The 57,671-nt window shown below is 73.0% G+C and carries 48 protein-coding genes and 2 pseudogenes (1 of these 50 running past the window's edge); 30 read left to right on the plus strand and 20 right to left on the minus strand.

Translation table 11 applies throughout. From position 1 onward, the window contains the following. Both ACFPZN_RS21635 and ACFPZN_RS21640 read left to right on the plus strand, forming a co-directional pair. Window positions 1-294: pseudogene (locus tag ACFPZN_RS21635) on the plus strand (ABC transporter ATP-binding protein); the annotation flags it as partial. A 314-nt stretch (window positions 295-608) separates the two neighbouring features. Then, on the plus strand, window positions 609-1,301 hold the full coding sequence (locus ACFPZN_RS21640) for a haloacid dehalogenase type II (protein ID WP_378283887.1): 693 nt from the start codon (window positions 609-611) through the stop codon (window positions 1,299-1,301). An 80-nt stretch (window positions 1,302-1,381) separates the two neighbouring features. Here the strand turns inward: ACFPZN_RS21640 and ACFPZN_RS21645 are convergent, their stop codons facing one another. From ACFPZN_RS21645 to ACFPZN_RS21660, 4 genes are all read right to left on the minus strand, one after another. Then, window positions 1,382-2,386: a MerR family transcriptional regulator gene (locus tag ACFPZN_RS21645; protein ID WP_378283888.1), complete on the minus strand. Its 1,005-nt coding sequence runs from the start codon at window positions 2,384-2,386 to the stop codon at window positions 1,382-1,384. A 6-nt stretch (window positions 2,387-2,392) separates the two neighbouring features. Further along, a complete protein-coding gene (locus tag ACFPZN_RS21650) occupies window positions 2,393-3,061 on the minus strand; it encodes a HEAT repeat domain-containing protein (RefSeq protein ID WP_378283889.1) in 669 nt (222 codons plus the stop codon). A 355-nt stretch (window positions 3,062-3,416) separates the two neighbouring features. Further along, entirely contained in the window at window positions 3,417-3,788 is a 372-nt protein-coding gene (locus tag ACFPZN_RS21655; protein ID WP_378283890.1) for a group I truncated hemoglobin, read from the minus strand. Between the two features lie 160 nt (window positions 3,789-3,948). Next, window positions 3,949-5,619 carry a phosphatidylglycerol lysyltransferase domain-containing protein gene (locus ACFPZN_RS21660; protein WP_378283891.1) on the minus strand — a complete coding sequence of 557 codons (1,671 nt, stop codon included), beginning with the start codon at window positions 5,617-5,619 and terminating at the stop codon, window positions 3,949-3,951. 365 nt (window positions 5,620-5,984) lie between these two features. Here ACFPZN_RS21660 and ACFPZN_RS21665 point away from each other — a divergent pair, with 365 nt between their 5' ends. The 6 genes from ACFPZN_RS21665 (at window position 5,985) to ACFPZN_RS21690 (ending at window position 13,513) form a co-directional block, all read left to right on the plus strand. Next, on the plus strand, window positions 5,985-6,809 hold the full coding sequence (locus tag ACFPZN_RS21665; RefSeq protein WP_378283892.1) for a universal stress protein: 825 nt from the start codon (window positions 5,985-5,987) through the stop codon (window positions 6,807-6,809). Between the two features lie 124 nt (window positions 6,810-6,933). After that, entirely contained in the window at window positions 6,934-8,925 is a 1,992-nt protein-coding gene (locus tag ACFPZN_RS21670) for an APC family permease (RefSeq protein WP_378283893.1), read from the plus strand. 137 nt (window positions 8,926-9,062) lie between these two features. After that, window positions 9,063-10,298 carry a DUF418 domain-containing protein gene (locus ACFPZN_RS21675; RefSeq protein ID WP_378283894.1) on the plus strand — a complete coding sequence of 412 codons (1,236 nt, stop codon included), beginning with the start codon at window positions 9,063-9,065 and terminating at the stop codon, window positions 10,296-10,298. 378 nt (window positions 10,299-10,676) lie between these two features. Beyond that, window positions 10,677-12,125 carry a rifampin monooxygenase gene (gene rox / locus ACFPZN_RS21680; RefSeq protein WP_378283895.1) on the plus strand — a complete coding sequence of 483 codons (1,449 nt, stop codon included), beginning with the start codon at window positions 10,677-10,679 and terminating at the stop codon, window positions 12,123-12,125. A 40-nt stretch (window positions 12,126-12,165) separates the two neighbouring features. Next, complete coding sequence (locus ACFPZN_RS21685; RefSeq protein WP_378283896.1) at window positions 12,166-13,044, plus strand: TIGR03619 family F420-dependent LLM class oxidoreductase; 879 nt, start codon at window positions 12,166-12,168, stop codon at window positions 13,042-13,044. A 31-nt stretch (window positions 13,045-13,075) separates the two neighbouring features. Then, complete coding sequence (locus ACFPZN_RS21690) at window positions 13,076-13,513, plus strand: nuclear transport factor 2 family protein (protein ID WP_378283898.1); 438 nt, start codon at window positions 13,076-13,078, stop codon at window positions 13,511-13,513. 49 nt (window positions 13,514-13,562) lie between these two features. On the opposite strand, the gene ACFPZN_RS21695 is transcribed toward ACFPZN_RS21690, so the two are convergent. After that, entirely contained in the window at window positions 13,563-16,895 is a 3,333-nt protein-coding gene (locus ACFPZN_RS21695) for a DUF4132 domain-containing protein (RefSeq protein ID WP_378283899.1), read from the minus strand. 180 nt (window positions 16,896-17,075) lie between these two features. On the opposite strand from ACFPZN_RS21695, the gene ACFPZN_RS21700 reads away from it, so the two are divergent. Then, complete coding sequence (locus tag ACFPZN_RS21700; RefSeq protein ID WP_378283900.1) at window positions 17,076-19,424, plus strand: NACHT domain-containing protein; 2,349 nt, start codon at window positions 17,076-17,078, stop codon at window positions 19,422-19,424. Here the strand turns inward: ACFPZN_RS21700 and ACFPZN_RS21705 are convergent. Genes ACFPZN_RS21705 through ACFPZN_RS21715 form a run of 3 tightly spaced genes read right to left on the minus strand, consistent with a single transcriptional unit; the run spans window position 19,405 to window position 22,663 of the window. After that, window positions 19,405-20,439, minus strand: coding sequence for an LLM class F420-dependent oxidoreductase (locus ACFPZN_RS21705; RefSeq protein ID WP_378283902.1), 1,035 nt, complete (start codon window positions 20,437-20,439; stop codon window positions 19,405-19,407). The genes ACFPZN_RS21700 and ACFPZN_RS21705 overlap by 20 nt on opposite strands. Beyond that, complete coding sequence (locus ACFPZN_RS21710) at window positions 20,436-21,560, minus strand: CaiB/BaiF CoA transferase family protein (protein WP_378283903.1); 1,125 nt, start codon at window positions 21,558-21,560, stop codon at window positions 20,436-20,438. Before ACFPZN_RS21710 ends, ACFPZN_RS21705 begins: the two co-directional genes overlap by 4 nt. Beyond that, a complete protein-coding gene (locus ACFPZN_RS21715) occupies window positions 21,557-22,663 on the minus strand; it encodes an ABC transporter substrate-binding protein (RefSeq protein WP_378283904.1) in 1,107 nt (368 codons plus the stop codon). Before ACFPZN_RS21715 ends, ACFPZN_RS21710 begins: the two co-directional genes overlap by 4 nt. A 180-nt stretch (window positions 22,664-22,843) precedes the next feature. Here ACFPZN_RS21715 and ACFPZN_RS21720 point away from each other — a divergent pair, with 180 nt between their 5' ends. Further along, the gene (locus ACFPZN_RS21720; RefSeq protein ID WP_378283905.1) at window positions 22,844-23,728 is read left to right on the plus strand and encodes a LysR family transcriptional regulator; all 885 of its coding nucleotides are present in this window, start codon (window positions 22,844-22,846) and stop codon (window positions 23,726-23,728) included. Here ACFPZN_RS21720 and ACFPZN_RS21725 read toward each other — a convergent pair. Further along, window positions 23,663-24,547, minus strand: coding sequence for a LysR family transcriptional regulator (locus ACFPZN_RS21725; RefSeq protein WP_378283906.1), 885 nt, complete (start codon window positions 24,545-24,547; stop codon window positions 23,663-23,665). The genes ACFPZN_RS21720 and ACFPZN_RS21725 overlap by 66 nt on opposite strands. A 142-nt stretch (window positions 24,548-24,689) precedes the next feature. Between ACFPZN_RS21725 and ACFPZN_RS21730 the strand changes: the two genes are divergently transcribed. From ACFPZN_RS21730 to ACFPZN_RS21750, 5 genes are all read left to right on the plus strand, one after another. After that, window positions 24,690-25,496, plus strand: coding sequence for an enoyl-CoA hydratase/isomerase family protein (locus tag ACFPZN_RS21730; protein WP_378283907.1), 807 nt, complete (start codon window positions 24,690-24,692; stop codon window positions 25,494-25,496). Between the two features lie 8 nt (window positions 25,497-25,504). Next, window positions 25,505-27,457 carry an acetate--CoA ligase family protein gene (locus tag ACFPZN_RS21735; protein WP_378283908.1) on the plus strand — a complete coding sequence of 651 codons (1,953 nt, stop codon included), beginning with the start codon at window positions 25,505-25,507 and terminating at the stop codon, window positions 27,455-27,457. After that, window positions 27,454-28,683, plus strand: coding sequence for an acyl-CoA dehydrogenase family protein (locus ACFPZN_RS21740; protein WP_378283909.1), 1,230 nt, complete (start codon window positions 27,454-27,456; stop codon window positions 28,681-28,683). The genes ACFPZN_RS21735 and ACFPZN_RS21740 overlap by 4 nt, the downstream gene beginning before the upstream one ends. After that, entirely contained in the window at window positions 28,680-29,714 is a 1,035-nt protein-coding gene (locus ACFPZN_RS21745; protein WP_378283910.1) for an acyl-CoA dehydrogenase family protein, read from the plus strand. The genes ACFPZN_RS21740 and ACFPZN_RS21745 overlap by 4 nt, the downstream gene beginning before the upstream one ends. A gap of 77 nt (window positions 29,715-29,791) precedes the next feature. After that, window positions 29,792-30,541 carry an IclR family transcriptional regulator gene (locus ACFPZN_RS21750; protein ID WP_378283911.1) on the plus strand — a complete coding sequence of 250 codons (750 nt, stop codon included), beginning with the start codon at window positions 29,792-29,794 and terminating at the stop codon, window positions 30,539-30,541. A 77-nt stretch (window positions 30,542-30,618) separates the two neighbouring features. On the opposite strand, the gene ACFPZN_RS21755 is transcribed toward ACFPZN_RS21750, so the two are convergent. The 7 genes from ACFPZN_RS21755 to ACFPZN_RS21785 form a co-directional block, all read right to left on the minus strand. Continuing rightward, the gene (locus ACFPZN_RS21755) at window positions 30,619-31,788 is read right to left on the minus strand and encodes an acyl-CoA dehydrogenase family protein (RefSeq protein WP_378283912.1); all 1,170 of its coding nucleotides are present in this window, start codon (window positions 31,786-31,788) and stop codon (window positions 30,619-30,621) included. A 1-nt stretch (window position 31,789) separates the two neighbouring features. Then, on the minus strand, window positions 31,790-33,100 hold the full coding sequence (locus tag ACFPZN_RS21760) for an acyl-CoA dehydrogenase family protein (RefSeq protein WP_378283913.1): 1,311 nt from the start codon (window positions 33,098-33,100) through the stop codon (window positions 31,790-31,792). A 44-nt stretch (window positions 33,101-33,144) separates the two neighbouring features. After that, entirely contained in the window at window positions 33,145-33,924 is a 780-nt protein-coding gene (locus tag ACFPZN_RS21765; RefSeq protein ID WP_378283914.1) for an SDR family NAD(P)-dependent oxidoreductase, read from the minus strand. 36 nt (window positions 33,925-33,960) lie between these two features. Continuing rightward, a complete protein-coding gene (locus ACFPZN_RS21770) occupies window positions 33,961-35,148 on the minus strand; it encodes a thiolase family protein (RefSeq protein WP_378283915.1) in 1,188 nt (395 codons plus the stop codon). Window positions 35,149-35,151: 3 nt separating this feature from the next. Beyond that, window positions 35,152-36,366 carry an acyl-CoA dehydrogenase family protein gene (locus ACFPZN_RS21775; RefSeq protein WP_378283916.1) on the minus strand — a complete coding sequence of 405 codons (1,215 nt, stop codon included), beginning with the start codon at window positions 36,364-36,366 and terminating at the stop codon, window positions 35,152-35,154. Window positions 36,367-36,427: 61 nt separating this feature from the next. Then, complete coding sequence (locus ACFPZN_RS21780) at window positions 36,428-37,300, minus strand: ABC transporter permease (RefSeq protein WP_378283917.1); 873 nt, start codon at window positions 37,298-37,300, stop codon at window positions 36,428-36,430. Then, window positions 37,297-38,130, minus strand: coding sequence for an ABC transporter ATP-binding protein (locus tag ACFPZN_RS21785; RefSeq protein ID WP_378283918.1), 834 nt, complete (start codon window positions 38,128-38,130; stop codon window positions 37,297-37,299). Before ACFPZN_RS21785 ends, ACFPZN_RS21780 begins: the two co-directional genes overlap by 4 nt. Window positions 38,131-38,260: 130 nt before the next feature. Between ACFPZN_RS21785 and ACFPZN_RS21790 the strand changes: the two genes are divergently transcribed. The 4 genes and pseudogenes from ACFPZN_RS21790 to ACFPZN_RS21805 form a co-directional block, all read left to right on the plus strand. Further along, entirely contained in the window at window positions 38,261-39,208 is a 948-nt protein-coding gene (locus tag ACFPZN_RS21790; RefSeq protein WP_378283919.1) for an LLM class flavin-dependent oxidoreductase, read from the plus strand. A gap of 69 nt (window positions 39,209-39,277) precedes the next feature. Next, window positions 39,278-40,072: an enoyl-CoA hydratase/isomerase family protein gene (locus tag ACFPZN_RS21795; RefSeq protein ID WP_378283920.1), complete on the plus strand. Its 795-nt coding sequence runs from the start codon at window positions 39,278-39,280 to the stop codon at window positions 40,070-40,072. Between the two features lie 31 nt (window positions 40,073-40,103). Next, on the plus strand, window positions 40,104-41,249 hold the full coding sequence (locus ACFPZN_RS21800; RefSeq protein ID WP_378283922.1) for an acyl-CoA dehydrogenase family protein: 1,146 nt from the start codon (window positions 40,104-40,106) through the stop codon (window positions 41,247-41,249). A 26-nt stretch (window positions 41,250-41,275) separates the two neighbouring features. After that, window positions 41,276-41,443, plus strand: a pseudogene (locus tag ACFPZN_RS21805) (LysR family transcriptional regulator); the annotation flags it as partial. 646 nt (window positions 41,444-42,089) lie between these two features. Here ACFPZN_RS21805 and ACFPZN_RS21810 read toward each other — a convergent pair. After that, window positions 42,090-43,022: a LysR family transcriptional regulator gene (locus ACFPZN_RS21810; protein ID WP_378283923.1), complete on the minus strand. Its 933-nt coding sequence runs from the start codon at window positions 43,020-43,022 to the stop codon at window positions 42,090-42,092. Between the two features lie 287 nt (window positions 43,023-43,309). Between ACFPZN_RS21810 and ACFPZN_RS21815 the strand changes: the two genes are divergently transcribed. From ACFPZN_RS21815 to ACFPZN_RS21865, 11 genes are all read left to right on the plus strand, one after another. Then, on the plus strand, window positions 43,310-44,212 hold the full coding sequence (locus tag ACFPZN_RS21815; RefSeq protein WP_378283924.1) for an SDR family NAD(P)-dependent oxidoreductase: 903 nt from the start codon (window positions 43,310-43,312) through the stop codon (window positions 44,210-44,212). A 4-nt stretch (window positions 44,213-44,216) separates the two neighbouring features. Further along, window positions 44,217-45,077, plus strand: coding sequence for a MaoC/PaaZ C-terminal domain-containing protein (locus ACFPZN_RS21820; protein WP_378283925.1), 861 nt, complete (start codon window positions 44,217-44,219; stop codon window positions 45,075-45,077). Further along, window positions 45,074-45,493: a Zn-ribbon domain-containing OB-fold protein gene (locus ACFPZN_RS21825; protein WP_378283926.1), complete on the plus strand. Its 420-nt coding sequence runs from the start codon at window positions 45,074-45,076 to the stop codon at window positions 45,491-45,493. Before ACFPZN_RS21820 ends, ACFPZN_RS21825 begins: the two co-directional genes overlap by 4 nt. Beyond that, on the plus strand, window positions 45,493-46,620 hold the full coding sequence (locus ACFPZN_RS21830) for a thiolase C-terminal domain-containing protein (RefSeq protein WP_378283927.1): 1,128 nt from the start codon (window positions 45,493-45,495) through the stop codon (window positions 46,618-46,620). The genes ACFPZN_RS21825 and ACFPZN_RS21830 overlap by 1 nt, the downstream gene beginning before the upstream one ends. A gap of 21 nt (window positions 46,621-46,641) precedes the next feature. Next, window positions 46,642-48,171 carry an AMP-binding protein gene (locus ACFPZN_RS21835; RefSeq protein ID WP_378283928.1) on the plus strand — a complete coding sequence of 510 codons (1,530 nt, stop codon included), beginning with the start codon at window positions 46,642-46,644 and terminating at the stop codon, window positions 48,169-48,171. 57 nt (window positions 48,172-48,228) lie between these two features. Continuing rightward, a complete protein-coding gene (locus ACFPZN_RS21840) occupies window positions 48,229-49,305 on the plus strand; it encodes a zinc-binding dehydrogenase (RefSeq protein WP_378283929.1) in 1,077 nt (358 codons plus the stop codon). Further along, entirely contained in the window at window positions 49,302-50,738 is a 1,437-nt protein-coding gene (locus ACFPZN_RS21845) for an aldehyde dehydrogenase family protein (protein WP_378283930.1), read from the plus strand. The genes ACFPZN_RS21840 and ACFPZN_RS21845 overlap by 4 nt, the downstream gene beginning before the upstream one ends. Window positions 50,739-51,111: 373 nt before the next feature. After that, entirely contained in the window at window positions 51,112-53,577 is a 2,466-nt protein-coding gene (locus tag ACFPZN_RS21850; protein WP_378283931.1) for a heavy metal translocating P-type ATPase, read from the plus strand. 254 nt (window positions 53,578-53,831) lie between these two features. Continuing rightward, complete coding sequence (locus ACFPZN_RS21855; protein WP_378283932.1) at window positions 53,832-54,032, plus strand: hypothetical protein; 201 nt, start codon at window positions 53,832-53,834, stop codon at window positions 54,030-54,032. Window positions 54,033-54,447: 415 nt separating this feature from the next. Further along, window positions 54,448-55,710, plus strand: a complete 1,263-nt coding sequence (locus tag ACFPZN_RS21860; RefSeq protein ID WP_378283933.1) for a site-2 protease family protein — start codon at window positions 54,448-54,450, stop codon at window positions 55,708-55,710. Beyond that, on the plus strand, window positions 55,677-56,045 hold the full coding sequence (locus ACFPZN_RS21865; protein ID WP_378283934.1) for a PHP domain-containing protein: 369 nt from the start codon (window positions 55,677-55,679) through the stop codon (window positions 56,043-56,045). The genes ACFPZN_RS21860 and ACFPZN_RS21865 overlap by 34 nt, the downstream gene beginning before the upstream one ends. Here ACFPZN_RS21865 and ACFPZN_RS21870 read toward each other — a convergent pair. The 3 genes from ACFPZN_RS21870 to ACFPZN_RS21880 form a co-directional block, all read right to left on the minus strand. Then, entirely contained in the window at window positions 56,042-56,464 is a 423-nt protein-coding gene (locus ACFPZN_RS21870) for a CBS domain-containing protein (protein WP_378283935.1), read from the minus strand. The two genes, ACFPZN_RS21865 and ACFPZN_RS21870, sit on opposite strands and share 4 nt — an antisense overlap. A 48-nt stretch (window positions 56,465-56,512) precedes the next feature. Continuing rightward, window positions 56,513-56,716 (minus strand): DUF1918 domain-containing protein, encoded by a 204-nt coding sequence (locus ACFPZN_RS21875; protein WP_378283936.1) that lies wholly within the window; start codon window positions 56,714-56,716, stop codon window positions 56,513-56,515. A gap of 95 nt (window positions 56,717-56,811) precedes the next feature. Further along, window positions 56,812-57,671, minus strand: the 3' portion of a protein-coding gene (locus ACFPZN_RS21880; RefSeq protein WP_378283938.1) for a universal stress protein. It continues 70 nt past the right edge of the window; the window shows 860 of its 930 coding nt (coding positions 71-930); its start codon lies off the right edge, out of view; its stop codon occupies window positions 56,812-56,814.

Genomic DNA, 57,671 nt, shown 5'->3' on the forward strand with positions numbered 1-57,671 from the left:
AACGCCCGCAAGGTCGGCCCGATCGGCATGTCGGAGGAGAAGGACGTCTCCGAGCTGGAGGCCGAGGCCAAGATGGGCCACGACCCGGGCAAGCTGCCGCCGATCCCGCCGCAGCTGATGCCGACCGACGGCCGCGTCAGGCCGACGCAGCACGCGCCCGGCGCCTGGTGCGCGGCGCACGGCGTCGTCCCGCCGCCCGGCTCGTTCATCGACGACCTGGGCCGCAACTGGGTCGAGGAGTGGCCCCGGTACGTCTCCGCGATGCTGTCCGGCTCCGGGCGGCCTCTGGCTTAGCCGGGACGGAACCTCGGGCGTCCGGTAAGACCTGGCGAAACCGGTCGGGCCCGTCACCGAAACGGCGACGGGCCCGCCCCATCCGTGCAGAGACCCCAGGCCATGTTCCACACACGCTCTGCTGATCGTCTCCGGCCATCGTGTGTCAGCGCTTTCGTAGAGGCCTCCCAGGCGTCGTCCCAGAGTCGGCGCGGCAGCGATGAAAGTACGCGCACTATGCTCATCGGCGAGCCCGGTAGATCGCTGAGCTCTCCAACGGCTGGGTCTCCGCAGGTCCCGGGCGGTTCAGACAGAGATGCCCAGGAGCGCTTCTTGTGACTTCACACGCCGACATCGATGTGATCGTCTTCGACATTCTCGGGACCATGGTCGATGAACCCGGCGGGATCGGACGCGGCCTCCGGACACTGCTCCCGGACATCGACGACGCGAGGACGAGCGAGCTCGTCGAGGTGTGGCACGCGCATGTCGCCGAGCAACAGCAAGAGATTCTCGCGGGCCGTCGCCCTTACGCCGCCAGCACGGTGATCGACCTCGAGGCGGCGACACGCGTCGCCGCCGAGGCCGGTATCAACGACGCGGACGCGGTTCGCTCGCTGGCGGCCTCCGGGCAGCGGCTGGAGCCGTGGCCGGACTCGGTCCCGGCGTTGGACCGGCTCGCGGCGCGTTTCCCGGTGGTCGGCTTGTCGAACGCCAGCCAGGCGGCGCTCACCCGCATCAGCGCGCACGCCGGGCTTCGCTGGCACCAGGTTCTCTCGGCCGAGGACGCGCGCGGCTACAAGCCCCATCCCGACGTCTACCGGCTCGCGATCAGGAACGCGGGCTGCTCGCCGGACCGCCTGCTCATGGTCGCCGCCCATGCCTGGGACCTTCGAGGTGCGCAGGCTGTCGGGATGAGGACCGCCTATGTCGAACGTCCCGTCGGGGACCCTCCCAGTGCGACGGACTCCTTCGACCTGGAGGCGAAGAGCCTCGATGACCTGGCCACGAGTCTCAACGCGGCCTGACGCCCCGGCTTCCCGACCTGGAGCCGCAGCTGGGTCCGGCCACGCCGTCCACGACCGAGCACCTGTTCAAGCCCGCGGCGTTAGCGGGCGTTGCGCAGCTTGAGAATGTAGGTCGCAGTGAGCGCAACGGCACGGTCTTCGTCATGTGACAGATCTTCGAGGGCGCGTGACGCTGTGATTCCCGGGATATCGGCGAGCGCCTGTGTCAGCCGTCGACGTGCGGACGATTCATGCGTGCCGTGGGCGAGGCAGTCGACCAGCCTGGTGGCGATCTGATCCGCCAGCACGGGATCACTCGCCAGCGTGCTCAGTGCGTCGGCCGCATCGGCGTCGTTCGCCTCCTCGACGATCATGTCGACGAGCGTCGGGACCGCGTCGGCCACCCCACGTGCCCCGAGCGCCAGACCCGCACACCTGCGGACCACGAGGTCGGAGTGCGTGAGGGCGTCCTGCAGCAGTGCGGTCGCCTCACCGTTCGGAATCTCGGCGATGGCCTGGGCGGCGCGTTTCCGCACTTCGGCCACCGGTGAGCCAAGGCCCTCCGCCAGCAGCGGCAATCCAACATCGCCCGATTGCGCCAACGCCCACCGGAGGGCTCCGGCGACGTTCGGATCCGCCTCGCTCAACGCTGCCTCGACCAGAGCTTCCACCGGCACCGGAACCTCTTCGACCGAGGACAGGGCCGCGCGCTGGCGCTTCCCAGCGCTCTCCGACCCCAAGGCCTGGAGGAGTGCGACGATCTGGAGGACGTCCTCCCAGCCGGCGGGTTCCGCGGCACCGATCCGACGGAGTCGCGTGAGCAGCTCTGTCTCATCCGCGATGCGTTCTCGCGTCCGGCGGATGAGGTCGTCGACGAGCGCAGAGGGCGCGAAGCCGGGATCGTCCAGCGCGAACCCGACTTCACGCAGCGACAGGCCCAGTGACCGCAGGCTCTCGATATGGAAGATCCGCCGGATGTCCTCGCTGGAGTACTCCCGGTAGCCGGCCTCGGTACGCCGCGCCGGCCGCACCAGGCCGAGCGACTCGTAATGCCTGAGCATGCGGGTGCTGACCCCGGACCGTCGTGCCACGTCACCGATCAACACCGCCTGTCACTCCTCCTGGCCGGCCGGTCCCAGGGCCACGAGGCGCCGTGCCTCCTCGATCGCGAACTCGAATCCGGCATCCGGGTCGCGCAGCAGCCGTTCGGTGGCGATCGCGTGCTCACGTACGCGAGGGTCGAGACCCGTCATCGCAGCGCGCAGGGTCGGCATGACCACCTCACCGAGCGCGATCAGCGCCCGGCTGAGGCTCAACCGCGTCTCACGCCCGCCGCGCCCGAACTGTGTCGCCAGCACCGCGGCCAACTCGGATTCTGCACCGCCGGGCACGAGCACGACAGCCGCTCGCCAGGCGCTCCGCGCCACCTCGTCGTCGGCGTCGACCAGCAGCGCCCGGGTGATCGCCGGCCACGCTCGCCGATCCCCGATCTTGGACAGGGTGTGCAGCGCCTGGCTTCGTGCCTGCGCACGCTCCGAGCGCAGTTCATCGATGAGCTTGGGGACCGTCATCGACGATGGGTGGCGGGTGAGTGCCCACGTGAGCATGTCCCGCACGAAGAACTCGGGCTCGATCGCGCATCGTTCGATGAGCTTGTCGACGAACCGCGGGTCAGGGGACGTGCCGACCGCCATCGCCGCCCGCAGCCGCACCGACGGACCGCTGTTCTCCAGCCCCTGGAGGGCTCTCATCGTGTGCGTGTCCTCGTCCGGCATGGTCATCGGAACCACCTCCTCGGCCACAGTGAAGACCCTGTCACTGTGTCAAGGTCAAGCACCAGCGACCTCGCGGAGGCGTCCAACGCCAAGGCCGTGCACTCAAGGCCCCGCCTTGACCGATACCAGCGCGAACGTCGTGAACGCGACGGCAGGGCTGGGATCAACTTCCCTGGTCTCCGGCGGGTGGACGAGATCGAGCCCCACGGCCGTGACCGGTTCGACCGCTCTGGGCTCGCGGATCAAACGGGCTTCCCACCGGGATCCTCGTCGAGAACGCCGGTGCGCGGGGGCGGCCGGCGATACTCGACGGCTCCTCAAAGGCTTCCGGTGGGCCGCGGATGATCTGGGCCGGTCCCGGTCAGTTGATGGAGTGTGCGGACGCCGTGACGATGTCGGCCCGGAGCGGGGCCAAGGTCGATCCGATCGTGGCGATGGTGTCCTCGGGCACTCCCAGGGCGGTGAGGGTGTCGACCAGATGTCCCACCACGGCGTCGAAGTGGGCGTCGGCGATGTCGAGTCCGGCGTGCGCGGCGGCCATGTCCCGTCCCTCGTAGATCTGCGGCCCGCCGATCGCCGCCGCTATGAAGGCGCGCTGATGGGACTTGAGGCGCCGCATGTCCACGTCCGAGAAGAAGCCGCTCAGCCGGGGGTCGGCCGTCACCCGCGTGTAGAAGTCATCGACCGCCGCCTGGACGGCGGGCGCTCCGCCGATGGCGTCGTAGATGCTCATGGCGCATCGGTCCTTTCAGGGTCGGGAGAGCGATACCGGGGAGGTTAGGAAGCCTGAGTTTCCATCATTTGTTCGCGATCGAACACCCGCGCAACATCCCGTTCACTTTCCGTGAGCGCGTGTGTGAGGCCGAGCCGGCCGGCGCGGATCACGAAGGCGATCAACTTCTGGAGCCGTCCGGGGGCCTTCTGCCGGGGTCGAAGGGGAGGAAGCCTTCGGCGCTCAGTGCGGCCAGGCCGATGGCCGGGAGATCGGCGCGCGAACGGTAGACCAGGTAACGGGAGTTCCATTGCGGGTGGAACTTGGCGTTGAAACGGCGCAGGGAGTCCACCTGCATGCCGAAGCGGCCCTCGCCCCGGCGAAGTGCCCAGGCCGCCATCGCCTGTCCGGGTCCCCTTTGGGTGGCCTCGTCCAGCAGGGTGCGGAACGCGGCGAAGTTGAGCGAGATCTGGGTGACACCGTGGGCCCCGGCCCAGCCGACCATGTCGATGATCATGCGTTCGTTGACGCCGTTGGGGGCCGCGGGCAGGCGCCGCATCGCGTCCAGGGACAGCATCGTGCCGCGCCGGCAGGGCACGTAGCGCTGGAAGGCGACCGGCCGGGACGTGGCGTCGCGGCAGACGATCAGCACGCAGCCGGGGAACGCGCCGGTCAGCAGGTCGCCCAGGGCCATGGAGAACCCGAACTCGCGGTAGGCGCCGCGCTGCGCGGCGGCGATGTCCAGCACCCGGCGGCGCAGATCGGCGGGGACCTCGCCCTCGCGCAGGATCTGGGTGGTGATCCCGAAGTTGCGGGTGCGGCTGACCGCTTGGCGGACATTGCGCATCGCTCTGCCGGTCAGATCGAAACGGCTCACGTCGATCATCGCCTCGTCCCCGATGTAGATCGACCGCAGCCCCGCGTCCAGGTAGATCGGCAGCAGGTCCTGCCGCAGCCCGATCACCGCGGGCCGCCACCCCGTCCGCCCGCACAGGCCGAGGAACTCCCGGACGGCGGCGGGGAAGGCCGCGGGCGCGCCCACGGGGTCGCCGGTGGCCAGGGCCACGCCGTGCACGTATCTCATCCCGAGGGCGGCCCGCCGGTCGCCGGAGAACACCCAGCTCTTGTCGGTGCGCAGGATGAAGGGATCGAGCGAGCCGCCGTCGGTCCGGCCGAGGAGCCCGGCGAGCTCCGCGCGTTCGGTGGCCGGGCCGACGCCGCGCAGAGCGATCGGGGCGAAGGCGGCGGCCAGCAGGACGGCGAGGGTGAGCCCGCCCACGACGGTGACCGATGCGGGGAACCACTGCCCGAAACGGCCGGTGATGGTCAGCGGCCCCGCCATCCCGACCAGACGTGCGGCGACCTCCTGCACCGCCCCGCCCACCGTCAAGCCCGGCCGGACCTCGGCCGAGCGCAGGGCCAGGCCCGCGATCCCGTACAGGAAGTCCAGGGTCACCACCACGATGCCCAGCCGCGCCACCGAGCCCCATCGGGCCGGGCCCAGGCCCACCACGAACAGCCGCCGCCGCCAGACCAGCACGGCGGCCAGCGCCAGGGTGATCGAGGCGCCCGGCACGTCCAGGCCGTCGAGCACGTGGACGAGCGTGGCCACGGCGAGCAGGATCAGCGTGGTCCGCCAGGCCAGCCGCCGCCTGCCGGACACGCCGCGGCCCAGCAGGATCAGTCCCAAGCCGATCAGCGCGATCGATCCCGCCGCCCAGTCCATCACTTCCGGCGCCAGCAGCCCCTCGACCACGCGCAGGTGCCCCCGCCACTGGGGGGAGAGCCCGGAGAGGATCGCCACGACCCCTGCCCCGGCGACGGCCGTCCCCAGCATCCTGGCCTGTGTCACCTCAGGGAACATCTTCGGCATGAACACGCCCCCGTCGCGAGCCGCGCCGCCCGCCGGTGCGGCTCCCTCATCTCCATCTTGGCCACCGAAGGCCGCCACCGGCACCGGCCCGGGGGCCCGGCGCGGTGCGGCTGCCGCGAACGTCAGCCGGCCCCTGCCCGGCGAGGGACGGTTGTTTCGGGTGAGGTGCCCGCATCGCGGGTATGTCGATCACCGCCGCCTCGGTCCACGGGGACTTGTCGCCGAGGAGGTGCCGGGGGTACGCCCGGCCGCGGAGGCCCCGGGAGGCCGTCCACGTCGCACCGGTCCACGCCGCGGACGAGGGCGCCGACGCCTTCCGGCGTGGAACCGATATCGGGGGATACATGACGAGGATGATCGTGGTGGGCGTCGACGGTTCGGCCTGCGGAACGGACGCCGCGCTGTGGGCGGCCGACGACGCGCGGCGGCGCGGTCTGGGCCTGCAGCTGGTGCACGCCGCCGTGAAGCCGCTCAGGGACGCGGCGGGGCGGGGCCGGCCGCCCGACGAAGAGGCCCTGCGCATGCTGGAGGAGACCGCGGCGCTGGTCGGCAAGGAGGCCCCGGAGGTCGCGGTGTCGTCCCGGCTGGTGTTCGGTGACGCCTCGGCGGCGCTGGGAGAGGCGGCGGCCGGAGCCGCGCTGCTGGTGATCGGCAAGCGCGGGCGCGGAGGGTTCTCCGAACTGCTGCTCGGCTCGACCGCCTACCAGGTGGCGGGGGACGCGCCGTGCCCGATCGCCGTGGTGCCCGAGGGGCAGGGGAACCCGCGCGAGCCGGGTGAGGTCGTCGTCGGCGTCGACGCCTCCGCGCACTCGGCCCGCGCCGCGGCGTTCGGGTACACCGAGGCGGCGGTGCGGGGCGGCCGGCTCCGGCTCGTCCACGTGCTCGGGGACGGGGACGACACGCGTTCCGCGGGCGACAGCCTGCCCCAGATGATCGGCCGCACCCTGGCGGACGTGCTCCCATCACCGCGGGACGCGCGCGCGAACGTCGAGATCATCGAGGAGACCCGGCAGGGATCCCCGGCCGCTGTTCTGGCCGACTCGGCGACCGGGGCCGCGTTGCTGGTCGTCGGTTCCCGGGGGCACGGCGGATTCCGCGGCCTCGCGCTCGGTTCGGTCAGCCATCCGCTGCTCCATCACGCGCCCTGCCCCCTCGTCGCCGTCCGCTGACACGGCTGGGCGGCAGGCCGCGCCGGACAGGTCGCGACCCGGGAGCGCCTGGTCGAGGCAGGGACCTTGGGCATGGAGGGACCTCCGGCAGGGCATCACGGGCGTAGTGGAAGTGAAGTGACTCGTGCGGGATGTGCTGAGGCTCCCTAAACGGCTGCTGGTGGGCCGGCCTCTGCGCAGCGCGCAGGTGGGCCGGACGCTGCTGCCGAAGAGGCTCGCCCTGCCGGTGTTCTGCAGTGACCCGTTGTCGTCGAACGCGTACGCGACCGAGGAGATCCTGCTGGCCCTGAGCCTGGGCGGCCTGGCGCTGCTGCATCTGGCGCCCTGGGTGGCGCTGGCGGTGGCGGTGCTGCTGGCCGTGGTGGTGCTGTCGTACAGGCAGACCTGCCATGAGTATCCGCAGGGGGGCGGCGCCTACACCGTCAGCCGGGAGAACCTCGGCACGAACGCCTCGCTGGTGGCCGCCGCCGCGCTGCTGGTCGACTACGTGCTGACCGTGGCGGTGTCGGTGTCGGCGGGGGTGGCCAACCTGGTGTCCGCGGTACCGTCTCTGGCGCCCCACGCCGTGCCGCTGTGCCTGGCCGCGATCGTGGTGCTGGCCGTGGTGAACCTTCGAGGAGCCCGCCAGTCGGGATTCGTCTTCGCGATCCCGACCTACGGCTTCATCGCGGTCGTGCTGGTGATGATCGTGTGGGGAGCGCTGCGGGCCGTGCACGGAGGCGTCCCGCCCGCGGAGTCGGCCGGGCTGGGCATCCGCGGTCCCGTCCAGGCCGGCGGGTTGCTGGCGGTCGCGCTGCTGCTGCGCGCCTTCTCCCAGGGGTGCACCGCGCTGACGGGGGTCGAGGCGGTCAGCAACGGCGTGCCCAGCTTCCGGCCGCCCAAGGGCAGGAACGCCGCCGACACCCTGGCGGTCATGGGCGTCCTGACGATCGTGCTGTTCGCGGGCATCACCGTGCTGGCGCTGGCCAGCCGGGTCCGCGTCGCCCCCAGCCCCGGGATGCTGACGGGCGCGCCGCCCGGCTACGCGCAGAAGACGGTGATCGTGCAGGTGGCGGACGCGGTGGCGGGGCACGCCGCCTGGCTGCCGTTCCTGGTGGCCGGGTTCACCGCGGCGATCCTGGTGCTGGCCGCCAACACCGCCTTCAACGGCTTCCCGGTGCTGGCCGGCATCCTGGGCGCCGACGGGTATCTGCCCAGGCAGTTCGCCCACCGCGGCGACCGCCTGGTCTTCAGCAACGGGCTGATCATCCTGGCGGGCGGGGCGTGCCTGCTGATCTGGGCGTTCGACGCCGCCACCACGCGGCTCATCCAGCTCTACATCATCGGCGTCTTCGTGTCCTTCACCCTCAGCCAGGCCGGCATGGTCCGGCACTGGACCAGGCGGCTTCGGCAGGGCGCCGCGGACGGCGCCGGAACCGGCGCCGTCCACGGAGCCGGCGCCGTCCCGCGTGCCCGCGCCCTTCGCAGAGCCCGCGCCGTCAACGCCTGCGGGGCGGCCCTCACCGCGCTGGTGCTGGTGGTGGTCCTGACCACCAAGTTCACCCACGGCGCCTGGATCGTCGTCATCGCCATCCCCGCGGCCTTCGTCCTCATGAAGGCCGTCCGTCGCCACTACACGCACGTCGAAGAGGAGCTCCAGCCGCCCGCGGGCGCGGTGACCCTGCCGGCCCGGGTCCACGCCGTCGTCCTGGTCACGCGCTGCGACATCCCGACCCTCGAGGCGCTGGCGTTCGCCCGCGCCACCCACCCGGACACCCTCGCCGCGGTCGCCGTCCAGACCACCGGCACCGACATCGTGACGCTCCGGCGGCAGTGGGACGACCAGCGGCTGCCGGTTCCGCTCACGATCCTGGACTCGCCCTACCGGGACATCACCGGGCCCGTGCTGGACTACGTCACCCACATCCGCAGGCGCGGCCCGCGCGATGTGGTGTGCGTGTTCATCCCCGAGTACGTCGTCGGGCACTGGTGGGAACAGGTCCTGCACAACCAGAGCGCCCTGCGGCTCAAGATCCGCCTGCGGCACCGGCCGGGCATCATGATCGCCAGCGTCCCCTGGCGGCTGGCCTCGGCCCGGAACCTGAAGCAGCCCCCCGGCCACACCTCGAACCAGTGACGGCGCTCTGCGACCGGCCTTTGTGAAGAATCAAGATCTGCGCTGGTCATAGCACAGGTAGGCGTTCCTACCATGGAGTGCATGAAAGCCGCCGCATCCGGCGCCGGGCCCATCACGACAGACTCGGACGCGGTCCCGTGAAGGCCGGTGCGGAACCCGTCCGCCGAGGACTCCACCCGCTCCACCGGCCCCCGACGCGCTCCAGCCCGCCCCTGCCGCCGGAGCGGAGGCTGGTCGGCCTGGACCTGGCCCGCGGCCTGGCCGTGCTGGGGATGTTCGCCGCGCACGTCGGCCCGGACTTCGAGGACGGGCCCGCCGGTGCGGTGCTCCAGGTCACGCACGGCCGTTCCGCCGCGCTCTTCGCCCTCCTGGCCGGGGTGACCATGATGATCATCAGCGGCCGGAGGCGTCCCAAGACCGGACGGGAGGGACGGCAGGCGGCGGTGAAGATCGCGATCCGCGCCGTGATCCTGATCGCCTTGGGCACCGCGCTGGCGATGCTCCCCACCCCGGTGGACGCGATCCTCGCCTACTACGGGCTCCTCTTCCTGCTCGCGCTGCCCCTGGTGCGGCTGCGCGCCCGGACGCTCGCGATCATCGCGGCCGTCCTCGCCGTGGTCGGCCCGCTGCTGTCCTACGGACTGCTCACCGTCCTGAACGACCAGACGTGGGCGCAGTCCTGGCAGCAGGCCATCGACGCCCACGATCCGATCAAGCGGCTGTGCGACACCGGCGTGCTCGACCTCCTGCTCACCGGGACCTATCCGGCGATGACCTGGATGCCCTACATCGTCTCCGGCATGGCCCTGGGCCGCCTGGACCTGCAGGCCGCTCGCGTGCGCCACCGGCTGGCCGCACTCGGCGCCGCGCTCGCCCTCGTCGGCTACGGCACCTCCTACCTCGTCTACCACGCCTTCCCCGCGGTCCGTGAAGCCCTCGCGACCTCCGGCTGGTACGAGTCAGGGCCGCCGACCTGGTGGCAGGGGCCCGAGAGCGGCACCGTGGACACCAGCACGCCCGCCCTGCTGCTGGTGGCCGCGCCCCACAGCGGGACGAGCTTCGAGGTCATCGGGAACACCGGCGTGGCGATCGCCGTCATCGCGGGCGCGTTCACCGTCCTCCAGTGGTCGCGCGCGCACCGGCTGCTGCATCCGCTGATCGCCGCGGGAACCATGTCGCTGACGCTCTACACCGTCCAGATCATCGTGCTCGCGGCCCTGGACTCCGACGACTCCTACGGCTCGCTGCACGTCCTGTCCGTCTTCGTCGTCACCGCCCTCGTCTCCGCGGTGCTGTGGACCCGCCACTTCCGCCGGGGCCCGCTGGAATACCTGGTCAACACCGCCACCCGGGCGGCACGACACGTCAGATAGGTCGACCTGAAGCGCAGCGCGCGAAATCGTCGCCCGCATTCCGACAATGAATGTCACGACGGCGGGCGGTCCGTCCCCAGAGAACGACAAAGGCAAGGAGCTCGCGCGCTCCTTGCCACTTTCAATATATAGCGCACCTGGGGGCTTGCGGCAAGACCCGGGGCATGCTGCAGAATCGTCGGCCGAAGCCGCAACCTGCGGAAATCAGCGATTCACCGAGCATGTGCTCATCGACATAGCGGTCTCGCCGAATGCCGGGCCGGCGGTGGACTCGCCGTGCCGCGGTCGCGGGACGCGGCGCGGAGGTACCGGTGGGCACGCCGCCGGGCCGCGGGGAGCGGACGGCCGGGGTTCCATCTCGCGGAATGGGGGATTTTCATGATCGACGTGATCGTCGCCGGCGGCGGGCCGGCCGGCATGATGCTGGCCGCCGAGCTGCGGCTGCACGGCGTGCGCGCGGTCGTACTGGAGAAGGACACCGAGCCCGGCAGGCAGGTCCGCGGGCTCGGCCTGCACGCGCGCAGCATCGAGGTGATGGACCAGCGCGGCCTGCTGGAGCGGTTCCTCGAGCACGGCCGGCAGTACCCGCTCGCCGGTCGCTTCGCCGGTATCGCCAAGCCGCTGCCGGACCGGCTGGACACCGCGCATCCGTACCTTCTCGGCATCCCGCAGACCACCACCGAGCGCCTGCTGACCGAGCACGCCACCGAGCTCGGCGCCGAGATCCGGCGCGGCCGCGAGCTGGTCGGGCTGAGCCAGGACGAGCACGGGGTGACCGCCGAGCTGGCCGACGGCACCCGGCTGCGCTCGCGCTACCTCGTCGGCTGCGACGGCGGCCGCAGCACGGTGCGCAAGCTGCTCGGCATCGGCTTCCCCGGCGAGCCCGCCACGAAGGAATGGCTGCTGGGCGAGGTGGAGGTGGCCGACCCTCGGGAGACGCTGGACGCCGCGGCGGCCGAGATCGGCGCGCCCCATCTTCGGTTCGGCCCCGCGCCCGACGAGGACGGCGTGTACCGCTTCGTCGTGCGCACCGAGGAGGTGGCCGAGGACCGCACGGTCCCGCCGACCCTCGAGGAGTTCAGGCAACGGCTGCGGGCGTTCGCCGACACCGACTTCGGCGTGCACTCACCGCGCTCCCTCACCCGCTTCGGCGACGGAACCCGGCTGGCCGAGCGCTACCGGAGCGGCCGCGTGCTGCTGGCCGGCGACGCGGCGCACATCCACCCGCCGATGGGCGGGCAGGGCCTCAACCTCGGCGTCCAGGACGCGTTCAACCTCGGCTGGAAACTGGCCGCCGAGATCGGCGGCTGGGCGCCGGAGGGGCTGCTGGACAGCTACCAGACCGAACGGCGCCCGGTGGCGGCCGACGTGCTGGACAGCACCCGCGCGCAGGCCGAGCTCGTGTCCCCCGAGCCGGGGCCCCGGGCCGTGCGCCGGCTGCTGTCGGAGCTGATGGACTTCGAGGAGGTGAACCGGTACCTGATCGAGAAGATCACGGCGATCGGGATCCGCTACGACTTCGGCGAGGAGCACCCGCTGGTCGGCCGGCGGCTGCGGGACGTGGGGCTCAAGCGAGGGCGCCTCTACGAGCGGATGCACGGCGGCCGCGGGCTGCTGCTGGACCAGACCGGCCGGCTCTCGGTCGCGGGGTGGGCGGATCGGGTCGACCACGTCGCCGACGTCAGCGAGGAGCTGGACGTGCCCGGCGTGCTGCTGCGACCGGACGGCCACGTGGCCTGGGCCGGTGAAGATCAGCAGGAGCTGCTCGTCCGGCTCGCCACGTGGTTCGGCGCGCCCGACGCCCGTCCGCGCGTCGGTGGAGGCTGAGTCATTCCCGAACTGAAACGTGTTCTATATCCTCGGGGCCATGCGGTTCACCTACGTGGAGTCCATGACCGACGCGTCGTACTACCTGCCGCTGGCCCGGGCGGCCGAGGAGGCGGGGTACACGAGCTTCGCCGTCGCCGACTCGCTGGTCTATCCGCGGGAGTCGGACGCGGTCTATCCGTACACGGCGGACGGTGATCGGGGGTTCCTGGAGGACAAGGACTTCATCGAGACGTTCACCCTGATCGCGGCGATGGGGGCGGTCACGTCCCGGATCCGGTTCACGCCGTTCGTGCTCAAGCTGGCGGTGCGGCCGCCGGCGCTGGTGGCCAAGCAGGCGAGCTCGATCGCCTACCTGACCGGCGGCCGGCTGGGGCTCGGGGTCGGGGTGAGCCCGTGGCCCGAGGACTTCACGGTGATGGGGGTGCCCTGGGAGCGGCGCGGCAAGCGGATGGACGAGGCGATCGAGGTCGTCCGCGGGCTGACGGGCGGGGGGTACTTCGAATATCACGGCGAGTTCTTCGACCTGCCCGCGGTGAAGATGTCGCCGGTGCCCACCGAGCCGATCCCGATCCTGGTCGGCGGGCACAGCGAGCCGGCGCTGCGCCGGGCGGCCCGGCTCGGGGACGGCTGGATGCACGGCGGCGGCGAGGCGGCGGAGCTGGACCGGCTGCTGGGCCGGCTGGCCGAGCTGCGCGCGGAGGAGGGCACCGCGGACCGCCCGTTCGAGGTGCACGCGATCTCGCTGGACGCGTACACGCCGGACGGGGTGAAGCGCCTGGAGGACAAGGGCGTCACCGATGTGATCGTCGGTTTCCGGCTGCCGTACGTGAAGGGCCGCGACACCGAGCCGCTGGAGCAGAAGATCGAGCACCTGGAGCGGTTCGCCGAGACGGTGATCGCGAAGTCCGGGTCTTGACCCAAAACGAGAACACGTTACAGTTTGCGCTATGGACGCGGTCACCTGGGAAGCGCCGGACGGCGACCACCCCGCGCGCCGGGCGGCGCGCGCGTCGATGGCCGCGGCCGCCGGCGGGCGCAAGCGGGAGTGGCTCGCGCTGTTCGGCCCGGACGCCGTCATCGAGGATCCCGTCGGCCCCTCGATGCTCGACCCCGAGGGCAAGGGGCACCGGGGCCCGGACGGGATCGAGCGGTTCTGGGACGAGAACATCGCCCGGGTGCGCAGGTTCCACTTCCGGGTGAGCGACTCGTTCGCCAACGGCCCCGCCTGCGCCAACGTCGTCACCATCACCACGACGCTGGACGGCGGGACCACCATGACGATCGACTGCCTGACCGTCTACACGGTCGATGACCGCGGCCTGATCACCTCGTTCCGCGCCCACTGGGAACCGGACCGCGCGATGGCCACCCTGACCTCGCCGTAGGCGGCGGTCCGGCGGACCCGCCTCCGATGAAGGGTCGCCCCGGCGATCCTCAGCTCGCCTGCTCGAGGAGGGTGTGCAGGTCGGCAAGGATCTCGGAGGCCGTGACGGGGTGGAGGTCGCCGAAGCGCAGCGGCGCGTCGCCGTCCCGTATGCGGAAGTAGGCGCTCTCGGGCCGCGCCCGGAGCCCGACGCCGTCGATGGTCTGGTCGCCCATGCCGTCGGGGTCGCCCACGGGCAGGCCGGGATCGAGGTCGATGACGACGTGGCGGCCGGGGCCGACGCGGCGGGAGATCCAGCATTCGACGCCCGCGTCCTGCGGCGCGCCCCGGTCCCAGCCGCGCCCGGTCAGGCCGAGGAGGACGCGGGCCGGGACCTTCAGGCCCGCGAAGCGCTCCAGGTGCCCGGCCTCGCGCTCGGCGCCGGTGAGGGTGTGGACGGTACGGGCGAGCTGCCGGAACGGCTGGAGGATCTCGTAGTCTGCCAGCAGCTCGCTCCAGGCGGGGACGGTGCCGCCGAGGTCGAGCGGGTGGGCGATGCCGATCAAGGCCCGGTCGGGGAGGGCGAGGGTGTCGTCGGCGGCGTCGGCGTAGGTGCCGTCCTCGGCGACGCGGAAGGCGATCACGCGGCCGTCGTGTTCCGCGAGCCAGACCAGGCGCCCCACGAGATGGCGGACCAGGGGATGCCCGGCGAGGAGGTCGCGGAACTCGCCTAGGGGCCAGCGGCGGCGGGTGACCATGGCCGTTTCGAGGCGGGTGACCAGGTCGGCGGCGACCGTGCGGACGTCCTTCTTCAGGGCCGAGAACCGTTTGTGGGCGGCGGGCGCGAGTTCGGGGTCGTCCTTGGCACCCGGCTTGGGAAGCGCGCGGCGGGCCTTGCCGTCTTCATCGGTGATCGTCGGCCTGAGCTGCTCGTCGAAACCGACCGTGAAGCGGCGCGGGCCGTAGTCGAGGGTGAGGGTGCCGGAGGCGTCCAGGCCGAAGTCCGGGACGAGCCGGTCGGCGAGCTGGTCGGGGGTCAGTTCGAGCCCGGCCGCGACCTCCCCGATCTTCTCCTGGGCGCGGCGCTTGAGCGCCTTGAACTTCACCCGTTGCGCGATCGCGTGCAGGTGCATGAGCGCCGTGTCGGTGCCGATCGCGGCCAGGACGTCCAGGCCGGTCACCGCCTTGGAGTGCCCGCCCTCCCCCGGCCACGCCCGGATCACCGGGGTGAGGCGGCGGACGGTCTCGTCATCACCGGTCAGGGCCAGCTGGGTGAGCGCCCAGCCGTCCTTGGACCGGGCGCCGCACGTCTCCCACCAGCGGAACAGCGCCCAGCCGAACTCGGCGAGCGAGTCGGGGTCGCACAGCTCGCGGACGGCGTGAACGCCCGCGTAGGCGTCGCCGGGCTTGGACATCGCCAGCATCGTCAGGACGTGCCCGGTGGCTCCGTCGGGGAGGGCGTGCGCGCGGTCGCGCAGAAGGATCTGCGGGAGCACCCGCGGGTCGGCCCAGTCGGCGGCCGGGATCTTGCCGGGCAGGTTGTCGAGGGGGTCGGCGGCGAGCATGGCCTCGATCGCGGCGGCGGCCTCGCCGCCGTGGACTCGGGCCGCCTCGAAGATCGGCTCCGCGCCGTGCCGCGCGGCGAGCATGCGCAGGGCCGCCTCGGCGGCGCGGCGGGCGGCGCCGGCCTTGCCGAGCGCGTCTGGGAGGAGCGCCGGGACGGCGGCCAGGCCGTGCCGGGTGAACCAGGCGCGGGCCGTCCGCCCGGCGTCCTTGAGGCGGGCGAGCCAGTCGGCCATCGTCCGCACGATCTCGTCGCTGAGCAGCGGCAGCAGGATCCCGGCGGCGCCGGCGGGGTTGTGGCGGGCGGCGAGCAGGGCGGCGCCGGCGGCGTCGGCCTCGAAGCGGGCGACGACGACCCGCATCCAGGCGGACGGTTCCCAGACGTCCGGGGGCTCCCAGCCCGCGAGCAGGGGTCGGGCCAGGTCCTCCGGGCCCCTGACGAACAGCACGGGCTGCTGGTGCGGCGCCAGCGTTCCGGCGGCGAACTGCGCGGCCCGCTCCTCGTGGTCGAGCGTGTCGGCCCACAGGAAGGGCGTCTCGGCCAGCCACGCCTCGCGCTCGCCCGGCTCCCAGGCGACGGCGCGGTGGCCGGGCGAGGGCAGGTGCTGGATGACGACCGGCCCGGTCTTGGCGCGGGGACGGGTCCACGGCGGGTCGGACAGCAGCGGCGGCAGGTCCGCGGCCTCGGGAAGGCGCGCGTTCGCGTCCAGGACCGCCCGGATCGCCGTCTGCGCGGCCGCGGGAAGGCCGGGGAGCATCTCCTCGGCGAGGCCGGGATGTGCCCGGACGTGCGCGGACAGCAGGTCGGCGGCCTGCGGGGCGGCCGCCCCGGGCAGCAGGCGCATCGCGCGGGCCGGGAAGCGGCGGGCGGCGGCCACCACGGCGGACGGGACGTCGGGGCGGGCCACCCTGTCGGCGAGGGCCTGGAACGCGGCGTCCGACGGCAGCGCGGCGAGGACGTCCACCATGGTGCGCAGGACGTCGGCACCGCAGTACGGTTCGTCGGCGGCGCCGGCCAGCAGCGGCACGAGGGGCTCGAAGCCGACCCCGTCGACCAGCGTGGCGATGACGTCCAGGCTGCGGTAGGCGAAGTCGAGCGGATCGGGGAACGCGGCGAGCTGGTGCGGTTCGCCGAGCGCGCACAGCAGCATCCACCGCTCCCCGCTGCCCCTGTTCGCGAGCCCGCCCGGGTTGGCGCACAGCTCCTCCACCCAGTCGCGGCGGGTCGGCGCGAGGTAGGCCCCGACCAGCCGCTGCAGCAGGTGGTCGCGCCGCCGAGCGAGGCCCTCGACGGCCTCGGCGTACACCTCGTCGGAAGAGGCCGCGAGGTGCATCCGCAGCCACCGCGCGCTCTCGCGGCTCAGCGCGAAGGGGCTCCACGTCTCCGACACCGGCCCCTCCGCGATGCCGTTCCACCGGCGTCCCCTGTCGACGACGTCGAAGTCGGCATGCATGCCGCCCAGCTCCGCGAAGGCCGCGGCGGCGAAGGGGACGCCGTGGTCGGCCGTCCACACGGTCGTGAACAGGCGATCGTCACTGCGCGACAGCCCGTTCAGAACGGCGGCGGCGAGCGCGACCGCCGCCGCGCCGCGCGGGTCCGGCTCGCCGCGCAGGTGGGCGCGGGCCGCCTCGGCGGTCGCCGGCGGAGTACCGGGCAGCGCGAGGATGTCCTCGATCTCGTCTCGGACGCGGTCCACCAGTTGCCGCACCTTTCCGGCGGCGGCCGGCGCGGGGGCGGGCGGCGCCGGCACACCCGGGCGGTCGCGGCGAGGGTGGTGGACGCGGCGCCAGGCGTCCGGCACGACCAGGGCGTTCTCGTCCGATCCTGCGAGTTCGGTCATGTCGACGTACCGTAGACGAGATCACCGACAGAGCCGCCGGGTCGGATGACGTGGTCGCGGCGCTGCTCGCCCCCGTCCTCCTCGTGGGACCGCCACGCGAAGAACCGCTGAGCGACGCCGATCCCCTCTCCGCTCTATTGTGATGATCATGCCGTTTTCTTCGTCGTACCGAAGGCCGCCGTGAGACGGCGGTCGCCCAAGTGGGCGGTACCACTGGTGGTGGCGGTCCCGCTGATGCTGGCAAGCGCGCTCTACCAGTGGACCCTCGGGCTGGAGAAGGCCGACCAGTTCGGCGGGGCGCTGGCGCTGCCGGTGGGGATCGTGACGGCTGGGTTGGCGGTGTCCGCGCTGGTCGTGGCCGTCCAGGCTCTGCGCCGCGACCACCGCGAAGATGACGACGAGGCGTTCCGAGCCCTGGCCGAAGCCGTCCGGGCCCAGTGGCGAGACGAGGAACGGCTGCGGCTGCCGGGCAACAGACCCCTGGTGATCGGCTGGTCGCAGACGCGGCGGCGGGTGCAGGCCGCGCGGTCGGCGGTCTTCGGCGAGGGCACCGGCGGTCACGGCCGGGACGGCGAGGGCGCCGAGCTGGCCGACGCGCTGCTGGAGTTGCGGCACCGGCAGCTGGTGGTGATCGGGGAACCGGGGGCGGGCAAGACGGCCCTGATGGTGCGGACGCTGCTGGAGTTGTTCACCCGTTCCGAGCTGGACCGAATCCCGGTGCTGTTCCCGCTGTCGGCGTGGGATCCCAAGATCGGCCTGAACACGTGGATGGCCGGACGCCTCGCCGAGGACCACGGCCTGGCCCCGGAGACCGCGCTCGGCCTCATGAGCCGGATTCTGCCCGTCCTGGACGGCCTGGACGAGATCCCCTCGCCCCTGCGGCCCAAGGCGCTGCGCGGCATCGACCGGGAGCTGAGCGACCGCCCGTTCCTGCTCACCTGCCGCAGAGACGAGTACGAGACGGCGGTGAGGGACTCCCGCGCGTTCCTGTCCCGTGCCCGCGTGGTCGAGGTGGAACCCATCGACCCGGAGGACGCCATCGCGTTCTTCAGCGACGCCGAAATGGAGGGCGAGAATCGCTGGGACCCGATCGTCCGGCACCTGCGCGAGCATCCCCGGAGCCCGCTCGCCAGGGCGCTGGAAACCCCCCTGATGGTCGACCTGCTGCGCGCCGTCTACCGCACCCGCGCCGAACCGCCCGCCGAACTGCTGGACACCGGGCGTTTCCCCGACCGCGAGTCGATCGAGCACCACCTGCTCAACAGCCTCATTCCCGCCGTCTACTCCGACCGCGACCCCGACCGCCGCTACCGGCCCGACCGCGCCCGCCGCTGGCTGACCACCCTGAGCAGGCACATGGCCGCCTGGGGAACACGCGACATCGAGCTGTGGCGCCTGCGCTCGCCGGCGGTCCCGGTTCTGGTCGGCCTGATCCTGGCCTACGGCGGGTGGAGGCTGGGCGAGCTGGTGTTCGACTGGACCGGCGGGCTGTGGCTCGCGGCGGCACTGGGCACGGCCGGAGCGGTCACCGCCCTCATCCCCGGTTCGGAGGTCCCGGTGAACGCCCGGCACGCGGCCGAAGCGGGCACCCTGCTGCGCTGGAACGGCATCGTCGCGGTCGGCTGGACCGCACTGGTCGGCGGCCTGACCGGCAGCCTGGTGGCGACCCTGCTGGCCGACCACCACGACCTGGCCGGCACCGGCTGGGTGCTGGCGGCCGTGTTCGCGCTCAGCGCGGCGCTCAGCACCTCCTGGGGCGCGTACCACATCTCCCGGCTGTGGCTGGCGCTGCGCGGCCGGCTGCCGTTCTTCCTCATGCGGTTCGTGCAGGACGCCCACCGGAACACCGCCGTGCTGCGCCGGGTCGGCGCGGTGTACCAGTTCCGCCACGCCCGCCTCCAGGACGCCCTCATCGCCCAGACCCGCGATGAGGGCCGCGAGCCGCGCCGCCTGCCCGGTTGGATGCGGATCGTGTCGGGCAACTGGCTCAGGACTCCGATGCTGCGCCTTGGCGCCTTGGTGGTCACCGCGTGCGCCGCGTTCTGGGGATTCGCGTTGCTCGCCAAGGCGGACGCGGTGTCGGTCGTCGCGGGATCCCAGCCGAGGGTGATCGATACGCCCGTCTGCATCGTCGGCGACCCCGTCCAGCCCTGCGTCCGCGACACGACCCTCGCGTGGGAGCGGCTGCGCGCCGGGCAGCCGCACACCACCACCTTCGAGATCCTCGGCGGCAGCCGCGCCCCGGTGAGCTCGTGGCGAGGGGGCTGGTCGGCCGAGGGATGCCGGGGCTCCGCCGTCGACGCGGCGATCACCGCCGGAGGAGCGACCAGCCGGAAACGCCTGACGGCCGGGCGATCGAGCTCGGACTGGTCCTGGCCGCAGACGGACCGGAACACGACACGCTTCACCCTCACGCTCACCCGGGTCGACACCCGGCCCTGCCCACTGACGGTCAAGTGGCAATCACCAGGAGTGTCCCGCGACCCGTTCTACGCCTTCTGGCAACGAATCAAAGGCCGAGACGGATAGCGATCTTCCGCAGGTGCGCGAACTGGCGAGCCCGCTCGTCGTTGTCGGTCGACACGGGCGACAGGTTCATCTGGTCCACACCCGCTGCGGCGTAGGCCGCCACTCTCGCCTCGATGTGGTCCGGTCCCCCGACGAGCGAGATGCTGTCGACGAGCGTGTCGGGGACGGCCGCGGCCGCCGCGTCCTTGGAGCCGCCGAGGTAGAGATCCTGGATCTCGTTCGCGGCGGCGCCGAAGCCGAGGCGGGTCACCAGCCGGTGGTAGAAGTTCTTGCCGCGGGCGCCCATTCCGCCGATGTAGAGGGCGAGGGCGGCGCGAACGCCGGCGCGGGCCGCCTCGAGTTCGTGCTCGTCGTCGCTGAGGAAGAACTTGGCGTCCGCGATGACCCGGAGGTCGGGCAGGAGCGGGTCGCGCTTGGCGCGTCCCTCCGCGAGGGACTCGCCGAAGACCTCGTCCGCGAGCTCGGGGTGGTAGAAGATCGGCTGCCACGCCTCGAACAGCTCCGCGGCCAGGGCGATGTTCTTCGGCCCCAGGGCCGCGAGGGTCATCGGGATGCTCGGTCGCACCGGCGGGCTGACGGGCTTGGGCGACGTGGGCGGCACGTCGTGGTGGCGGCCGTGCGGCTCGGCCCTCTCCCGGCCCCACGCCTGCCGGCAGATCGCCACGACCTCCCGGGTGCGCCCGAGCGGCGCGTCGAACGGGACGCCGTGGAAGCCCTCGATGACCTGGGGGCCGCTCGACCCGACACCGAAGGAGAACCGGCCGCCGGAGACGTGGTCGAGGCCCGCGGCCGTCATCGCGAGGAGCGCGGGCGTGCGCGAGTAGATGTTGAGGATCGAGGTCGCGAGCTCGACCCTGCTGGTCCGGGCGGCGATGTAGCCGAGGTGGCTGACGGCGTCGAAGGTGTACGCCTCGGGGACGGTGACGACGTCGAGGCCCCCGTCCTCCAGTGCCTGGAGCCCTTCGACCGACTGCTTGAAGCCGTCCGCGTGCGGGATCGGCATTCCGAACTTCATCGGGTATCGGCTCCTGGAGAGCGGAGGTCCCGTGGTGCGGCTTCGCGCCAGCGGCGCAGTGCGTCGTCGGCCGAGAGGCGGGTCGAGGGGGGCAGGTACGACGCCTCAGCGCCGGCCTCGCGCGGGGCGGCCGCGGCCAGGACGCCGTCGGGGTCGTTCCGGAGCACCGAACGTGCGGCCATGTGGGGGTGGGTCGAGGCCTCGGCCATCGTCAGGACCGGCGTGACACAGGCGTCGGTTCCCTCGAACACCGATTCCCAGTGGTGGCGCGGACGGCTCGCGAAGGTGCTCGCGAGGAGCGACTCCAGCGCCGGCCACTGGGCCGGGCAGTCGCGATCCGGGAGGTCCGGGCCGGTCAGCCCGAGGCCCTCGAGCACGGCCCGGTAGAAGGCCGGCTCGAGGGCGCCGACGGCCATCCAGCCGCCGTCGGCGCAGCGGTAGGTCCGGTAGTACGGCGTGCCTCCGTCGAGCAGGTTCGCGGCGCGCCGGTCCTGCCAGCGGCCGTCGGCCTGGAGCGACCAGATCAGCTGCATCAGGCTGCTGGTCCCGTCGACGATCGCCGCGTCGATCTCGCAGCCCTCCCCGGTGCGGCCGCGCCGGACCAGCGCGGACACGACACCGAGGACCAGGTAGGCGGACCCGCCGCCGAAGTCGCCGACGAGGTTGAGCGGGGGCAGCGGCCGGTCGCCGCCGATGGCGTGGAGCGCGCCGGTGAGCCCGATGTAGTTGATGTCGTGACCCGCCCGGCCGGCCCAGGGGCCGTTCTGGCCCCAGCCGGTCATCCGGGCGTAGACCAGTCCCGGGTTGCGCGTGCGGAGTTCGTCGGGGCCGAGCCCCATCCGCTCGGCCACCCCCGGCCGGAAGCCCTCGACCAGCACGTCCGCGGCCGCGCCCAGATCGCGGACCCGTCGAACGTCCTCCGGTGACTTGAGGTCGGCGGTGATGACCGTCCTCCCCCGGCGCGTGGCGTCCCAGGCCCGCGCGTCCGGCTCCTCACCGGATCGCTCGACCCGTACGACGTCCGCGCCGAGGGACGCGAGCAGCATGCCGGCGTGCGGGACGGGACCGATGCCGCCGAGCTCGACGACACGGACGCCGTCCAGGGGGGCGCCTGTGCTCATTTGACGACGGAGGCGCAGCTCGCCGCGGCTTCGGTGAACCGGGCGTCGATGAGGCCCGCGGAGTCGAGCGGCTTGTCGTACTCCAGCTCGCCGCGCTTGAGGGCGAACGCCTGCAGGTCGTCCGCGAACTTCTCCGTTCCCTCCATCGAGAACGACGGGTCGAAGGCGAGGAGGGCCGACTTCTCGATCGTGGACTTGTCGACCTCCTCGGCGGCCGCGAGCAGGCGCACCGTCTCGGGGTTCTTGCGGTAGTCCCCCTTGAGGTACTGCGTGGTGACCTTGCTGAGCACCTGGACGAACTTGACGGCGACCTCGGGCCGATCGAGGAGCCCCCGGCCGGCCATGATGGCGGTGCCGGTCACGCCCGGCGCGTAGCCCGCGATCGGAACGAGGTCGGGGTTCTTGGCGGCCTCGACCTCGAGGGGAGCGGAGATCCAGGCGGCCGTGACCGCACCGTTCGCGAGTGCGTTCAGCGCGTCGGGGCCGACCAGCGGCGGGGAGAGCTTGACGTCCTTGATGCCCAGACCCACCTTGCTCAGCGCGGTGTCGAGGATCAGTCCGCTCACGCCGGTGCCACCGGTGGGAGTGCTGACCTTGGCGCCCTTGAGCTTGGAGAGGTCGGGGGAGGTGGCACTGCCGACGACGTCCTTGCGGGACCAGTAGCCGGGCACCGGGGTGCCGGCCGGGATCTTCTGCTGGTCGTCCATTGGCACGATCCAGCGAACGTCGACCTTGTCCTTCAGCGTGTTGAAGTGGGCCGAGCTCAGCGAGGTCATCTGCGCGTCGAGCTGACCGCGGGCGACCAGCGGCAGCGATTCGGCGCTCGGGATCTTCTGGATCTCGACGTCGATGCCGGCCTTGTCGAACGCCCCGGTCTGGATGCCGAGCAGGAGCGGCGCGAACACGGCGAGCGGGGAGCTCATGCCGATCTTGATCGTGCCCTTGGTGCCGGCGGCCGGGCAGATCGCCGCTCCCGACTTCTTGTCCGCCCCGCCGGCGCCGCCGGCGCCGCCCTGCGGGCCGGCGCAAGCGGCCAGGGCACCCGACAGCACCAGCAGTGCGGCGGCGGCAGCGGTCGCCGAACGACCAGGAAGTCGACGCATCGTGGTCCTCTCCTCGTCCATTGCTCATTTCCTACAATGGAATTTCATTTCAGTGGGTGCAATCCTGTGATCGCGGTCACTGGTCTGTCAAGGGCTGTGCCGAGATTCGGCCGCATCCGCCGAAGGGGAGGTCACCCCGGCCGTCCGGCCGGACCGGCGGCCGGGTCCTAGGCTGCTGCCATGGAGCTCCACCAGCTGCGGGCCTTCCTGAGCGTCCGCGACACCGGCAGCGCGACGGCCGCAGCCGCACGGCTCGGCGTTCAGCAGTCGACGGTGTCGGCCGCGATCCGCGCCCTGGAGCAGGAGCTCGCGGCACAGCTGTTCCACCGCGTCGGCCGCGGGATGTCACCGACGCCGGCGGGCCACGCCCTGGTCGGCCCGGCGCGCCGGATCCTCCGCGACTGCGAGCAGGCCGGGGAGACCCTGGCCGCGGCCGGCCGGGGCGGCCGGCTGGAGCTCGCGGCCCTGTCGACCGTGGTCAGCGGCCCGTTCTCGTCGCTCGTCTCAGCGTGGCTCGGCGCCGCGCCGGGGCGGGCGGTCCGGGTGCACGACCTCGCCCGCGAGGACGCGGTGGCCGAGGTCCTGACCGGAGGCACCGCGGAGATCGTCTGCACCCGGCTGCCCCTGTCCCCGCCGGTGGACGGCGCGCTGACGGTGCTGCCGATCGGCTCGTGGGAGTGGCGGGTCGCCTTCCCCCCGCGCTCCGGAGCCGTCCCGGAAGGCGCGGTGACGATGCGGGAGCTGTCCGCCGTGCCGACCGTGCTCGTCGCGCCGGGCCGCAACTCGGCTCTCGAGCGCGCCACGGCCCGGACCCCCCTGTCGGCCGCCGTGGTCGCGGACCAGCGCGAGGCCCGCACCTCGCTGATGCTGGCCGGGGTGGGCGCCACGATCGTCGGCCCTCGACTCGCCGTGGTCGCGGCGGCCGCCGGCGTGAACGTGCGACCGCTGGACCCGCCGTTCACCCAGTCGGTCGGGCTGGTCTTCGACCCGGTCCGCCTCTCACCGGTCGCCCGGGGGTTCGTCGCGGCCGCGGGCGAGTTCGACGAGGGCGGCGCCGGCGGGTGACAGCGCCTGCTCGCGCCAGACCAGGTGGGCCTCCCGCCACAGCGGCGGGTCGAGCGAGCGGAGCGACGCCCAGGGCATGACGGCCTTCGCCGTGTCCCGGCCGGCGAACGTCGCGACCGTGCCGTCCCTGACCAGTTCCCACAGCATCGCCCGGTGGGCGCACTGGGCCCGGACCCGGCCCAGCATCGACGCCACGGCCGTCGCGGCGGTGCTCGCGGAGTCGAGGTCCGAGGGGATCACCCCGAGGTCGAGGTCCGCGACCCGGGCCCGCGCGACCGGCTCCGCCAGCCCGGCGGCGAACTCCGGACTCGCCACCAGCACGATCTCCTCGGCACCGAGGTCGCACCGGTCCCATCCCGCGTCCGGGGGCATGTCGTCGACCACGCCCAGCTCGGCCTCGCCCGAGCGCACCGCGCCGAAGGCCCCGGCCGCGGTGCTCGCGTCCCGGACGTGGACCTCGAGTCCCGGATGCCTCCCGCGAAGCGCGGCGATGAGCGGGGTCAGCGGATGCACCGCGAGGGTGGCCGACGTCGCGACGACCAGCCGGCCGACCTCGAGGCCGGACACCTGCCGGACCCGTTCCCTGGCACCGTCGGCCTCGGCGATCACCTGGCGCGCCAGGCCGGCCAGCCGCGCACCGTCGGCCGTGGGAACGGCACCCCGGCCGGACCGGTCGAAGAGCCGGACCCCGAGCTCGTCCTCGAGACGGCGCATCGCCAGGGAGAGCGACGGCTGGCTCACGAACAGCACGCGGGCGGCCTGGGTCATGCCGCCCTCGTCGACGACCGCGACGAAGTAGCGCAGCGTCCGGAGGTCCATGACAGCCCACCCTAGCCAGACATAGGAACCGCCGATGGGACCTGCGAAAAAGCGGTCTTTGCACATATGCCTCCGGTGGCGCGACAGTGGTAGCCGAAACACCCGTAACCGCGCCATGCGCTCGCAGAACACCGGAGCACCCATGACCGAACGCCACGTCACCGTCGAGCGGCAGGACCGCGTCGGCCTGGTCTTCCTGGACCGCCCGGACCGTCGCAACTCCTACACCCCGCTGATGGCGCTCCAGCTCCAGGAGGCGCTGGTCGCCTTCGACGCCGACCCGGAGGTGTCGGTGATCGTGGTGAGCGGGCGCGGCGAGCACTTCGGGGTGGGCGCGGACCTCGACATGAACTGGCGCGACGAGAAGACCCACGGCGTCGAGACCCTGACCGAGCCGGAGAAGGCGCCGTGGAACCTGAGCACGCCGATCATCGCGGCCATCAACGGTGACGCCATCGGCGTGAGCCTCACCTGGGCGATGCAGGCCGACATCCGCGTCGTGGCCGACTCGGCCCGCCTGGCCTTCTCGTTCAACCGGGTCGGCATCATGCCCGACCGCGGCTCGACCTGGCTCCTCCCCCGGCTGGCGGGCTTCGGCGTCGCGATGGACCTGCTGCTGACCGGCCGCACGATCGACGGCGCCGAGTTCGAGCGCCGCGGCCTGGCGACCCACATCGCCGCGCCGGCGGACGTGCTCAAGGTCGCCGTCGAACTCGCGTCCGACATGGCCGCGCACTGCGCGCCGGTGTCGATGACCGCCACCAAGCGGCTCATGTACGAGTTCCTGGAGTCGACCGACCGGGTCGCGGCCTACAACCGCGAGCGCCGCGTCCTGACCTGGATCCGCACCTGCGGCGAGACCCTGCGGGGCATCGCGGCCTTCAAGGAGAAGCGCGCGCCCGAGTGGGGCACCACCAAGCACACCCGCGTCCCGGCCGAGCTCCGATGAGGGCGGACATGACGGACCGGTCCGGCCTGCGGGTTCCCGACCTGCGCCCCCTGCTCTCCCCTGCCAGCGTCGCCGTCATCGGCGGGACGTCGCGCGAGACCGGCCTCGGCGCCCGCACCCTGCGGCACCTGCGCGAGGCGCGGTTCGGCGGCGAGGTCCTGACGCCCGGCCCGCGGGACGGTCTCGACCGGGACGTGGACGTCGCGCTGCTCGGCGTGCCGGCCGCGGCCGCCCAGGAGGTGCTCGACCGGATCGACGGCCGTGCCAGGTTCGCGGTCGTGTTCGCCTCCGGCTTCGAGGAGACCGGCGGCGGCCCGCTGACCACCGCCCGGGGCACCATCGTCCTGGGCCCGAACACCGTCGGGCTCTACCACGCGCCCGACCGCGCGCTGCTGACCTTCGCCCAGGCCTTCGACAGCCTCGTCGACTGCCGGCACGGGAGCGGCGCCTTCCTCGTCTCCCAGAGCGGCGCCTTCGGTGCCCGCGTCGTCACGGCGGCCGCCCGATACGGCTTCCACCTCGACGGCTTCATCGGCAGCGGCAACGAGGTCCACCTGGACGCCTGCACCCTGGCCCGGGGTGTCCTCGCCGCGGCCGAGCCCCGGGTCCTGCTGCTCTACCTGGAGGGGATCCGCGACGCTGGCGCGCTGCAGGCCCTGCTGGCCGACGCGAAGCGCCGCGGCGTGCCGGTCGTGTGCCTGCTCGGCGGCCTCTCCGAGGCCGGCTCCACCGCGGCCGCCTCCCACACCGCGGCGGTGAGCACGGACACCGCGGTGACCCGCGAGCTGTTCGAGGCGTACGGCGCCACGCTCGTCGGCTCCGACCGCGAGCTCGTGCTCGCCGGACTGGGCCTCTCCCTGATGGGCCGCGCGGCCGGGCGCCGCACCGGAATCGTGACGGGCTCCGGCGGGGCCGGCGTCGTCGCCGCCGACCTGCTCAGCGGCGTCGGCCTGGAGGTCCCGGTCCTCAGCGCCGGCCTCCAGGAGCGCTTGATGGCGCACCTGCCGGGCATCGCCTCCCCGCGCAACCCGGTCGACGTGACCGCGCAGACGATCGGCGACGACGCGACGCTGGAGAAGGTCTGCACGACGCTGCGCGAGAGCGGCGAGGTCGATCTCGTCGTCGTGATCGGCCGCGAGGACCAGGCCGCCGCCGCGGGCGCGCACGCCGCCGCCGCGCCGCCCACGGTCGTCGCCACGCTCGACCGGGAGCCGGCCGCCGTCAGACCGCGCATCGAGGCCGGCGAGGTCGTCCTCCCCGACCTCGACTCGGCGTGCCGGGTCCTCGCGGCCTGCGCGCCGCCGGGGCCGGGCGTCGACGCCGCCCTCAGGCCGGTCGCGGCCGGCTCCGGCTCCCTCGCCTCCGACCCGACCGCGTCCGAGAGCCTCCGGCTCGTCGCGGGCGCCGGCGTGGAGGTGGCCGGCTGGGGCGCCGCGGCCACGGTCGCCGAGGTGCTGGCCCGCGGCGAGGATCTCGGCTGGCCGGTGGTCCTCAAGTCCGACGTCGCGGCCGGCGTCCACAAGGCGCGCGCCGGCGGAGTCCGGCTCGACGTCACCGCGGCCACCGCCCGGGAGGTCGCCGCCGAGCTTCTCGCGAGCGGTGTCCCGCTCATCGTGGCGCGCCAGCTCCGCGCGTCGATGGAGCTGTTCGCCGGAGTCCGGCGCGACCCCCAGTGGGGGCCGGTCGTCTCGGCGGGCCTCGGCGGCGCCCACGTCGAGCTGCTGGATCGTACGGTCGCCATGCCGGCGGCCCTCGGAGCCGAGCACTTCGCCCGGCGACTGGCGGCCGAGCTGTTCGACCGCGTGCCGGGACGGTACGACGGGCTGGCGGCGGGGCTCGCCGCGGCGGCGTTCGCCCTCGCCGACCTCGCCGACCGCACCGGTGCCGCGCTCGTCGAGTGCAACCCGCTCGGAGTCGTCGACGGCCGGATCGTCGCCCTCGACGCCAGGGTCGTGCGATGAGCGCCGCGCTGGAGCTCGAGGAGCTGCTGCGGCGGGTGCTGCCCGCGCGCTGGATCGAGCTGGTCGACGGCGGCGACCGCGAGGGCCTGGCCGACCACCTCGCCGGTCTCGATGCCGCTCTGACCGCCGGTCTGGTCCGTACCGTCGCGGCCGACGGCTGGCTCGTCCCGGAGTGGCCGGCCCGCCTGGGCGGGCGCGCGCTGTCCGCCGACGAGACCGTCGACGTCCGCCGGACCCTCGCCCGCTGGCGGGTGGGCACGGTGGAGAGCGCCATCGGCACCGGCTGGGTCGGGCCCGCGATCCTCAGGTTCGCCGGCGACGACGTCGCCGCCGAGCTGCTCCCCCCGATCGCCCGCAACGAGGTGCTGTGGTGCCAGCTCTTCAGCGAGCCGGAGGCCGGTTCGGACCTGGCCTCGGTCCGGACCCGCGCCCGCCGCGACGGCGACCGGTGGCACCTCACGGGCCGCAAGACCTGGACCAGCCGCGCCGACCGGGCCGGTTGGGGCCTCGCGGTCGCCCGTACCGACATCGACGTGCCCAAGCACGCCGGCCTGACCTGCTTCCTCGTGGACCTCTCGACGCCCGGCGTCCAGGTCCGGCCGATCCTCCAGATGACCGGCGACGCGGAGTTCTTCGAGGTCACCCTCGACGACGTCGTGGTGCCCGACCGGTACCGCCTCGGTGAACCCGGCCAGGGCTGGGAGGTGGTGCGCGCGGTGCTCCAGCTCGAGCGCGTGGCCGGCTCGGGGGCGGGCGCCGCCACCCCCGGCTCCGTCGTCGGCCGCACCGTCGACGAGCTCGTCGCCGAACGCCTGCCGGGGGCCGACCCCGTCCAGGCCGACGCGATCGTGCGCCTGTACGTCGAGTCCCAGGCGATCGCGCTGAACAACCGGCGCAACGCCCTCCACCGTTCCGAAGGACTGCCTCCGGTGGCGAACGGCACGCCGTACAACAAGGTCCTGCAGGCCGAGCACACCAAACGCCTCCAGCGCGGCATCCTCGGCGGCGCCGGCCTCGGCGCGGTCGCCCACGCCCCCGGCGACCGCGCCCGCTCCTACGACGCCTGGGCCTTCCTGCGCGTGCAACCGAAGACCATCGCCGGCGGCACCTCGGAGGTGCTCCGCGACCAGATCGCCGAGCGTGCCCTCGGCATGCCGCGCGGGGCGGACCCCAGCAAGACCGTCTCCTGGCGCGAGTTCACCGGCTCCCAGGGAGGGAACGCATGAAGCTGGCGTCCACCGAACAGGCGGACTTCGCCGAGGCCGTCGGCGCCCTGCTGCACAAGCGCGACCCGCTGGAGCAGGTACGCCGCGCACCGGGGCCCCGGAAGTTCGACGCGGAGCTCTGGTCCGACCTGGTGGCCATCGGACTCCTCGAACCGGCCCAGGCCGGTGACGTGGTCACCGCATGCCTGGTCGCCGAGGCCCTGGGCCGCGCCGCCGCTCCCCTGCCGTTCCTGAGCGCTTCGGTCGCGGACGCCCTCGTCGTGCCGGCCGGTGGCGAGGTCACCGGTCTGGCGACCTACGGACTGCTGGCCGAGGACGGCACCTGGTCCGCCCCCGCGCTCGAGCTGTCACCAAGAGGCGACGGCCTGGTCCACGGCACCCTTCCGTTCGTGCCGGACGCGGACGCCGCCGACATCGTCGTGGCGGCCGTGCAGGCACCGGAGGGCCGCCGGCTCGCGCTGGTACGGACGAGCGACACCACCGTCGAGCCGCTGGAGAACCTCGACGCCACCCAACCGCTCTCCCGGGTGGTCTGCAGGGCCTCCCCCGCCACCCTGCTGCCGGCCGCCGGCGACGCCCTGGCCGCGGCGATCGAGGAGGCGCGCCTGCTCGCGCTGGCCCTGCACGGCGCGACGCTGCTGGGACTGGCGACCTGGCTGCTGGACACCACCGTCGAGTACGCAGGCCGGCGGGTCCAGTTCGGCCTGCCGATCGCCGCCCGGCAGGCCGTCAAGCACCGGTGCGCGAGCATGCTGATCCAGGTCGAGTCCATCCGTTCGATGGTGCTGGAGCTGGCCGACGCCCTCGAGACCGGCGCCGACGACCGCGCCCTCGTCGCCGCGACCGCGATGGCCTGGACGACGGAGGCGGCCGAGGAGGTCGCCGGCGGTGCCCTCCAGCTGCACGGCGGCATCGGGTTCACCTGGGAGCACGACCTGCACCACTACTTCAAGCGCTGCACCGTCGGCGCCCTGCTGCTGGGCACGTCCGGCCACCACCGCGCACAGGTCGCGGCCGCGCTGACCGCCTGACCTGCAATCCAATTCGACTGAGCAGAATTCTGATAGGCTCCAGTGGAACTGTCCGGAAGATTTCAGGGGGTCGAGCGGTGGCCGAAGGGTCGATCGCACGGACACTGCGGGTACTCGAGGCGGTCTGCGACCACGGTCCGCAGACCCTCAAAGCCCTCAGCGAGCGCACCGAACTGGCGCCGCCGACGCTGCTGCGGATCCTGCGCCTGATGGCGGACGAGGGCTACGTCGTGCAGCAGGCCGACCGGACCTGGCGCGGGACGATGCTGGTCTGGCGGCTCGGCTGCGCGGTCAACACCTCGGTCGGCCTCCTGGCCATCTCCCGCGAGCACACCGACCGGCTGACCGCCGAGCTGGACGAGACCTCGGTCTACGCCGTCTACGAGCAGGGCGCGGTGACCTACGCGGCCCACTCGGAGCCGATCAAGCCGGTCCGGGCGCACGTGCGCCTCGGTCAGCGCTACCGGCTCCTCGCGGTCACCACCGGCCAGGCCGTGCTGGCACAGCTCGACGAGCCGTACGTCGAGCGGGCCCTCGCCGAGCAGACCGCGAGCGGCGACCCCCGCGACCCCGCGCAGGTCGAGACCATGCTGGCCGAGATCCGGCGGCGCGGCTACGCGGCCGGCCCCGGCGTGCGCTGGCCCGAGCTGTGGGGGTGCGCCGCGCCCGTCTTCGACGCCACCGGCGGCGTCGTGGGCGCCCTCGGCGTGTCCATCCCGACCGCGCGTGCCGAGGAGATCAGCGATCAGGTCGTCGCCGGCGTGCTGAAGGAGGCGGAGGCCATGAGCGTTCGCCTCGGCCGGCCGGCCATCGTCCGGGAGGTCTGACCGGGCGACGCGCGAAGCCCCTGCCGCACCGTCCGAGGACGGCGCGGCAGGGGCTTTGACGCAGCGCCCTCGCCGGATCAGGTCAGCTGGAGCGTCCGGGCGATGATGCCCTTCATCACCTCGCTGGTCCCGCCGTAGATGCGGGCGACCCGCGCGTCGGCGTACAACCGGCAGATGTCCTGCTCCCAGACGTAGCCGTAGCCGCCGTGCAACTGGAGGCAGGCATCGGCGACACGGCCGTGGAGCTCGGTGCAGAACAGCTTGACCTGGGCCGCCGCCGCCGGGGCGAGCTCGCCGCGCTCGTGCCGGGCCATGGCCTGGTCGACCAGTGCCTGGCCCGCCGCGATCTGCGTCGCCTGCTCGGCGAGGACGAACCTGGTGTTCTGGAAACCGCCGAGCTGCCGGCCGAACACCTTCCGGTCGCGCACGTAGCCGCAGGTCAGGTCCAGCGCCGCGACGGCCTGGGCCTGCGAGTTGACCGCGATGGACAGCCGCTCCTGGGCCAGGTGGGAGGACAGGTAGCCGAACGCCTGCCCCTCCTCACCGAGCACGTTGGCCGCGGGTATGCGGACGTCGTCGAAGAAGAGCTCGGTCGTATCCTGCGCCTTGAGTCCGAGCTTGTCGAGCTTGGCGCCGCGGGTGAAGCCCGGCATGCCCGCCTCGACCACGACGATGGTCAGCCCGGCACGGCGGTCGCCGTCGGACGACGAGGAGCGGGCGACCACGAGGACCAGGTCCGACTGCGCACCACCGGTGATGAAGGTCTTCGCGCCGTTGAGGATCCAGTCGGACCCGTCGCGACGCAGCGTCGTCCGCATGCCGGCCAGGTCGGAGCCCGTGGCCGGCTCGGTCATGGCGATCGACGTCATCAGCTCGCCGCTGGCCATCCCGGGGAGCCAGCGGCGTTTCTGCTCGTCGGTCGCCAGGGACAGCACGTACGGCGTGACCACGTCGGTGTGCACGCGCAGGGAGCCCAGGGTCACCCGTTCGTAGGCGACCTGCTCGGTCACGACGCAGTTGAAGAGGAAGCCGTCCTGCCCGCCGCCGCCGTACTCCTCCGGGATCTGCAGGCCGACCAGGCCGAGCTTCCCGGCGGACCGGTAGACGTCCCGGTCCACCATCCCCGCGGCCTCGAACCCTGCCACGCGCGGCGCCACGTCGCCGCGCAGGAAGGCGCCGACCATGGCGCCGAAGTCCCGGTGCTCGTCGCCGTAGACCGTGCGGTCCAGCTGGGGTCGCAGGGACACGTCACTTCCTCCGCTGGCTGCCGCTGACGCCGAGCACCTGGGCACCGAGCACGTTGCGCATCACCTCGGGCGTCCCGCCGCCCATCACGAGGCCGCGGCCGTCGCGGAAGTAGCGCTCCACCGGCCAGCGACGCGAGTACCCGCGAGCGCCGTGGATACCGATGGCCGTGTTGGTGACCCGCTGCACCATCTCGCTGCTGTGGAGCTTGGCCATGAGGGTCTCCGTCTGGTCCGGGAAGCCTCCCTCCCCGCTGCGGGCGGCCCGCCACACCAGCATGCGCGAGACGTGCACGTCCAGCGCCATGTCGGCGATCTTCCACTGCAGTCCCTGGAACTCCGCGAGCGGGCGGCCGAACTGGCGTCGGGCGTTGAGGTGGCCGACGCTCGCGTCGAGGGCGGCCTGGCCGAGACCCGTGCACATGGCGGCGTTGCCGCACCGCTCGGGGTTGAACTGGTTGACGAGGATGCCGGTGCCCTTCTTGGAGTGCTCCTCGGGCATGACCAGGACGTCCTCCGGGCCGACGCGCACGTTGTCGAAGTGCACCATGCACTCGGCGACGCCCCGGATCCCCATCTTCGGGTCGATGTGGAAATCGCCCATCCCGTCGGGCCGCCCGGAGAGCACCACGGCACCGATGCCGTAGGGGCCGGCGGTGCCGGCCAGGCGAGCGAACACGATGATGGTGTCGGCGACGTGACCACCGGTGATCCAGCACTTGGTGCCGGTCAGCCGGAACCCGTCGCCGTCCGGGGTCAGGGTGGCCCGCAGGTCGGTGCCGGCGCTGCCGGCGGCCGGCTCGCTCATGGCGATCGCGAAGTGGTTCGTGCCGTCGGCCACCCCGGGCAGCAGCCGGTCCTTCATCTCCTCGGTGCCGAGCACGTTGATCGCGCGCCACGGGCCGTTCAGGAACGGCTGGACCGACATCGCGGTGCTCAGGCAGGCGCGCGCCAGCTCCTCGACCACGATGCATCCCTCGAGCAGGGTCTCGCCCTGGCCGCCGTACCGCTTCGGAATCGTGAGCCCGACGAGCCCGGTCTCCAGGACGGCCTCGAAGGTCTTGCGCGGGAACTCCTCGGTCTCGTCCCAGCGGCCGGCCATCGGACGGAGTTCGCGGACGGCCACCTCGCGGGCCAGTTCCCGGATCTCGCGCTGACGCGGCGTGAGCTCTGCCCACATGCCGTCGTACGTCGGCTCGGGGTCGAGCGCGGCCGGGTCCCAGACGTCGCGGGCGACGTCGAACATCGGCTCCTGCTCGGACAGGCCGTCCCCCGCCGGGGGGCCGGCCGCGGGGGTCGTGGTGTCGACGCTCATGGAGGGTTGCCTTTCGGAGGGAGCGGGCGAAGACTCGGTCGGCGTCATCGGGGGGCCATCCGGATCGCGCCGTCGAGCCGGATCGTTTCGCCGTTGAGCATGGGGTTGGCGATGATGAAGGCGGCCAGGGAGGCGAAGTCCGCGGGGTCGCCCAGGCGCGCCGGGTGCGGGATCGAGGCGGCCAGGCGGTCCCGGACCTCCTCCGGCACGCGGGAGAGGATCGGGGTGTCGAACAGGCCCGGCGCGATCGTGTTGACGCGGACGTGGTTCCGGGCCAGGTCACGGGCGGCGACGAGGGTCATGCCGACGACGCCGGCCTTGGCGGCGGCGTACGGGAGCTGCCCGATCTGCCCCTCCCAGGCCGCGACCGAAGCGGTGAGCACGCACACGCCGCGCTCGCCGTCGGGCAGGTCGTCGAGGGGGACCATCGCCGCGGCCGCGTGGCGCAGCACGTTGAAGGTCCCGATCAGGTTGGTCTGGATCACGTCCTGGAACCGCTCCATGGAGCCCGGCGTGCCGTCCTTCTCGACCACCCGGACGGGCCCGCCCCGGCCGGCGCAGTGCACGAGCGCGCGGAGCTCACCGAGCTCGGTCGCGGCCCGCACGGCCGCGGCGACCTGGTCGGAGTCGGTCACGTCGGCCGCGGCGAACCGCACCCGCCCCTCGGCGGCCGCGCCGAGATCCTTGGCGACGAGCTCGCCGTCGCTGCTCTCCAGGTCGAGGAGGACGACGTGCGCTCCGGCGGTGGCCAGCTGCCGCGCGGTCGCCCGGCCCAGGCCGGACGCCGCTCCGGTGACGAGTGCGGCCTTGCCCCGGATGTCCATTCGTTGTGCCCTTCGTGTCGTCGGTGGCGTGCGCCGTCAGGCGATCCGCTCGAGGACGGTCGCGTTCGCGAGACCGCCGGCCTCGCACATGGTCTGGAGACCGCGGGTGCCGCCGGTCTGCTCCAGGTGGTTGAGGAGGGTGACGAAGATGCGGCATCCGCTCGCACCGAGCGGGTGGCCGAGCGCGATCGCGCCGCCGCGCGGGTTCAGGCGGGCGGGATCGGCTCCGAGCTCCTTGGCCCAGGCGAGCGGGACGGAGGCGAAGGCCTCGTTGACCTCGAAGGCGTCGAAGTCGTCGAGCCCGAGGCCGGTGCGCTCCAGGATCCGCCGGGTCGCCGGGATGGGGCCGGTCAGCATCATCTCGGGGTCGTCGCCGACGACGGACGAGCCGGTGATCCGGGCGCGCGGGGTGAGGCCGAGCCGCTCGGCCTTCTCCGCGCTCATCAGCAGCACGGCCGCCGACCCGTCGGTGAGCTGGGAGCTGTTCCCGGCGGTGACCGACCAGGTGCGGCCCGGCAGGAGGTCGGCGTAAGCCTCGGACTCGAAGACGGCCTTGAGCCCGGCGAGTCCTTCGACCGTGGTGGTCGGGCGGATGGTCTCGTCCGCGGTCACCTTGGCGCCGTCGGGAAGGGTGATCGGGACGATCTCGTCGTCGAAGCCGCCGGACCCGGCGGTGGCCTGTGCCCGCCGGTGGGAGGCCGCGGCGAGCCGGTCCTGCTCCTCGCGGGTGATGCCCCAGGTCTCGGCGACCCGCTCGGCGGCGACGCCCTGCGGGACCAGGCGGAAGCGCGCGGCGACGCCGGGCCCCCAGGGATCCTGCTCGATGCGGGCGATCCCCATCGGGACGCGGCTCATCGACTCGACCCCTGCGGCGATGACGACGTCGTGCAGGCCCGTCGCGATGCCCTGGGCGGCGAACTCGATCGCCTGCTGCCCCGAGCCGCACTTGCGCTCGACGGTGGTGGACGGGACGTGGACGGGAAAGCCCGCCGAGAGCCAGGCCATCCGGCCGGGTGTCGCGGACTGCTCACCGGCCTGGCTGACGCAGCCCACGATGACGTCACCCACGATGCCCGGGTCGATGGACGTCCGCGAGACGAGGTGGGCGAGGGTCTGGGCGAGGAGCTCGACGGGGTGGAGGCCGCTCAGCGCGCCCCCCGGCTTGCCCCTGCCCATCGGGGTGCGGCACCCGTCGACGATGACGACCTCACGAAGCTCGGCCATGCCTCACGCCTCCTGCCGGCCGGCGGCGGCCTTGCGCGCCGGACGCTGGTCGAAGGAGCGCCCGAGCAGCTCGGAGGCGATGCGGGTGCGCTGGATGTTGGGGGTGCCGCCGGCGAGCGCCCAGCCGTGCGCGTCCCTGTGCATCCGCTCCAGGCCGTACTCCTCGGTGTAACCGTTCGCGCCGTGCAGCATCATCGCCATGTCGGTGACCCGCTTGGCCATCTCGTTGGCGGCGCACTTGGCGAGCGAGACGTGCAGGGTGCTGGGGGTGCCGGCGTCGAGCCCGGCCACCGCGCGGTCGCGGAGCATGCGCACCGACTCGACCTCCAGGAGCATGTCCGCGAGGCTGACCTGAACCGCCTGGAACTCCGCGATGGGGCGGCCGAACTGCTCGCGCTCCTGGACGTAGGCGATGGTCTTGTCCAGAGCGGCCTGCCCGAGGGCGAGGCTCATCGTGGTGTTCCCCAGTCGTTCGATGGAGAACATCGAGAAGAGGTCGCGGAAGCCGTCGGGAGGCCGGACGACGATGTTCTCGACCGGGACCTCCACGTCATCGAGGATCACGTCCGCGGACGGCAGGCCCCGGAAGCCCATCAGCCGCTCGCGGGCCCCGAACGAGACGCCCTTGCGGTCGGCCTCGACGATCACGGCTCCGATGCCCTTGGCACCCGGGATGTCGTCCATCCGGCAGTAGACGAGGTAGCGGTCCGCGTCTCCGCCGTTGGAGATCCAGCGCTTCAGTCCGCGCACCACGACGGTGCCGCCCCTGATCTCCGCGCGGGTGACCATGTCGGTGGCGGCCGATCCGGCGTCCGGCTCGGAGATGCCGATGGCCATCGCGTTGTCACCGCTGATCACCCCCGGCAGGAACCGCCGCTTCTGGTCTTCGGTGCCGAGCCGCACCAGGTGCTGCGCCGGTCCGACGTTGGCCTCGAAGACCTGGAAGGCCGCCGGTGGCCATACCTTCGCCAGCTCCTCGACCACGGTCAGGGCTTCGGCGAACGTTCCTCCGGCGCCTCCGTACTTCTCGGGAAGGGCGATGCCCAGCCATCCGAGGGACCCCAGGTAGCGCCGCTCGTCATGCGTGATGACGGTCCGGTCGCGGTCCCACTGCTCGGCGTAGGGCGCGTAACGCTTCTCCGCGACCTGGCGGGCGATCTCGCGCAGTTCGGCCAGGTCGGATGGTTCGGTCGGCTGCGGCTCGTGTGGTGTGGTCATGCGCTGTGCTGCGTTCCCGTCTGCACGATGGAAGGGATGGGCGTGGTGGTGGCGGCCCGGGTCACCGGCTCTGGGCGTACTCGCTGTCCGCCCAGCGCACCAGGCGGGAGCCGAGCAACCCGACCAGTCCGCCGAACAGGACGCCGACGATCGAGATGGTCACGACGCCGACGTACATCCGGTCGGGGACGAAGATCTGCCAGGCGTGCCAGGTGTAGTAGCCGAGTCCCTCGTGGGCGTTGACGAACTCGACGGCGATGACCAGCAGCATCGAGATGCCCGAGGCGAGCTTGAGGCTGGAGACGATCTGCGGCGTGATCGCCGGGACGATCATCCAGCGGAACCGCTGCCCGGACGACAGGCCGTAGGACCGCGCGACCTCATGGAACGCGGTGGGGATCATCATCGCGGCGGACAGCGTCGTGAAGGCGACGATGTAGAAGGTGCCGAGGGAGATGAAGACCAGCTTCGGCACCTCGCCGAGCCCGAAGAGGAGCAGGAACAGCGGCAGCAGCGCGAGCTTCGGGATGACGTAGAGCGCGCGGATCAGGGGCTCGAGCATCCAGCGCAGGACCTTCACCTGGCTCATCAGGAGACCGATGAGGATTCCGGCCAGCGATCCGATGACGTAGCCGGTCAGCAGCCGGAGGATAGTGATCTTGAGCTCGGACCAGAGCATTCCGCTCCGCAGGTCCTCCTGCGCCTTCGCCGCCACCGCACTCGGCTGGCTGAAGAAGCGGGCGTCGATCCAGCCCGACCGGGCCGAGATCTCCCAGGCGACGAGCACGCCGACCGGGAGCACGAGGCCGAGCACGAGCCGCAGGACACCGTCGCGCCTCGCCTGGTACGCGGCCGACCGCTGCTTGGGCTCGGGCCGGCGCTCGACCCAGGTCCCCTCGTTCCGGGAGACGCTCCGGTCCATCTGCACGGTCATCGGACGGCCTCCTCGATCGTCTCGACGTCGCCTTTGAGGTCGGCCCAGAGGTCCTCCTCGAGCCGGGCGAACTCCGGGTCCTTCCTCAGCTCCGCCGACCGCGGGCGCGCGAACGGGACGTCGACGACACGGCGCACGCGTCCCGGACGGGCCGACATCAGGGCGATCCGGTCGGAGAGGAGGATCGCCTCGTCGAGGTTGTGGGTGACGAAGAAGACCGTGTAGGTGTGCTCGCGGACGATGGCGAGGAGCTCCTCCTGGAGCACCTTGCGCAGCTGCGCGTCGAGCGCCGCGAAGGGCTCGTCCATCAGCAGGATCTCGGGCTCGACGACGAACGCGCGGGCCAGGGCGACGCGCTGCTTCATGCCACCGGACAGGTTGCCCGGAAGCGCCTTCTCGAACCCGGCGAGGCCGACCCGCTCGATCCACTCCTGCGAGCGACGGCGCGCCTCGGCGCGGTCCACCCCGGCGGCGTCGAGCCCCAGGCGCACGTTCGCCTCGACCGAGCGCCAGGGAAAGATCGAGTACTCCTGGAACACCGGGGCGACGAGCGGCCGGTCGCGGTGCTCGTGGTTGATCCGGACGACTCCGTCCGTGGGCTTCTGCAACCCCGCGAGCACCCGCAGCAGCGTCGACTTCCCGCACCCCGACGGCCCGGCGACCGAGAGGAACTCGCCGCGCCCGACGGTCAGGTCGACGTCGTCGAGGGCGACGACGTCCTCCCGGCCGCGACGGCGGTACCGGTAGGACAGCCCCTCGATGCGGATCTTGTCGGCGCTCGGCGCGACGTCGCCCGTCGGGGGCGACTCGGAGCGCACGGCCTCGGTCATGGGGGGCCTCCCAGCATCGTCACGACCATCATTTGATTCGATTGAGCGGAATCTAATTCACCTGGTATGAATCATCTGTGTGATCCCCGGGCCCTGTCAAGGGTCACGAACCCGACGGAGAGGTACGACCGTGCGGCTATGCGCCAACTGGCTCCCGCTTTCCCCCGACCTGACCCGGGAGGTCGCCGCCCGGTGCGAGGCGGCCGGCCTGTGGGGCATCGGGATCGGCGACTCCCCCAACTACGGAGAGCTCTACTCCGCCTGCACCGACGCGCTCGGCGCGACGTCCTCGCTGGTCGTGAGCACCAGCGTGACCAACCCCGTGACCCGGCACTGGTCCGTGCACGCCGGCGCCGTGCGCGCCCTGGCCTCCGCCCACCCCGGCCGGTTCCGCCTGGGGTTCGGCCGAGGCGACTCGGCCGTGCACACCTTCGGCCTCCGGCCCGCGTCCCTGGCCGACCTCGAGCACTTCGGGCGCTCGGTGGCCGATGCCGCGCGGGCGGCCGACGTCGCCCCCTTCCTGCTCGTCGCGGCCAGCGGTCCCGCGACCGCGCGCATCGCCGGGCGCGTGGCCGACGGTGTGATCGCCGGCGTCGGCGGGGACCCCGTCGCGCTCCGCATGATCCGCGAGCGCGCGCAGGCCGCCCGCGACGGCGACGCCGCACCTCCCGAGGTCTGGGCATCGGTGCGGATCGCCATCGGACGGGACGATGCCGAGGTGCGCGACCTGCGGCGGCGCCTCGTCCCGCGCGCGGTGAGCGCGTCGCACTTCGCCTTCGCCTCGACCTTCGAGGGCAAGAACGTGCCCGAGGAGTACGCCGGCGTGCTGGCCGAGCGCTACGCGACCTACGACTACGGCTCGCACGGCCGCTCCGGAGCGACCTCCAACGCGACGATGTTCGCGGACCGGCCCGACATCGAGGACTACCTGCTCGACCGCTTCGCCGTCGTGGGACGCGCGGACGACTGCCGGGCCCGGCTGGAGGAGCTCTCGGCGCACGTCGACGGCGTCTACCTGTCACTGCTCTTCGAGGACGCCCTGACCCAGATCGACCGCATCGGCGGGATGCTCGCATAGGCAAGGGACTCCCCCGGGTTCGGCGGCACGTCTTGGTCGGCGGGGGCCTCGGCACCCTTGGATGACGGTGTGAAGCAGGAGAGCAGTCCCGGCGACGAGGTCCGACTCACCTTCGAGGGCCCCGTGGCCACCATCACGATCGACCGCCCGGCCGTCCGCAACGCGATGAACCGGGACACCTGGGCCGTCCTGGCCGACCACCTGGGAACGGTCACCCGGTCGGAGGCGCGCGTACTGGTGATCACCGGTACGGGCGGTCACTTCTGCGCGGGAGCCGACACCTCGGCGCGGCGGCGCACCGATCTCCACCCCCTGGACCGCCTCGGCCACGTCACCGCACCGCTGGTCGCCCTGCAGGAGCTGCCGCTCCCGGTCGTGGCGAAGGTCGACGGTCCCGCGGTGGGCGCCGGCCTGAGCCTGGCGCTGGCGGCCGACCTCGTCGTGGCCACGACCCGGTCCCGGTTCGGGACCGCGTTCTCGCGCCGCGGGCTTTCGCTCGACACCGGGTCGTCGTGGCTGCTGCCCCGGGTCGTCGGGCTGCAGATGGCCAAGCGGCTCGCCTACCTGGCCGAGACGCTCGACGCAGAGGAGGCCCACCGGCTCGGCCTGGTGACCTGGCTCGTCCCACCCGACGAGGCCGACCCGTTCACCGGCGACCTGGCGCTGCGCCTCGCCGCGGCCCCGCCCGTCGCCGTCCGGCTCGACAAGGACCTGCTCAACCACTCCCACGAGCGGTCGTTCCGGGAGGCCGTCGCGGCCGAGAACGTCGCCCAGGTGGTCAACATGGGGACCGACTCCCCGACCGCCCGGGAGGCGCTCGCCCGGGGCGAACGTCCCGCCTTCACCGGCCGCTGGCGCGGTTGACCCCGTCCCCGAGCAACCAAGGAGACATGCGATGCAGACGTCGATCTACCACGAGGAGCACGAGGCCTTCCGGCGGTCGGTGCGGACCTTCCTCGCGAAGGAGGTCGTCCCTTACTTCTCCGACTGGGAGGCGGCCGGGTGCGTTCCGCACGAGGTCTACCAGAAGCTGGGAGACCTCGGAATGCTCGGCCTCCGCGTACCGGCGGAGTACGGCGGTGGCGGCGACGACGGCTTCCTCTACTCGTCGGTGTGGTCGGAGGAGTGCAGCAGGGCGGGCGTCTCGCTCGGTGGCGCGGCGACGCACATGAACCTCGTCATCCCCTACATCCTGCGCCAGGGCACCGAGGAGCAGAAGAGGCGCTGGCTGCCCGACATGGTCGCGGGCCGGCGGATGGGCGCCATCGCGATGACCGAGCCCGGCACCGGCTCGGACCTGGCCGGCATCCGTACGACGGCGCGGCTCGAGGACGGCCACTGGGTGCTGTCGGGCGGCAAGACCTTCATCTCCGGCGGCATCAACGCCGACCTGGTGATCGTCGTGGCGCGCACCAGCGAGAACGCCGACCGGCGGGCGGGCCTCTCGCTCCTGGTCGTCGACGCCGACAGCGAGGGCTTCAGCCGGGGCCGCAACCTGGAGAAGATCGGGCTCAGGGCCACCGACACGGCCGAGCTCTTCTTCGACGAGGTCGCCGTCCCCGCGGACCACCTCCTCGGCGAGGAGGGCCAGGCCTTCCGCTACCTCGCGCACAACCTGGTGCAGGAGCGGCTCGGCATCGCCCTCGGCGCCCAGGTCTCGGCCGAGAAGGCACTGCGGATCACGGTCTCCTACGTCAAGGACCGCACGGCGTTCGGCCGGCCCGTGTCGTCCTTCCAGAACACGAAGTTCAAGCTCGCCTCCTGCCACGTGGAGGTGACCGCCGGGCGCGCCCTGCTCGACCGGGCCATGCGCGCGCACGAGGCCGGCGAGCTCACCGCCGCCGAGGCGTCCACGGTCAAGGTCTACTGCACCGAGACGCAGAACCGGGTGATCGACCGGTGCCTGCAGCTGCACGGCGGGTACGGGTTCATGCGGGAGTACGAGATCGCCCGGATGTACACCGACGCGCGCGTCTCCCGGATCTACGGTGGCACCAACGAGGTCCAGCGCGTCATCATCGCCAGGGCACTGGGACTGTAGGGGCGAGCGGGAGGCCGGCCATCGAGCTGCAACAGCTCCGCTACTTCGTCGCGGTCGCCGAGGCGCGGAGCATCAGCGGCGCGGGGACTGCGCTCGACGTGACCCAGTCGACCATCTCGCAGTCGGTCAACGCGCTCGAGAAGGAGCTCGGCGCCGCCCTGTTCCACCGGACCGGCCGTGGCATGACACTGACCTCGGCCGGCCACGGTCTGCTCGGCCCGGCGCGCAGGATCCTGCGCGAGACCCGGCAGGCCGAGGCCGCGGTCTCGGCCGATCCGCGCCGCGGCGCGCCGAGGCTCGACATCGCGGTCCTGCCGCCGGCGCTCAACGGTCCGCTGGCCGAGGTCCTCGCGGCGTTCCTCCGATCCGATTCCGAGACGGTCGTGCACGTCCACGAGCTCGGCTCGGAGCAGGAAGCCGCCGAGGTGCTCGCCTCCGGCACGGCGGAGGTCGTCGCGACCCGCCTCCCGCTCGACGTCGGACGCGCCGGCGACCGGCTCGCGACGTTGCCGCTCGGTACGTACGACGTCTACGTCACCCATCCCCCGGGCCCCGGGGAGGAACCGTCCACCGCCGGCCCTGAGCCGCCGATCGGCCTCGCCGAGCTGCACGACGTACCGCTCGTCCTGATGCCGCCGCGTCCGATCCTGTCCGCCGGTATGGAGGCGATGATCGAGGAGAGTGGCCCGCACCTGGTCCGGCGGGCGGTCGTCGGGCAGCAGGAGACCCGCACCGCCTGGATGCTGGAGGGCATCGCGGCGACGCTGCTCGGTTCACGGCGGGCGGCGGAGGCGGCACGGTGCGGAGCACGCCTGGCCCCGTTGCGCGGGGTCACCGATCTCACGGTCGGTCTGGCGTGGGATCCCCGGTCGATGTCGCCGGTGGCGCGCCTCTTCGTGGCCTCCGCGTACGCGGCGGCAGCGCGATCTCCAGCAGCGCCTGGGCCGCCGGCGTCAACCGCTCCGGGCGATGGGCCAACCCGATCCGGCGGAACACCGGCGGATCCAGGGACCTGAGCTCCGCGGCCGGGAGGAGCCGCTCGGCGACGGCGCGCGACACGAAGGTCACCAGGACGTCCTGGGCCACGAGATCCCACAGCAGCCGACGCTGCGCACTGCGAATCCGCGACTCTCCGAGCACCTCGGCCATGGTCCGCTCACTGGCCGTCCGGGGGCCGGGCGCCCGCGCGAGCGCGCCCGACGGCAGGTCCCGGACCAGCGCGCGCGGCAACGGGTCCGGGAGTCCCGCGGCCAGGCCGGGGCCGGCCGCGATGACCAGTTCCTCCCGCGCCAGCTCGACGGTCGCGAGGGAGGCTTTGTGGACGGGGAGCTCGACCAGCCCGATCTCGGCCGCGCCGTCGGTGATCTCGGCCAGCACGGCCGCGACCGACTCGGGCTCGGAGACATGCACCTGCAGGCCCGGGTGGGCGTCCAGCAGGTGCTTGACCCAGGGGCCGAGCGGATGGATCGCCAGGGTCGAGGCCGCCGCGACAGTGAGACGTCCGGCGCCGAGATGCGCCACCCGGTCGACCCGGGCCCGCGCCTCCTCGACCTCGGCGAGGACGGACCGCGCCCGGACCTCGAGTTCACGGCCGGCGTCGGTGAGCCGGAGGCCCCGCCCGACGCGCTCGAACAGGCTGACCCCGAGACGCTGCTCGAGCGTGCGCAGCGCCTGCGAGACCGACGGCTGCGCGACGTACAGCGCCTCCGCGGCGCGGGTGACACCCCCGTGGTCGATGATCGCCACGAAGAACCGGAGCAGCCGCAGGTCCACGCTCACACGGTAGTGCCGTTCCCCCGGCCGCACCGCGGACGATCCATAGGTTTCGACAACCGCGGCCACCGATATCAGGTCTTTGTCGCCGATCGCCACCGGCCGACAGAGTGCGGCCATGAGCGTCGCGTCCAGCACCGCCACGACGCGCCGGCGCGTCGGGACCGGGCCATGGCCGCCCGGGAGACCACCGCCCACCTGACCCGCCTGCTCCTCGCAGGCCGGGTGACCGCCCACGACTCCGCCGTCGCCACGTCCTGGCACGGCGGCGAGAGGACCGCGCCCTGATGACCACTCCGCTCTCCACCGAAGGATCCTGCTCCGGCCGGGTCGCCATCGTGACCGGCGCCGGTCGCGGCCTCGGCGCCGAGTACGCCCGGCGCCTCGCCCGCGCGGGCGCCGCCGTCGTCGTGAACGACCTGGGGGTCGGCCTCGACGGCGAGAACGACGGTACGGCGCCCGCCGACGCGGTGGCCGCCGAGATCCGCGCAGCCGGCGGGCAGGCCGTCGCCAGCGGCCACGACATCTCCTCCTGGAAAGAGGCCGAGCAGCTCGTCGGGCTGGCCGTCGACACCTTCGGCGACCTCGACGTCCTCGTCAACAACGCCGGGGTGCTGCGCGACCGGACGATCGCCCGCATGACGGAGGCCGAGTGGGACTCGGTGATCCGGGTGCACCTCAAGGGCACCTTCGCCACCACCCGCCACGCCGCGAACCACTGGCGCGAGCGCCACGGCGAACGCCCCGGGCGCGTGGGCCGCCTGATCAACACGACCTCCGTCTCCGGCCTCTTCGGCAACGCCGGCCAGGCCAACTACTCGGCCGCCAAGGCCGGCATCGCCGCCATGACGATCGTCGCCTCCCTCGAACTGGGCCGCTACGGCGTGACCGCGAACTGCGTCTCGCCGGGTGCCGCGACCCGGATGACCGCCGCGCTCGGCGGCGACCGCGAACCCGACGACCCGACCCGCTCCCCCGGCTTCCCGGCCGCGGTGGTCGAGTGGCTCGCGTCCCGCCGCTCCGACGGCGTGACCGGTCGGGTGTTCCTGACCTCCGGCAGGCGCCTGTCGGTGGCCGCGGGCTGGGAGCACGGCACCCCCGCCACGCCGAGCGAGGACCTCACCGAGCTCGACGCGACGCTGCGCGGCCTCCTGGCCGCGGCCCGGCCCAACGCCGGCATGCGGGGCTGAGCCGATGCTCGACCGCACTTCGGTGGGCGCCCGCTCGGCGCCGTTCACCCGGGCGTGGACGTCGGACGACGCCCTCCTCTACTCGCTGGCACTGGGCGCCGGCCCCGACCGGCTCGATCTCGTCACCGAGAACTCCGAGGGCGTGGCCCAGCGGATGCTGCCGACGTACGCCGCCCTGCTCGCCGGCGGCACCAGACCACTGCGCGATCGGCTCGGCGGCTGGCCCGCCCACGCCGCCGTCCACGGCGCGCAGCGGGTCACCCTGCCCGGCCCGCTGCCCGTCGGCGGCGAGGTCGAGGCCGTCTCGACCGTGGCGCGCATCACCGACAAGGGCTCCGGGGCGCTGCTGGAGATCGAGGCCACCGGCACGGATAGGGCCACGGGCACCGAGGTGTTCTCCGCCGTGACGTCGCTCTTCCTGCGGGGCCAGGGATGGGGCGAGCCGGAGCGCGGCACGCAGAGCGACCCGGTGCCGGACCGCGCACCCGACCTCGTCGTCGAGGCGTCGACGGGTCCGGGCCAGGCACTCCTCTACCGCCTCTGCGGCGACCGCAACCCCCTGCACAGCGACCCCGCGTTCGCCAAACGCGCCGGATTCGAGCAGCCGATCCTGCATGGGTTGTGCACCTGGGGCGTCACCGCCCGGGTCCTGCTCCAGGAGCTGGACGCGGCCGGTCAGGCCGACCCGCTGGGCCGGGTGGCGTCGTACTCCGGGCGGTTCCGCGCACCGGTCACCCCGGGCGACGGGCTCACGGTCCGCGCCTGGCAGACCGGGGAGGGCACCTGGGCGCACACGACCTCGGTGGGCGAGCGCACCGTCATCGACCGCGGCGAGCTGGTACTGCACCCGCAGGTGGCCGGATGAGCGGCGAGCCCAAGCCCGTCCCACGGCCGACGCCCGAGACGCGGCCCTACTGGGAGGCGACCCGGCGCCGTGAGCTGGTCCACCACCGCTGCGACGGCTGCGGTGCCGGTTCGCAGCATCCGCGGGCGATCTGCGCCTGCGGTTCGACGGACCTGACCTGGACTCCCTGCACCGGGCGCGGCCGGCTGTTCTCCTACGTCGTGGTGCACCGGCCCGAGCCGGTCTTCGCCGACGAGGCCCCCTTCGTGCTGGCCACCGTGGAGCTCGAGGAAGGCGTCCGGATGACGACCCGCATCGTGGACGTGCCCGCCGACCCGGCCGCCCTCCCCCTCGACATGGACGTCGAGCTCCGCTGGCTCGAGCGCGGGGACGTGAACCTTCCGGTGTTCGCACCGGCCGGACCGGGGGGAGCGTGATGGACGCGGTCATCATCGGCGCGGCGGAGACCGACGTGCTCGGCCGCAACCCCGACCAGTCCGTGCTGGGGCTGAACGTCGAGGGCGGCCTGCGAGCGCTGGCCGACGCCGGCCTGGAGCCGGGCCAGATCGACGGCGTCGCCGGCGCCTACTCACCCCACGGCGTCGCCCACGCGCTCGGGATCACGCCTCGCTGGGTCGACTCCACCAATGTCGGCGGCTGCTCCTTCCTGATGCACGTGCGCCACGCCGCGGCGGCGACCGCCGCGGGGCACGCCACCCGGGTGCTGGTCACCCACGGCGAGTCCGGCCGGTCGCGAGCCGGCACCGTGCCGCGGCCCCGGGACCCGCGGTCGTGGACCGGCCAGTTCGAGGAGCCCTACGGCGCCAGGCCGCCGTACACCCGCTTCACCCTCCCCGCCCTGCGCTACCTCCACGACCACGGTCTCGACGAGACCGCCCTGGCGCAGGTCGTCGTCGCCCAGCGTCGCTGGTCCTCCCGGGTGCCGCGGGCCGGGCGGCGGGACCTGATGACCGTCGGCGAAGTGCTGGCGGCACCGGCCCTCGCGTGGCCGTTCACCATCCCGATGATCTGCATGCTGACCGACGGCGGCGGCGGACTGGTCGTCACCGCGTCCGGGCACGCCACGGCCGAGCAGCTCCGGCGCTCGGTGAAGGTGCTCGGCACCGGCGAGGGCTCCGACCCCCTCCTGGTGGCCCAGGCGCCCGACCCGGCCGGCGGCTCCGCGGCCCGGCGCGCCGCCGACGACGCCTTCGCCGAGGCGCGGATCGGGCGATCCGAGATCGGCCACGTCATGGTGTACGACGCCTTCGCGCACCTGCCGTTGATCGGGCTGGAGTGCCTCGGGCTGGCACCGGTGGGCAAGGCGGCCGAGCTGGTCGCCGCCGGCGAGACCTCTCCGGGCGGCTCCCTCCCGCTCAACACCAACGGAGGCGGCCTGGCCTACACCCACACCGGGATGTACGGCATGTTCGCCATCCAGGAAGCCGTCCGCCAGCTGCGCCATGAGGCCGCGGCGCAGGTGCCCGGCGTGAGCACGAGCGCCGTCCTCGGGTACGGCGGGATGTTCACGGCTTCCTCCGTCCTCATCCTCGCGCGAGACTGAGACCACCACGGGAGGCCCAAGGTGCGCAACTTCTTCGAGTACGCCGACAACGACCCGGCCCGGGTCGCCGTCGTCCACACCGACGGCCGGCAGGTCACCTACGGCGAGATGCGGGACGACGCCAACCGGATCGGCAACTTCCTCTGGGAGCGCGGACTCGCCCCCGGGGACACCGTCGCCTGCCTCCTGCCGAACTCCTACCAGCTGATGGCGATGGTCCGTGGCGCGGCGCAGCTCCCGCTCCACCTCACCCCCGTCAACTGGCACCTGACGGCGTCGGAGATCGCCTACATCCTGCGCGACTCCGGGGCGAAGATCCTTTTCACCGCCGATCCGTTCGTCGACCTCGCAGGGAAGGCCGCCGCCGAGGCCGGGCTGCCGGCCGAGAAGGTCGTCGTCCTCGCGGTCGCGCCGGAGGGCGGCGCGGCGCGCCTGACCGGCCCGGTCGCCGCGGCGTCCGCGGCGCCCCCGCGCGGCCGGGGGGCCGGCAACCGCATGCTCTACACCTCCGGCACGACCGGGCGTCCCAAGGGCGTACGACGCCCGCTGCGCGGGATCAGCCCGGCCGAGGCCGCCGGCGCGGCCCTGGCCCGGGCCCGTCGCTACGGCGCGGACCATGAGGACGGCGTGTTCCTCGGCATGGCCCCGATGTACCACGCCTCGCCGCTCGCCTACGCCGACCAGGCCCTCGACGTCGGTCACCGGGTGGTGCTGCTCGAGCGGTGGAACCGCGAGCGGGTGCTCGAGGCGATCGCCGAGCACGGCGTCACGTGGCTCTACCTCGTCCCGCTGATGATGCGGGAGCTCGTCGCCCTGCCGGAGGACGAACGCGCCGCGCTCCGGGTGGGGAGCATCCGGTCCATCGTGCACACCGCCGCGCCGTGCCCTCCGCACGTCAAGCAGGCCATGATCGACTGGCTCGGTCCGGTGCTGGTCGAGCTCTACGGCGGCACCGAGGGGGCGGCCACGATGATCACGTCGGAGGAGTGGCTCGCCCACGTCGGCAGCGTCGGACGCCCGCTGCCCCACGTGAGCCTGCGGATCCTGGACGAGGACCGCGACGAGGTGCCGGTCGGCCAGGTCGGCACCGTGTACTTCAAGAACGAGGAGCTCGCGTTCGTCTACCTCGGTGATCCCGAGAAGACGGCCGCGTCGCGCCTGGACGGGCACGTCACGCTCGGCGACCTCGGCCGGCTCGACGAGGACGGCTACCTGTACCTCTCGGACCGGGCGGTCGACCTGATCATCAGCGGGGGCGTGAACATCTATCCCGCGGAGATCGAGCACGCGCTGCTGGAGCTCCCGGGGGTGGCCGACGCGTGCGTCGTCGGCCGACCGGACGAGAAGTGGGGCGAGAGCGTGCACGCGGTCGTGGTCGTCGACCGCTCGGGCACCCGCGACGAGGTCGCGGCGTCGCTGGACGCCGAGCTCCGCGCCCGCATCGCCGGCTACAAGATCCCGCGCAGCTGGGCGTTCGTGGAGGCGCTTCCGCGGTCGGCGGCGGGAAAGCTGCTGCGCCGCGAGGTACGGGAGAGCGTCGCGACACGGTAAATTCCACTCAGCAAAAGCAGTTTAGAATCACTAGAACACTGAGGAGGAGGATCGCCCGTGCGCGCACTGGTCTGGGACGGAACAGGTCTCCACGTCGACTCGACCATCGAGGTCCGCCCGCCGGGCCCGGGCGAGGTCGCCGTCGACATCACCATGGCCGGCCTGTGCCACAGCGACGTCAGCCCGATGGAGGGCCGCATCCCCCAGCCCGCGCCGGCCGTCCTCGGCCACGAGGCCGTCGGCGTGGTCGCCGCGGCGGGCCCCGGCGCCGGCGTACCCGTGGGGCAGCGGGTCGTGCTCACCGTTCTGCGCCGATGCGGCGAGTGCCGCCACTGCCGCGAAGGCCGGCCGACCCTCTGCCCCGCCTCCGGCCGGCCCGTCGCCAGCCCGTTCTCCCGCGACGGCGAGGTCGTGCACCAGTTCGTCAGGCTCGGCGCCTTCGCCGAGCGGATCGTGGTGGCCCAGGAGCAGGTCGTCGCGATGCCCGCGGAAATCCCCGACCCGGTCGCCGCCATGCTCGGATGCGCCACGGTCACCGCGTTCGGCGCCGTGGAGGACCGCGCCCGGCTCCGGGCCGGCGAGTCCGTGCTCGTGACCGGCGCCGGCGGGATCGGCCTGAACGCGGTCCTCGCCGCCAGGGCGGCCGGCGCGGAGCGCATCGTGGTCGTCGACCGCAACCCGGCGAAGGAGCGGATCGCCCGCACATGCGGGGCGACCGACTTCATCATCGCGAGCGACCCGTCGCAGATCACCCCGGCCGTGCGGGACCTGGTGCCCGGTGGCGTGGACGCCGCGTTCGAGTGCGCCGGCCACACCGGACTCCTCGACGCCGCGATCAGGTCCCTCGCCTGGGGCGGGCAGGTCGTCGTGCTCGGGCTGCCGCCGGCCGGTGCGACCCTCGACCTCGAGGTGCGCGAGCTGTTCCACGACAAGTCCCTGCTCGGCTGCCGGATGGGCTCGGTCGACCCGCACCGGAAGCTTCCCGACCTCGCCGAGCGCGTCCTTCGCGGCGAACTCGACCTGACCCCGCTCGTGTCGGCGGTCGTGCCCATGGAGGGCGCGGCACAGCTCGTCGACGACCTCCGCAACGGCCGCATCGACCGCGGCTTCCTCCGCTTCGGGAGCACCTCGTGACCACGACCGCCCACCACCTGATCGCCGGCGACACGCTGAGCACCTCCCGGACGTACGAGATCACCGACCCCTACACCGAGCAGGTCATCGCCGTGGTCGCCGACGGCGACCGCACCGCGGCCGATGCCGCCGTGGCCGCCGCCGCCGAGGCGCGCGACGCCTGGGCGGCGACCCCGACCGAGACCCGCCGCCGTGTGATCGGCCGCGCCGGCGAACTGCTCCAGGACCGGCGCGACGAGCTCGTCGACCTGGCCATCGCCGACACGGGCGCCCGCCGGGCCGTCGCCGAGCAGACCCAGGTCGACGCGGCGCTGACCCGGCTCCGGTACTGGTCCGCCCAGTCCGCGGACCTGCTCACCGTCCCGGCGGAGCCCGTGAGGGCCGGCCTCGCGGGAACGGTCACGCGCACGCCGGTCGGCGTGGTCGGCTGCATCAGCCCCTACAACTTTCCGCTGCTCGCGATGGTCGCGAAGGTCGCGCCCGCCCTGTTCGCCGGCAACACCGTGGTGATGAAGCCGGCCCCGCAGGACCCGCTGCTCGTCATCGCGCTCACCGAGGCGCTCAACGAGGCCCTGCGGGCGGAAGGCGCGCCGGCGGGCGCGGTCAACCTGGTGACGGGCGCGGGCGCCGAGCCCGGTGCCGCGCTGGTCGACCACCCCGAGGTCGGGGCGATCAGCTTCACCGGCAGCACGGTGGTCGGCACCGAGATCTACCGGTCGGCGGCGCCCGGCATGAAGCGGCTCCTCCTCGAACTCGGCGGCAAGGGCGCGCTCGTCGTACGGGCCGACGCGGACCTCGACGCCGTCGTCGCCGGCGCGACGCGGGCGTGGACGGTCCACTCCGGGCAGATCTGCGTGACGCCCTCCCGCGTCATCATCGACGCCTCGGTGCACGACGAGCTCGTCGGACGGCTGCGCACCGCGCTGGGCGACCTCGTGCACGGCGACCCGCGGGACCCCGCGACGACCACCGTCCCGCTGATCAGCGAGGTCCAGCGCGACCGCGTCGCCGCGCTGGTGGCCGGTGCCCGCGCCGAAGGCGGGACGGTGCACGCCGCGGCGGACGTCCCGGACCACGGCTACTTCCACCCCGCCACCCTCGTGACAGGCGTCGGCCCGGAGACGACGGTCATGCAGGAGGAGGCGTTCGGCCCGGTCGTCTGCGTCACCCAGACCTCCTCGGACGACGAAGCGATCACCATCGCCAACTCGACACGCTACGGGCTCACCGATCAGGTCTACTCGCGCGACCTCGACGCGGCGCGCCGCGTCGCCGCCCGGCTGGCCGCCGCACAGGTCGGCATCAACACCTGCGCCCGACGGGGAGACCTCCCCTTCGGCGGCACCAAGGCCAGTGGCCTCGGGCGCAGCGGCGGCACCTACGCACTCGACTCGTACACCGAACTCCGCGCGACGGTGCATCCGACCGGCTGATGGCGTCGCCTCTCAGAGCGGGCGGCCAAGATCACCCTGAGCGGCAGCGCAGCGCCTCCGTCGCCGCGCGCGTGCCGTTCGTGTCCAGCCGGTGCTCGTGCGGTGCCACACGTCGGCCGCTGAAGGGCGGGGACCAAGGTCCCTCGGATCCTCGGGCCCTCCGGGCGCCTTCGCACCCGGGCCCTTGGTCCCTGGCAGAGAGCCCAATGGCCTTTGGCCGGTGCGCCCGTCCGGGCAGATCCTGAGAGTGGAGGTGACACTTCATGGAAGCCGAGCAGCGGAACGCAGAGGTCTTCATCAACGAGATCGGCGACGAACCGGCCGCCGGGCGGGCCTTCCTGGATCTCGGCGTCGAGCAGGCCCAGAGACTCGGGTGACCCGTCCCTGGAAGGGTCCGCGGGCCCTTGGGCAACGCTCCGCGAAGTCTCTCGCAGCCTTCGCGAGCGGCCTTGTCCCACGCCGCGACGAGGCCCTGTTCGCCCTGGTCACCGGAGGGCTGGCCGCGGGCGGCATCGCACTCTGGCGCGGCAACGACCAGGTCTCCGACCTGCTCTGGCTTCTGGTGACCGCCGTGGCGTGCGTGCCCGCCGCCTGGTGGGTGGTGGACGGCCTGTTGCACCGCCGCTTCGGCAGCGACGTGATCGCCCTGCTGGCTCTCGGGGGCACCCTGGCGGTCGGCGAGTACCTGGCGGGTGCCGTCATCGCCGTGATGCTGACCGGCGGACGTCTGCTGGAGCGGAGGGCGGGTCGCAGGGCGCGTCATGACCTGAGCGCGCTGCTGTCCCTGGCGCCGCGGCTGGCCCACCGGGAGACCCCGCAGGGTCTCGACACGATCGACGCCGACCGGGTCCGGCCCGGCGACACGCTGGTGGTGCGCTCCGGCGAGGTCGTTCCGGTGGACGGCCGGGTGCGGGGCGGTCCGGCGATCGTGGACGAGTCGACGCTGACCGGCGAGCCGCTGCCGGTCGAGCACCCCGCCGACGACGACGTGCGCAGCGGCGCGGTGAACTGCGCGGGGCCGTTCAGCATGCGGGCCACCGCGGACGCCGCCTCCAGCACCTACTCCGGCATGGTCCGGCTGGCCTCGGAGGCCGCCGCGGAGAGCGCTCCGTTCGTCCGGCTCGCCGACCGCTACGCCGCGCTCTTCCTCCCGGTCACCCTGACGGTCGCCGGGCTCGCCTGGGTGCTGGCAGCCGATCCGGTCCGAGCGGTGGCCGTCCTGGTGGTCGCGACGCCGTGCCCGCTGATCCTGGCCGCTCCCATCGCCTTCGTCTCCGGACTGTCGCGCTGCGCGCGCCGGGGCGTGGTGGTGAAGGGCGGCGGCGCGCTGGAACGCCTCGCCCGCGCGCGCGTCCTGCTGTTCGACAAGACCGGCACCGTGACCGCGGGACGCCCCTCGCTGGTCGGCATCGACACGGTGGGCGAGGTCCCCCCGCACGAACTGCTCCGGCTGGCCGCCTCGCTCGACCAGGTATCGCCGCACGTCCTCGCCTCGGCGATCGTGCGCGGGGCCCGCGAACGCGGCGAGGAGTCGTCGGTCCCGGTGGCGGCGACCGAACGCGCGGGTAGCGGTATCCGCGGCACCGTGGACGGCCACCGGGTGAGCGTGGGCAAGGCCGACTGGGTGGGGCCCGGCGATTCGGGCTGGGTCGGACGCGTGCGGAACCGGGCGGCGGCCCGCGGCGCCATCACGGTGTTCGTCGGGGTCGACGATCACCTGGCCGGCGTCCTGCTGCTGCAGGACCCCCTCCGGGCCGACGCCGCCCGGACGTTCCGGCTGCTGCGCCGGGCCGGGATCACCCGCACGGTCATGGTCACCGGCGACCGCGCGGCCGTCGCCGAGCCGATCGGCGATCTGGTCGGCGCGGACACCGTCCACGCCGGCCTGTCCCCCGCCGGCAAGGTCGATGTCGTCCGCGCGGAAACCGGCCGCGCGTCCACGGTCATGGTGGGTGACGGGGTCAACGACGCCCCCGCGCTGGCCGCCGCCGGTGTCGGGGTGGCGCTCGGCGCCCGCGGTGCGACCGCGTCCTCCGAGGCCGCCGACGTGGTCATCACCGTCGACCGGCTGGAGCGGCTGGCCGAGACCCTCGCGATCGCCCGGCGCACCCGGACCATCGCCCTCCAGAGCGTGCTGGCGGGCATGGGCCTCTCGCTGGCCGCGATGGCGGTCGCCGCCTCGGGGGGCCTCACCCCGGCTCTCGGCGCGCTCCTGCAGGAGGGGATCGACGTCGCCGCGATCCTCGGTGCGCTCCGGGCTCTCGGCCCCGGCCGGGACCGGTGGCCGCGGCTGTACGGCGACGAGGCGGACCTCGTACGGGAACTCGACCAGGAGCACCGGGCACTGTGGCCGCGCATCGAACGGCTGCCCGCCCTCGCGGACGCCGTATGCGCGCCTGGACGCGCCCCTGCCGAGCGTGAACGCCGCCACGCGGCGGTCGAGGAGCTCACCGGCTTCCTCACCGATCTGGCCGCGCACGAGCGCAAGGACGAGCGGCTGCTCTACCCCGCGGTGGCCCGGGCCCTCGGCGGCGCCGACCCGACCGGTGCGATGAGCCGCGGGCACGCCGAGATCGCGAACCTGGCACGGCGCATCACGTTGTACACCACCGAACTCACCGCCACCGGAACCGATGCCGCGGCACCCGGCGGGGACACGGTCCCCGCAGACATCACGCGCGATCTCCGCCGGGCCGTCGACGAGCTGCACGCCGTCCTGCGCCTCCACTTCGCCCAGGAAGAGGAGAACTACTTCGTTCTGGCCGACACTCCCGACAGCAGGCCCTCGCGGCGGCCCGGCGCGCCCCGTCCGGGGTCGCCGGACCCTCGCCCCCCATGATCAACGCCCTGTCGGTCTCACGGGCATATCGCGAGCGGCGGTGGAGCGGCGCAGTTCGTCCGCCCACAGACGGGCGGCGGCGCGGTGCCCAGCAGGACCTGGAACGGCGGCGTACAGACGAGGATCCCGGCGAGAACGATCTCGCCTGCGATGGCCGCCAGGAGGTAGCGGTTGGACAGGACGCCCACCGATCGCAGTGACGCCGTCTGCGGGAAGGCGTTCTGCAGCAGAGCGCCCTCAGCCCAACGACGGTCGTGCGCCCCCGAGCGCACCGCCGCGCCGTCATCGCCGTGGTGGACCGGTGCCAGGAGCTCATCCGCACGGGGGTCGCCGCTTCGGCCATCGAGAACCTGGACTATTCGCCCCTCGTGCGGGCTCGCGAGGACGCCCGGACCGCGGCGGACGTCCACGACCGCCGGGACACGCTTCTGCGCAGGCTGGAAGGCCTGCCATGACCGGGCGGGCCGGCGCGACGGGAACCGAGGGGCGACGACTGGCCCCGAGCTTCCTACACCCGGATATCACGGGTTCGCGGACCGCTCGTGGTCGTGTCGGGCGGCCGTCGCGGGCGACCGGGCCGGAAACGGCCGCCGCCACGGACTCGTGCTCGACACCGCGCGGAACCGGGTGCTGGTGCAGGTGCCTGGCCCGCCCGGTCCTCTTCGCAGGACGAAAGTCCCCTCCAGGGGAGTGCACAAACAGCGATCATCACTCACTTTCGGTGAGTCGCGGCGTCGTCGCCGGGATGGGCGGTCGGCGGCGCGATCCACCTGATCCGGGGTGCCATTGGTCCCTGGGGAACGCGGGACTTCGGCCCTGCAGGACCGCGTCGGCCCGCGCGAGGCTGGGCCTGATGGGGGTGATGCCGCGATGAAGCAGAGCCTGCGGCTGGGCCGGATCGCCGGAATCCCGTTCGGTCTCCACTGGTCGGTCCTGGCCATACTCGCGCTGGTGGCATTGACGCTGGCCGACAGCGTCCTGCCGACGGCCCGCCCTGGCCTGCCCACCGCCGCCTACGTGGGCACGGCGGTTCCGGTGGCGGTGCTGTTCTTCACCTGCCTCGGGCTGCACGAACTCGCGCACTCGCTCGTCGCGCGCCGCTCGGGCGTCAGGGTGAAGGCGATCACGCTCTGGATGCTCGGTGGGGTCTCCGAGCTGGAGGACGAGGCCTCCACTCCGCGGACCGCGCTGGCCATCGCCCTGGCGGGGCCGGCGGCCAGCCTGGCCCTCGGGCTGCTGGCCGGGGCCGGGGCGCTGGCCGCCCGGACACTGGAGGCCCCGGCGTTGATCTCCTTCGGGTTGGCATGGCTGGCGTTCATGAACGTGGTCCTGGCCGCCTTCAACATGCTGCCCGGTGCCCCGCTGGACGGCGGCAGGGTGCTGGCGGCCGTGCTGTGGCGCGCGTTCGGCGACCGCGCCCGCGCGGACCGCGTCGCGGACCGCGCCGGAGCGTTCCTCGGCCAGGCGCTGGCGATCGCGGGGATCTACGAGCTGCTCGTGCTGCGCAGCGGGGGCGGACTGTGGTTGATCCTGATCGGCTGGTTCCTCCACAGCACCGCCCGGATCGGGGCCGCCGCGCGCAGGTCCCGCGCCGCCCTGCGTGGGCTGCGGGTACGGGACGTGATGACGCCGGATCCCCTGGTGGCGCCGGGCTGGACCACTGTCACCGAGTTCGCGGAGCGGTTGCCGCCGAGCACGAAACAGGCGGTGTTCCCCGTCGTGGACCTGGCCGGATCCGTCACCGGCGTCGTCCCGCTGGACCTGCTCGCACGGCGACCCGGCGCCCGGCCCGCCGCCGTCCGCCTGGACACGATCGCGATCCGGCCGCGCCCGGAACATCTCATGCCCCCCGGCGCACCCGCCACCGAGCTCCTCGACCGGCGTCCGCTGCCGGGCGGGCTCCTGGCCGTGGTCGTCGAGGACGACCACCCGATCGGCATCGTGACCGTGAACGACATCGATCTGATGGTCCGGCGCGCCGCCCTGCCCTCCGCTCCGCCCGCCCACGGGACGGCCGACGGCACGCAGTTCTCCGACGGACCGTACGGGGCGGACTCGGCCCGTACGTCACCCGAAGAGGAGAACAGAAGGAACCGCGCGTGGCACCGCCGTGCTGGACCGCCGACTTCCTGACCGGGTTCGACGTGTGCGTCGCCTCGATCCACTCGCATCTCGACCTGCCGGGCACGGCGATGACCCGGCGGCTGGTACGCGCCTGCGAGAATCCCTTCGTCAACATCCTGGGGCATCCCACCGGACGGCGGATCGGCCGGCGGCCGCCGGTCGAGGCCGACTGGGACGCGGTTTTCGCCGCCTGCGCGCGGAGCGGCACCGCCTTGGAGATCGATTCGTCTCCGGACCGGCTCGACCTCTCCGCGGTTGGTGCCCGCGATGAGGAGCGCGCCGCAGGCACGGCGCACGCCCACATGCCCGATACCCGACGGGACGTGCCGGAACAGCACGTCTAAACCGCCCATGTTTCCAGGGCGAGCAGATCGCGCATCGACACCATGCCGACCAGTCGTCCGTGGTCGTCCACCGGCAGGTGGCGGACGCCCACCTCCAGCATCCGGCGGGCGACTTCACGCGAGTCCTCGTCCAGGGCCGCCGTCCTGATCTGCGTCGAGGCGTACGCCGAAGCCTCTACGGAGGCCGGGTCGGCCGAGGCGGCCAACGCCTCGACCAGGTCCCGTTCGGTAATGAGCCCGCCGACCCGCTCGCCGTCGAGCACCGCCAACGCTCCGACCTTCTTCTCCACCATCCGTCGTGCCACCTCGGGCAGGCGCTCGCCTGCCTGGCAGCCGAAGACCATCGGACGATAGACGTTACTGATCAGCATGTTCCCCCCTGTCGAGTCGATCGCCTCCCGCGACGTCGTCTGGGTCACCGGCCCACCGGCCCTTGCGCGCCGTCCTCGATCCACGATCAGCGCCGCCTACTCCTTCGGTGGCCTGGACGGATTGTGCTCGATGGTGGCGTCGGAGGCCGGGAAGAACGTGCTCTCGTGGCCGTCGTCCCACCGGACGAGGTACGGCGGTTCACCGTCCCTGCCGTGCACCCCCAGGATCTCGGCTTCGCGGTCCGGCTCGCCCAGGTGATGCCCGTGGACGACCAGCCGGTCACCTTCGCTCGCTCGCATTGCGTCCCCCCTGATCGTTTACTCCATATCCATCATCGTTCTCCCGTCATGGGACAGCCAGGGACGAAGGTCCATTCGACGCAGGTCCGTGGCGATCACTTGGCGCGCGCGACGGCGACCGGGCAGTGGGCATGATGGATCACCCCATGGCTGACGGATCCGAGCCAGGGATTCTTGTACCAATGGTGATCGAGCGCGCCCACGACGACCAGGTCGGCGTTGCGAGAGGCGTCCGTCAGCGCGGTGACGGGGTGTTCGCGCACGACCTCCTCGGTCACCTCGATGCCCGGGTGCTCCTTGCGCCAGGGCTCGACCCTCTGGAGGACTTCTGAGCGCGTCCTCTCCTCCGCTTCGCTGACGTCGATCGCCTGTTTCAGGTCGACCAGGGCTGCTCCCATCTGCCAGGCGTGCACCACACGGACCAGCGCGTCGCGCACGGCCGCGGCCTCGAAGGCGTACCCCAGTGCCACGGCCGGGTCGCCGATCAGGTCGATGCCCACGACGATCTCGTCGTGCCGGGTAAGGGCGTCCCCGCGCACGATCACGACCGGACAGGCGGCGTGCGCGGCCACACGCAGCCCGGTGGAGCCGAGCATCATGCTGGTGAACCCGCCCAGCCCCCGGTGCCCCACCACCAGCTCGAAGGCGTCCTCAGACCGGTCGTGCAGCACCGCGGCCGTGCTCTCGGCGATCAGCTCGGTGGTGACGTCGATGCCGGGATGGCGCTCCCGGGCCCTGTGTCCGGCCTCGTCGAGAATCCCCTTGCCGGCGGCGCTGACGGCCCTCGCGGCCTGGCTGGAGGAGACCAGCGGCAGTTCCCGCCGGGCCGCGTCGAGCGAATGCACGATGCGCAGCGGGCGGTGACGCAGGGCCGCCTCGTCGGCCGCCCAGTCGACGGCACGATCGGCATCTGCGGAGGCGTCGGTGCCCACGATGATCGGGTCGGACATCTGGC

The organism is Actinomadura rugatobispora (genome assembly GCF_042656285.1).
GTDB classification, from domain to species: Bacteria; Actinomycetota; Actinomycetes; order Streptosporangiales; family Streptosporangiaceae; genus Spirillospora; species Spirillospora rugatobispora.

Bases quoted from the DNA above. Each gene is read 5' to 3' on its own strand.
- ACFPZN_RS21770 (WP_378283915.1), bottom strand. From the start codon at position 35,148: ATGGCCGAGCTTCGTGAGGTCGTCATCGTCGACGGGTGCCGCACCCCG.
- ACFPZN_RS21785 (WP_378283918.1), bottom strand. From the start codon at position 38,130: ATGACCGAGGCCGTGCGCTCCGAGTCGCCCCCGACGGGCGACGTCGCG.
- ACFPZN_RS21720 (WP_378283905.1), top strand. From the start codon at position 22,844: ATGGAGCTCCACCAGCTGCGGGCCTTCCTGAGCGTCCGCGACACCGGC.
- ACFPZN_RS21830 (WP_378283927.1), top strand. From the start codon at position 45,493: ATGGACGCGGTCATCATCGGCGCGGCGGAGACCGACGTGCTCGGCCGC.
- ACFPZN_RS21820 (WP_378283925.1), top strand. From the start codon at position 44,217: ATGCTCGACCGCACTTCGGTGGGCGCCCGCTCGGCGCCGTTCACCCGG.
- ACFPZN_RS21745 (WP_378283910.1), top strand. From the start codon at position 28,680: ATGAAGCTGGCGTCCACCGAACAGGCGGACTTCGCCGAGGCCGTCGGC.
- ACFPZN_RS21825 (WP_378283926.1), top strand. From the start codon at position 45,074: ATGAGCGGCGAGCCCAAGCCCGTCCCACGGCCGACGCCCGAGACGCGG.
- ACFPZN_RS21740 (WP_378283909.1), top strand. From the start codon at position 27,454: ATGAGCGCCGCGCTGGAGCTCGAGGAGCTGCTGCGGCGGGTGCTGCCC.
- ACFPZN_RS21710 (WP_378283903.1), bottom strand. From the start codon at position 21,560: ATGAGCACAGGCGCCCCCCTGGACGGCGTCCGTGTCGTCGAGCTCGGC.
- ACFPZN_RS21765 (WP_378283914.1), bottom strand. From the start codon at position 33,924: ATGGACATCCGGGGCAAGGCCGCACTCGTCACCGGAGCGGCGTCCGGC.
- ACFPZN_RS21730 (WP_378283907.1), top strand. From the start codon at position 24,690: ATGACCGAACGCCACGTCACCGTCGAGCGGCAGGACCGCGTCGGCCTG.
- ACFPZN_RS21695 (WP_378283899.1), bottom strand. From the start codon at position 16,895: ATGACCGAACTCGCAGGATCGGACGAGAACGCCCTGGTCGTGCCGGAC.
- ACFPZN_RS21800 (WP_378283922.1), top strand. From the start codon at position 40,104: ATGCAGACGTCGATCTACCACGAGGAGCACGAGGCCTTCCGGCGGTCG.
- rox (WP_378283895.1), top strand. From the start codon at position 10,677: ATGATCGACGTGATCGTCGCCGGCGGCGGGCCGGCCGGCATGATGCTG.
- ACFPZN_RS21735 (WP_378283908.1), top strand. From the start codon at position 25,505: ATGACGGACCGGTCCGGCCTGCGGGTTCCCGACCTGCGCCCCCTGCTC.
- ACFPZN_RS21705 (WP_378283902.1), bottom strand. From the start codon at position 20,439: ATGAAGTTCGGAATGCCGATCCCGCACGCGGACGGCTTCAAGCAGTCG.
- ACFPZN_RS21775 (WP_378283916.1), bottom strand. From the start codon at position 36,366: ATGACCACACCACACGAGCCGCAGCCGACCGAACCATCCGACCTGGCC.
- ACFPZN_RS21655 (WP_378283890.1), bottom strand. From the start codon at position 3,788: ATGAGCATCTACGACGCCATCGGCGGAGCGCCCGCCGTCCAGGCGGCG.
- ACFPZN_RS21815 (WP_378283924.1), top strand. From the start codon at position 43,310: ATGACCACTCCGCTCTCCACCGAAGGATCCTGCTCCGGCCGGGTCGCC.
- ACFPZN_RS21760 (WP_378283913.1), bottom strand. From the start codon at position 33,100: ATGAGCGTCGACACCACGACCCCCGCGGCCGGCCCCCCGGCGGGGGAC.
- ACFPZN_RS21665 (WP_378283892.1), top strand. From the start codon at position 5,985: ATGACGAGGATGATCGTGGTGGGCGTCGACGGTTCGGCCTGCGGAACG.
- ACFPZN_RS21875 (WP_378283936.1), bottom strand. From the start codon at position 56,716: ATGCGAGCGAGCGAAGGTGACCGGCTGGTCGTCCACGGGCATCACCTG.
- ACFPZN_RS21685 (WP_378283896.1), top strand. From the start codon at position 12,166: ATGCGGTTCACCTACGTGGAGTCCATGACCGACGCGTCGTACTACCTG.
- ACFPZN_RS21860 (WP_378283933.1), top strand. From the start codon at position 54,448: ATGAAGCAGAGCCTGCGGCTGGGCCGGATCGCCGGAATCCCGTTCGGT.
- ACFPZN_RS21715 (WP_378283904.1), bottom strand. From the start codon at position 22,663: ATGCGTCGACTTCCTGGTCGTTCGGCGACCGCTGCCGCCGCCGCACTG.
- ACFPZN_RS21650 (WP_378283889.1), bottom strand. From the start codon at position 3,061: ATGACCATGCCGGACGAGGACACGCACACGATGAGAGCCCTCCAGGGG.
- ACFPZN_RS21690 (WP_378283898.1), top strand. From the start codon at position 13,076: ATGGACGCGGTCACCTGGGAAGCGCCGGACGGCGACCACCCCGCGCGC.
- ACFPZN_RS21780 (WP_378283917.1), bottom strand. From the start codon at position 37,300: ATGACCGTGCAGATGGACCGGAGCGTCTCCCGGAACGAGGGGACCTGG.
- ACFPZN_RS21725 (WP_378283906.1), bottom strand. From the start codon at position 24,547: ATGGACCTCCGGACGCTGCGCTACTTCGTCGCGGTCGTCGACGAGGGC.